This window comes from Mesorhizobium sp. M1428, from assembly GCF_040317515.1.
In the GTDB taxonomy this organism is placed as follows: Bacteria; Pseudomonadota; Alphaproteobacteria; order Rhizobiales; family Rhizobiaceae; genus Mesorhizobium.
In genome coordinates this window covers 1-55,074 of sequence record NZ_JAMYKT010000006.1, presented here as the reverse complement: position 1 = coordinate 55,074, position 55,074 = coordinate 1, and the positions used below count along the sequence as shown (strand labels likewise).

Sequence of the window (55,074 nt, the reverse complement as noted above, 5' to 3'; positions counted from 1 at the left end):
TGGGGTTGCAGGTGATGCCGTTCTTGGCGGTCGAGGCGCCGCCCATCCATTCGTGGCCGTCAGCCAGCCCGACGGTCAGGTCGGTGCCGGGGCCGGTGAAATGCAGCGCGTGGAAATTGTGGCCGTTCAGCCATTCGGTGCGGCTCTTCAGCGCCGCATTGTGCGCCGTCCAGTTGCCGATCGGGTCTTCGACGTCCACCCGCGAGGCGGCAAAGATGGCGTCGGCAAGCTTGGCCACGGCGACGTCTTCGGCGTCGTCCGGGAAAACCTGTTTGGCCCAGGCCTGATCGGGATAAGCGACGATGTTCCAGTTGATGTCGAAGCCGGTGATCTTCTCCAGCGCCGGCTGGTAGGCCATCGAATTCGCCTTGTTGGCACGCGCCACCTTTGCCGGGTCCTGAGCCGAAAGCAGCGACGGATCCTCGCCGCGCACGGCAAGCCTCGCCGCATTGTTGGCGAAGGCTTTGGCCATGCCTTCATAGAGCCAGCCGGCGGCGCGGTCGAAACCGGCGTCGGCGCCGTAGCGGAAGCGCGCCAGCGTGATCTCGTCATCGTTGAAGATCGGCGTCACTAGGCCGGCGCCCGCCTTGTAGGCGTGCTCGACGATCCGCCGCGTCAAGGGCAGCGCTGCGATAGACGAGGTCAGCACCAGATCCTGACCCGGTTGCAATTGCAGCCCGACCTTGACGGCGACTTCCGCCAGCCTGTCGAGCTTCACCGGGTCGATGGTTGCGGAAACGCCGCGCGAATGTGTGGTCATGATCCTGCCTGCCGTGATTGGGGACTGTTTCTTACATAGACCGGCGCTACCGACCTTTCCACCGTGATGTGCTGCAGACTCAGCTGGCGCTCTCGAGCGACCTGAACTGCGGCATCGTCGCTTCGATCTCCTCGCGCACCCAGATCTTGAAATCCCTGACCTTGCGGCTTTCGCTCTTGCTGGCCGAGGTCACCAGCCAGTAGCCGAGCCCGCTCTGCGCCCTCACGCCGAACGGTGCGACGAGCCGGCCGTCGGCCAGCGCGTCGGCGGCCAGCAACTGCCAGCCGAGCATCACGCCGTGACCAGCAATCGCCGATTCCAGGCACAGCATCGGATCGGTGAAGCGCGCGCCCTTCATGAAGGTGACCGGCTTCACCCCGGCCGCTTCGAACCAGCTCTCCCAACTGATCATCGATCTTTCGTCGGTGATCGCACAGGTCAAAGCAAGGTCCTCTATCGATTTCAGCTTGCTGGCGATCACCGGTGCACAGACCGGAAATACCTCCTGCGCCAGCAGCAATTCGGCCCGCCCGCCCGGCCATTTGCCGTCGCCGAGCCGGATGGCGACGTCGATGTCCGAACGGTCGAGATCGGCAAGCCGCACCGATGCGTCGATGCGCAGGAGCACATTCGGATGCCGGGCGAAATGCCGCGACAGCCGCGGCAGCAGCCATTTCGAGGCGAAAGCCGGCGCCACCGAAACCACCAGCGTGCACTCCGAGCTTTCGTCGGCAAGCGCTATCGCCTGTGCGAGTTCGCGAAACCCGGCGCTGAGCCGCGCGGTAAAGACGGTGCCGAATTCGGTCGCCACCAGGCCAGCTGGCGTTCGTTCGAACAGGGCCCGGCCGAGCTGCTTTTCGGTCCGGTTGATCTGCTGGCTGACGGCGCTGACCGAGACGTTGAGTTCGCCGGCCGCCGCCGCGAGCGAGCCCAGGCGCGCGACGGCTTCGACGGCGCGCAAGCCGTTGAGATGGACGCGGTTCAGCATAGCCATACAGTTTTTGTAAACTCGAACGGCTGAAATCTCAATTGCCAGACACTGCGGGATGCCGGATTCTAAGTGGGCTACTCAGAGTGAGGAGGCAATCTGATGAAGATTTTGTCATGGCTCGGCGCCTTTTCCCCGATCGGAACGCAGCCGTACCCGCATGACAGCGAGGCCACCAGCTGGGTGACCGATCCGCTGTCGCATCCGGTGCTCGACACCATGTCGGAGCGCGAACTCGCCGACATGCCGTTTAGGCTGACCGCGCGTCGTACCCGCTTCGAGACGGCCTCGACCTGCTGAGTTCCTGAACGAGGATCGTGCTTGGCACCTCAGGTGAGCCGGCCGCCGACGCGGCTGCGCAGCCCTTCTGGCACAATAAAAGGCGGATTGTCTCACCGGCAGGCGCACCTATGGTGCACCGCGATGAACATCGCTTCACCCTTGCGCCCGGCAATCGCCGGCATGATCGCCCTGGCCGTCGCCATGGGTATCGGCCGCTTCGTCTATACGCCGATCTTGCCCGGCATGATGGAAGAGCTCGGCCTGTCGCCGGCCGATGCCGGCTGGATCGCATCGGCCAATTATCTCGGCTACCTCGTCGGCGCGCTTGCCGCCACCGGCGGCTGGGCGCAAGGCCGCGAGCGCCACCTGATGCTGGCCGGCCTTGCCGCCACTGCGACCCTCGCCGGGCTGATGGGCCTGACCGGCACCATGCCCGCCTTTCTCCTCATCCGCTTTCTTGCCGGCCTCGCCAGCGCCTTCGTGCTGGTCTTCATGACCAGCATCGTTTTCGGTCATCTCGCCGCGGCCGGGCGAAGCGACCTGCAGGCGCTGTATTTCGGCGGCGTCGGCCTCGGCATCGCGGCGTCCTCGGCGCTGTTGGCAATCCTCGTCACCGAACATGCCGGCTGGGCGGCGGGCTGGCTGTGGTCGGCGGTGATTTCGGCCGGCGGCTTTGCCGCCGTCGCCCTGCTGGCCGGCGGCACCTCGGCCGCGAACAGCGCCACCGGGAGCGAGCCGGCACTGCCGAAAAACCGCTCGCTGGTGAAGATCATCGTGGCCTACGGCCTGTTCGGCTTCGGCTACATCGTCACGGCAACGTTCCTCGTCGCCATCGTCCGCCAGGGCGGTGGCGGCCGCGTCTTCGAGGCCGTCGTTTGGATGGTCACCGGCCTTGCCGGTTTCCCGTCGGTCTGGCTGTGGCAGAAGCTCGCGGCCAGGATCGGGCTCTATGCCACCTATGCCCTGGGGTGCCTGGTCGAGGTGGTCGGCGTCAGCGCCAGTGTCGTCATGGGCGGGCGCACCGGGCCGCTGCTCGGCGGCCTTCTTGTCGGCGGCACCTTCATCGCCATCACCGCGCTTGGCCTGCAGGCCGGCAGGCAGCTCGCTCCGCAAGCGCGACGCCGGATGCTGGCGGTGATGACGGCCGCCTTCGGCCTCGGCCAGATCATCGGCCCGATCGTCGCCGGGCTGCTTGCGCAGGCCTCGGGAGACTTTTTCCTTGCCTCGATCGTGGCCGCCGCCGTCCTGCTGGCCTCGGGTGCGATCGCCTGGTCGGCTGCGCCAAAATCGCCATGATTATGGTCTTGCTCGGCACCGGGCGTCGGGTAGCGGGCATTTTCTTTCCCACTAATGTGTGACTTTATGCGCGCTGAACCCGCTGATTTGCGCATCGACCGAGGATTTTCGCACAGTGTTTGTATCGTTTTTTCCGCAGCCGAAGCTCTTCTTCTCTTCGGTAGCCGTCTGGAGCCTTGCCGCTATCCTGTTCTGGTTTTTCGGTGGCGAGCAGCTGGGCGCTGTGTTCGGCTTGCCGCCGGCTGCGGCTGATGCACCGCCCGTTATCGGTATCACCGTACTCTGGTCGAACCCGTTTCTGTGGTTCTATCTCTATTTCGCTTTTTGCGTTGCCGTCTTCTATGCATTCTGGAGCTGGTATGCACCGCATCCGTGGCAAAACTGGTCGATATTGATCAGCGCGGTCATCCTGTTCCTCATCTACTTCAATGTGCAGGTCAGTGTAGCGGTCAACGCCTGGTACGGCCCTTTTTATGACTATATCCAGGGACTTATGTCGGGGACTGTCAAGTCGACCGCCGGAGAGTTTTATGCCGGACTAGGCAGCTTCGCTTGGCTTGCGCTGGTCGGGATGAACGTGCAGGTGGTCAACGCCTTCATTGTCAGTCACTGGATTTTCCGCTGGCGAACGGCGATGAACAATTACTTCATTGAGAACTGGAGCAGGCTTCGCCACATCGAAGGCGCCTCTCAGCGTATCCAGGAAGATACGATGCGGTTCTCGCAGATCATGGAGGATCTGGGCTCCAGCTTTGTCCAGTCGATCATGACCTTGATTGCATTCCTGCCGGTGATGATTCAACTGCAGAGCCACATTAGCGAATTGCCGATCGTCGGTGCCATCCCGCAGCCATTGGTCTTTGCCGCGCTTGCCTGGTGCCTGTTCGGAACGATTTCGGTCATGGTTGCAGGTCTGAAGCTGCCTGGGTTGCAGTTTCGCAACCAACGTGTCGAGGCTGCCTATCGCAAGGAACTTGTCTACGGCGAGGATCATGCGGACAGGGCCCAACCGGCAACCACTTCGGAGTTGTTCGCCAACGTTCGTCACAACTACTTCAGACTGTATTTTCACTATATCTATTTCAATGTGGTCCGTTACACCTATCTGCAAGCCGACGGTATCTTCTCAATGTTGATCCTGGGGCCGTCCTTTGTGGCTCATAAGATAAGTTTCGGGGCGTTTAGTCAGATTTCCAACGCGTTCGGCCGAGTAACAGGATCGCTCCAGTTCCTGCTCACATCCTGGTCGACCATCGTTGAATTGCAGTCGGTGCACAAACGCCTGCGCGCCTTCGAGGCGACACTGGAAGGGGAACCGCTGCCTGAAATCGACCAGCGCTATCTGGAACGTGAGCAAGCCGGCTTGCGCCCTGAGGACCAGCCGGTAAGCTGATGATGGCGGGCGGCGATCACTTGGGCTCAGCCGCCCACCGCCGCCTGCCGTTCGCCTTGCCGCGAAACATAATCGCGAAAGCTGATACACTCGACTTGTTTCATCACGCAGACCTCGCCGGCAAAGCGTTCGAGCGCGTTCCAGTAGGCGCCGTCGTTCATCAGCGTGAAGTGGAAGCCGAGCTCAAGCGGAATGCGCTTGCTCTGGTATTGCGCATCGAAGGCGGCGCGAAAGGCATCATAGGTCCGCTCAGTGAACTCTTCCGCCATGCTCGGCCGCTCGAAGCCGCCGGAATGCCTGACATAGAGATTGTAATCCATGGCGATCACCCGCCTTGAGTTCGGCCCTTCCGGAATCTGCGGCAGCGAAAAGCGTGTGAGGCCGTTGACGGTCGGCGGCTTGACCGGCCCACTCGAGACGCCGCTTGCGTCGAGCAGGAAACCGGCCGCGGGCAGCGCCTCGTAGAGCGCCTTGTTTGCCGACAGGTAAGGCGCGCGGAACCCGACCACCGACTTGCGCGCGAAATCGCCCCAGCCCTTCGGTTCAGGAGCAATGCCGTTGATCGAATAGGCGTTTTCGAGAATATGCTTGAACGAGCCGAACTCGCTCAGCCAGTCGGCCTTGCTCCAGTCCTTGCCGTCGAAATGGCCGCAGCCATGGCTGCCGATATCGTGGCCTTCCGAGGCAGCGAGGTTGATCTGCTCGAGCCGGTCGGCGACTTCCTGTTTGGAGGCGGCGAAGCCGATATTCGATTTGCCTTCTGTCTTGCCTGGCGCGGTGTATTCCTTGCGTGTCTGCGGCGACAGCAGGAACACGCAGGAGACGAAATAGGTGAAATGCGCACCGGTGCGCTGGGCCAGCGCCCGGCTGCGCTGCCACTGCGAAATGTCCCGGGCACTGTCGAACGAGATGATGACGACCTGTTTCGGCTTTGCCGGCGCCGCCGGCGGGTCGGCAAAAGCCGCGCCGGTAGCAAGCGCGGCAATCGAAAACGCAATAACGCGGGACAAACGGGGCAAAGGCATCTGACCGGATCAAGGAATGTAGAAGCACCGCCTACCGGTGAAATATGGCACGGATACGATCGACCTGTGCGCCCGCCTTTGGCGGCGACTGCCTCGTGAATAGGCGATTTTCCTGCCGAACCCCTTCCATGCCGGCAAAATTTCGCTAAAACGCGGGCTCATCAACCGCCCCGGCCGGGGCATGAATGGTTTTGATCCATGTCGGACGACAGTTTTATCCGCGAAGTCAACGAAGAGATTCGTCGCGACCAGGCGCATGCGCTGTGGGACCGCTTCGGTCCCGCCTTGCTCGTGCTGGCCGTGCTGGTGGTGCTCGGCACTGCTGCCGTCGTCGGCTACCGCTATTGGGACGAGACCCGCGCCAACCGCTCGGGCGATGCTTTTTCGCAGGCGCTCAAGCTCGCCAATGACGGCAAGAACGACGAGGCGCTTGCCGCTCTGGAGGCGTTGGAGAAGGACGGCTACGGCGCCTATCCGCTGCTCGCCCGTATGCGCGCGGCAACCGTCAAGGCGGACAAGGGCGACGTCGACGCCGCCGTCAAGGATTTCGACGAGGTCGCCGCCGACACCAAGATCCCCTCCGGCATTCGCGACATGGCGCGCCTCAGGGCCGCGCTGCTGCTGGTCGATCACGGCTCTTTCGCCGATGTCTCCAGCCGCGTCGAGGCGCTCACCGCCGACACCAACACGCTGCGCCATACGGCGCGCGAAGCGCTTGGCCTTGCCGCCTGGAAGGAAGGCAAGGCGGCGGATGCATTGAAGCTGTTCGACCAGATCGCCGCGGATGACGGCGCCCCGCGCAACACGCGCGAGCGGGCGACTTTGATGTCCGAGCTGATCCGCGGCTCGGGCGGCGTGTCGTGATATTCCATGACCTTCAAAGTCGCCATCATCGGCCGGCCTAACGTCGGCAAATCGACCCTTTTCAATCGGCTGGTGGGAAGGAAGCTGGCGCTTGTCGACGATACGCCGGGCGTCACCCGCGATCGCCGCGTCCATGCCGCAAAACTCTACGATCTGCATTTCGACGTCATCGACACCGCCGGCTTCGAGGATGCGGCCGCCTCGACGCTGCCCGGCCGCATGCGCGCCCAGACCGAGATCGCGATCCGCGAGGCCGACCTGATCTTTTTCACAATCGATGCCAAGTCCGGGCTGATGCCCGACGACAAGACCTTCGCCGAGATCGTGCGCAAGTCCGGCAAGCCAGTTGTCGTCGTCGCCAACAAGGCCGAGGCGCGGGGCGCCCAGGGCGGCATGCTGGAGGCCTGGGAGCTCGGCCTTGGCGAGCCGATCCCGGTCTCGGCCGAACACGGCCAGGGCCTGCCTGATTTGCGCGACGCGGTGATCGCGGCACTGGGCGAGGCGCGCGCCTTCGGCGAGGACGAAGAGGCCGGCGAGGAGGAGGTCGCCGCCAGCGAGGTGCTGATCGGCGAAGACATCACCGACCCGGACGCAGAGCCGAGCTATGACGACACCAAGCCGATGCGCATCGCCGTCGTCGGCCGCCCCAACGCCGGCAAGTCGACGCTGATCAACGCGCTGATCGGCGAGGAGCGGCTGTTGACCGGCCCCGAGGCCGGCATCACCCGCGATTCCATCTCGGTCGACTGGGACTGGCATGGACGCCGGTTAAAGCTGTTCGACACCGCCGGCATGCGCCGCAAGGCCAGGATCCACGAAAAGCTCGAAGTCATGTCGGTGCAGGACGGCTTGCGCGCCATCCGCTTTGCCGAAATCGTCATCATTGTGCTCGACGCCACCATTCCCTTCGAGAAGCAGGATCTGCAGATTGCCGACCTGATCATCCGCGAGGGCCGTGCCCCGGTGATCGCCTTCAACAAATGGGACCTTATCGACCATCCCCAGGAGTTGCTGGCCGAGCTGCGCGAAAAAACCGAGCGGCTGTTGCCGCAGGCGCGCGGCATGCAGGCGGTGCCGGTCTCGGCCGAGACCGGGCGTGGCCTCGACAAGCTGATGGATGCTGTCATCAGGACGCATCGAGTTTGGAACAGCCGTGTCTCGACCGGCAAGCTCAACCGCTGGCTGGAAGGCATCCTGGCGCATCATCCGCCGCCCGCCGTCGCCGGACGCCGGCTGAAGATCAAATATGTCACGCAGGCCAAGACGCGCCCGCCCGGCTTCGTCGTCTCCTGCTCACGGCCGGATGCGATGCCGCAATCCTACGTCCGCTATCTCTCGAACAGCCTGCGCGAGGCTTTCGACATGCCAGGCGTGCCGATCCGTATCGCCTTGCGCACCTCGGACAACCCTTTCGCCGGCAGGGCAAAGAAGCGCCGCTGAGCGCCACTTCTCCTCTACGCCACGTTGCGCAGAACAGGCGCTGTTTGCGTCTCCGGCAACGCTTCCAGCGCCGCCTGCAGCAGGATGTCGCCAAGCCGCGCCGCTACCGGGTCGAGCTCGGCCTCCTTGCGATGCAGGAACAGCGCCATCTTGGGCAAGGCGGGCAGCCCGGCGATCTCCGGCGTCATCGCCCTGACGCTGGCCGGCAGGCCGATATCGGTGCGGATCGTCAGTCCGAGCCCGGCGGCAACGGCTGCCCAGATACCGCCAAGGCTCGGACTGGAGAAGGCCATCCGCCATGCCAGGCCGGCGCGGTCGAGCGTTTCGGTCGCCACGCTACGCAGCAGGCACGGCGCTTCGAGCGCCACCAGCGGCAACGGCTCGCCATCGCCCAGGCTGGTCTCGATCTGTTTTGCCGGGCCGATCCAGCGCATCTGGACGTCGGCGACATGCCGGCTGTAGGGCAGCGTCGCGCCATTGTCCCAGGCAAGCGCGATATCGAGGCTGCCCGACATGATCCTTTCGGCAAGCTCATGGCTGCGTGCGATCCTGGCCTCGATCTTGACCTTGGGATGGGCGCGGGCGAAGCGCCCGAGCACCTCCGGTAGCACCGCCTCGCCGAAATCCTCCTGTAGCCCAAGCCGCACCCAACCCTCCAGCTCGACATCGTGGATGGCGGAGGCGGCCTCGTCATTGAGCTCGATCAGCCGCCGCGCGTAGGCAAGCATGGTCTCGCCCGCGTCCGTCAGCGCCAGGCCGCGCCCCGATTTGCGGAAGATCGGCGTCGTCGCCTGCTCCTCCAGCTTCTTCAATTGCGCACTGATTGCCGAGGTCGAGCGGCCGAGCCGGTCGGCGGCCTTGGCGAAGCTGCCCAGCTCCATGCCGGTGACGAAGCTGCGCAGGACGTCGAGATCGAATGTCACGCGTCGCATGGAAATAATCCTGATATTTGGGACATTACATCCAAAACTTCCTGATATTCAGTACGAAGCTATGGCGGTAGAGACAGCGCGTCAAGACCGAATGCAGCCGACCCATGCAGGAGCTGAACCATGTCCGCTATCGCCACACGAGCAGATTGCAAACCGTTTCGCCCGGCCGCCGTTGCCGCCCCGTCAGAAGCGGCGGCACGTCGAGCCACCCATCGCTGGAAGGTGCTGGGCATCGGCGTCGCCGCCAATGCGTGCTTTTCCGCGACCTTCTCCGGCATTCCGGCGACGGCGGTGTTCCTGCGCTCGGGCTATCAGCTCTCCAATGGCGAACTCGGCCTGGCGCTTGGCCTTCTCGGCCTGGGCGTGGCGCTGAGCGAATTGCCGTGGGGACTGCTGACCGATCGCTGGGGCGACCGCCGCGTGCTGCTGACAGGGCTCGGCGCAACCGCGGTTTGGCTGCTTGTCATGGCCGCGCTGGTCGTGCCGTCACCGGCCCACATTCCCGGCATCGCGCTTCTCGCCGCTGCCCTGCTGGTCACCGGATTGCTCGGCGGCAGCGTCAACGGCTCCAGCGGCCGCGCCATCATGGCCTGGTTCGGCGAAGGCGAGCGCGGCTTTGCCATGAGCATCAGGCAGACGGCGGTGCCGCTTGGCGGCGGGCTTGGCGCGCTCGTGCTGCCATCGCTCGCTTCAGCCCATGGCTTCACGGCGGTCTTCGGACTTCTGGCGGCTGCATCCGCCGTCTCGACCTCGCTCGCCTGGCGCTGGCTGCATCAGCCGCCGGCGCATGACGATGCCAATTCGGCCGGCACGGCATCGCCGGCCGGCCCGGCGCCGCTGCGCAACCCGGCCGTCTGGCGCATCGCAACAGCCATCGGCCTGCTGTGCTTTCCGCAGGTGGCGGTGCTCACCTTTGCTTCCGTCTTCCTGCATGATTTCGCCGGCATGGGAACAGCCGTGATCAGCGCCAGCCTCGCTGCCGTGCAGGTCGGCGCCATGGTCATGCGCGTCTGGAGCGGCCGCTACACCGACCGTCATGGCAACCGCCGGCCGTTCCTGCGTCTGTGCAGCATGCTGAGCGTGGCCGCCTTCACCGTGCTTGCGGCGCTCGTCTTGTTTTCGGCCCAATTCTTGTCAGGCCAAGCGCCGATGCTTTCGCCGGCGATCGTTGCGGTGCTGGTCGTGGCCGGCATCTGCGTCTCCTCCTGGCACGGCGTTGCCTACACCGAGCTTGCGACGCTGGCCGGCGCGAGCCAGGCCGGAACGGCGCTCGGCCTTGCCAACAGTCTGGTTTTCATTGCCTTCTTCCTGGTGCCGATCGCCATTCCGGGGCTTCTCGTGCTCTGCTCATGGGCAGGCGTCTGGCTGGGTGCGGCTATTTGCGCGCTGGTCGCCTGGCCGATCTTTCTTCCGTCAAGCGATGGCCGCAAAAGCGCCTGACTTCGACACGAGATGGGAAAACAACGTTCTAAGCTGTTAACGCCCCATCAAGGTTAATGCATCATTGTAGCTCTCCAGTGGGGTCCGTCGCGTTTCTGGAGAGTTCCGTGCATCGACGTGTTTTGACGCGGCTTGTCGCCGCCGCCGGTGAGAAAAAGCGTTCCTTTCTGTCTCCGCTCGTTATTGGCCTTGGTATCTGGATCGGCTTCCCGAGTGTCGTTGCCTATCAGGACATGACCAGCCTGGTCTCCGGCCTGGAGGCGCCGAGCGTCCGCTGGAACGCCTATGTCGAGAAATCCGTCGCCGGCTCGGTTCACGCCGCCGAAATGCCCTTCCTCGATTCAAGCAGCACCGGCTCGCTCTCCGGCTCCGGTGTCCAACTGCCCGGCATCGGCGCCGTTTCGTTTCGCGGCAAGGGCAGCATCGCCGGCACGACGCCGGACGAGGACCGCATCATGCGCGCCGACAAGAAGGGCCGCATCATTCAGGTCTCGCCTGTCTCGCCGCCGAAGAACTTCAACGCCGGCTCGATCTTCGAGCGCACCTCTTCGCTGCTCCGCCCAAGCATGGACAGCGGCCTGAGGATGGCCTTCGCCAAGCCCGAGATCAAAGGCAAGGAAATCCAGATCGCCGCCGCCTTCCACGCGCGCGTCGACAAGAAGCCGGATCCCGGCGTGCCGGCGATGCTTGCCGCGCTGGTCAACAACGATCATCCCGACGTGCTGGCGACCGCCTATGCATCGTCCGCTCCCGATTACGCGCAGGCATCGCCGTTTGAGGCCTTGCTGCAGGACGAGGACCCGAACGATGGCCGGTTCATTCCGCCGCTGAGCAAGGGCGATCATTCTTGGATGCAGACGCCGCTGCCGGCGAGCGTCTTTTCCAAGCCGGAGCAGGCCTGCCTCGCCAAGGGCATCTATTTCGAGGCGCGCGGCGAATCCGTGCGTGGCCAGGCCGCCGTCGCCCAGGTCATCCTCAACCGGGTCCGCAACCCGGCCTATCCGAACTCGATCTGCGGCGTCGTCTACCAGAACGACAACTGGTTCAATCGCTGCCAGTTTTCCTTTGCCTGCGACGGCAGGAAGAAGCGCATCGACAACCCCGCCGCCTACCAGACCGCACAGGATGTCGCCATGGCCGTCACAGCCGGCAAGATCTTCATTCCGGAAGTCGGCTCGTCGACCCATTATTACGCCAACTACGTCCATCCGGGCTGGGCGAGGACGATGCAGAAAATGACCAGGATCGGCCTGCACATCTTCTACCGTACCTATGGCGGCGGCTGGAGCTGAGTGCTCGGGCAGCCGTTGCGTCTTTCGCGGGAGAGCGGCCGATCGAAGACCCATCGCCGCGGGGATTCGGCCGCGGCCCGCCAGAGACTGTGTCGGGCACGATGTCGCACCCGGGCAAGTAGCTGATTTATAACGGAAAAATACTTGAGCTTGAACGTCGGCCCGTGGCTTGACGGGCGCGGACCCTCTAACTATGTTGCCGGCGACTTTAAGAAGCGGACGGACGGTGACGGTCTGACCGGGCAGGGGGGTTGCGTGGCCGACAAGAATGGGCCAGACGGAACCGGCAAAACCGGTCGCGGCAAGCAGCATGAAGCCGACATCCGCGACGACGATCTTGAGCGCCGCCGGCGCGACCTTGAAGCATCGCTTGCGACAAGGCGGCCGGATCGGCTCGAGGGGAAAGACGACGCGAAAGCGGGCAGTGTGGCCGGGTACGGCCAGGCGCTCAAGCTGTCCAGCGAGTTCATCGCCGGGATAGTGGTCGGGGCTGGCATCGGCTGGGTCATTGACCGTGTGGCGGGGACAACGCCATGGGGTCTGATCGTTTTTTTGCTGCTGGGTTTTGGCGCCGGCGTGCTCAATGTCATGCGCTCAGCAGGGCTTATGGCAGAGTTCGGACGAAGCGAGAAATCGCGCGATCCGAAGGAATGAATTAAGGCGCACTCACTGGGCGCGATGAACGGATAGTAGAGTCGCGTGCGGCTTCGATGGGGATTTAAAAGTGGCTGCTGACAAGGTCGATCCAATCCACCAGTTCCAGATCCATCCGCTTATTCCGATTCACATCGGCGGTTACGACCTGTCCTTCACCAATTCGGCGCTGTTCATGCTGGCGACGGTTGCTGTGGCGGCGGCGTTTCTCTACCTCAGCACATCGAGCCGCAGCCTCGTTCCCGGCCGCCTACAGTCGGTCTCGGAAATGGCCTATGAATTCGTCGGCAATATGCTGAGGGACGCTGCGGGCACCCAGGGCATGAAGTTCTTCCCCTTCGTGTTCTCGCTGTTCATGTTCGTGCTTGTCGCCAACCTGCTTGGCCTGTTCCCGTATTTCTTCACCGTCACCAGCCATATTATCGTGACCTTCGGCCTCGCCGCGCTGGTGATCGGAACGGTTGTCGTCTACGGCTTCACCAAGCACGGCCTTGGCTTCCTGAAGCTGTTCGTCCCGCATGGCGTGCCGGTCTACCTGCTGCCGCTGGTGGTGCTTATCGAGGTGATTTCCTTCGTCTCGCGCCCGGTCAGCCTCTCGGTTCGTCTGTTCGCCAACATGCTCGCCGGTCACATCACGCTGAAAGTGTTCTCGGGCTTTGTCGTCAGCCTGAGCGCGCTCGGCGCGGTCGGCGTAGCGGGCTCGGTTCTGCCGCTGGCGATGGCCGTGGCGCTGACTGCGCTGGAGCTGCTGGTCGCGTTCTTGCAGGCCTACGTCTTTGCCGTGCTGACCTGCATGTATCTCAACGACGCCCTGCATCCCGGGCACTGACAAGGTTTCCGGCATTGCCGCCGGATGGAATCGCAACGGAATTTTAGATCCAAAGGAGTTGAATAAATGGACGCAGAAGCAGCAAAGTACATTGGCGCCGGCATCGCATGCCTCGGCATGGGCGGCGCGGGCATTGGCCTCGGCAACATCTTCGGCAGCTATCTGGCGGGCGCGCTGCGCAACCCGTCGGCCGCCGACGGCCAGTTCGGCCGCCTGATTTTCGGCTTCGCCGTGACCGAAGCGCTTGGTATTTTCTCGCTTCTCATCGCGCTTCTCGCCCTGTTCGGCTGAATACTTGTTCGGCTGAACATTGGGAAGAATTGAACAGGCCGGCCGCGATCCTGCGGCGGGTCTGAATTTCGGGGATAGTCCATGTTTGTGACATCTGCCTTTGCGCAAGAGTCCGCGCCCGCCGCAACGGAAGGCGAAACGCACGCCGCCACCGGCGTGCCTGCCGAGGCGCATGGCACGTTCCCGCCATTCAATCCGGCGACGTACCCGTCACAGCTGCTGTGGCTGGCAATCACTTTCGGGCTGTTCTACCTCTTCTTGAAACGGGTAGTGATGCCGCGCGTCGGCGGCATCATCGACGTTCGCAACGACCGCATCACGCAGGATCTCGATCATGCTGCCCGGCTGAAAAGCGAGGCCGATGCCGCCGTTGCCGCCTATGAGCAGGAATTGGCGGAAGCCAAGGGCAAGGCCAATGCGATCGGCCAGCAGGCCAACGATGCGGCTAAGGCGGAAGCCGAAGCTGCCCGCAAGACGATCGAGGCAGCGCTTGACCAGAAGCTTGGCGAGGCCGAGGCGCGCATATCTTCCATCAAGGCCAATGCCATGAAGGAAGTCGGCACCATCGCCGAGGACACCGCTTCGGCCATCGTCGAGGCGCTTGTCGGCGGCAAGGCCAGCAAGGCCGAAATCGCGGCCGCGGTCAAATCCGTGGCCGGGTGAGGAGCGCATCATGGACGCCACATCTCTCGCGACGCTTTGGGCAACCGTTGCCCTCGTAATCTTCCTCGGCATTGCCATCTACATCAAGGTGCCGGGCATGATCGCCAAGGCGCTCGATGCGCGGGCCGACAAGATCAGCTCCGAGCTCGAGGAAGCGCGCCGGTTGCGCGAAGAGGCCCAGCAGCTGCTCGGCCAATACCAGCGCAAGCGCAAGGAAGCCGAGCAGGAGGCCGCGGCCATCGTCGCCGCCGCCAAGCGCGAAGCCGACATGCTTGCCGCCGAGGCGCACAAGAAGACCGAGGACTATGTCGCCCGGCGTACCGCCTTGGCCGAGCAGAAGATCGGCCAGGCCGAGCGCGAAGCAATTGGCGAAGTGCGCGCCAGCGCCGTCGACATCGCGGTCGAAGCCGCGCGCGCGCTGCTGGCCGGCAAGATCGACGCCAAGGCCGGCGCCGATCTGTTCAACGCCTCGCTGCAGGATTTGAAGTCGAAGCTGAACTGAACGGAGCGTAATCTCCCCCTCGAGGGGGGAGATACGCGCCTAGCCGCTTTCGCCAATCTCAATCCAGGTCCGAAAAACCCTCTTCCTCCAGCACCTCGGTGCCGCCGAACCGGAACGGCGCGAAGGAGGCGCGGTGTAGCCGTGCCACTGGCCCGTGCAGATCGATCGCCGTCCGATGGCGGACGGTGGCGTAGCCCATATGCAGTTCGAAGCCGTAACGCGCATGATGGCTGCCGCAGCCGCACATCATGCGGTCGCGCAACACCTTGGCGACGATCGAGGCTGCGGCTATCGACTGCGAGCGCTGGTCGCCCTTGATCAGGGCTTTGCCCTCGCAGGGCAGGCCGGGCGGCACGTCGCGGCCGTCGGCCAGCGCCAGCTTCGGCCGGATCGACAGGCCGGCCACGGCACGGCGCATCGCCTCCAGGCTGGCCTTGAGGATGTTGGAGGCATCAATGCCTTCGGCGCTGACCGAGGCCATCGATACGGCGAGTGCGGAGCCGAGGATTTTCAGGAACAGCGCCTCGCGCTGCAAATGCGTCAGCCGCTTGGAATCATCGAGGCCGTCGGGGATGTTGGCGGGATCGAGAACGACCGCTGCCGCCACGACCGGCCCGGCGAGCGGGCCGCGGCCGGCCTCGTCCGTTCCCGCCACCGGCCACAGGCCTTCGGCCATCGCCTTCGTCTCGAAGGAGAAGTCGGGTCTCTCGACGATTTCGAAGAGAAGCGGAGAATCGGAACGCGGGCGAGCCATGGTGCGGCGAGGTTCGCATCGGCTCCGATTCTCCGCAAGTCCCTCCAGGTCGGGCGGGGCACCGGACCTGGAGGGGCTACCGTCGGAAGCCCGGGGACAGGACAGGCCGGACGGGATTTTTTCGCCTGCTGCCGGCCGCTTCAAGCGGCTGGCGCGAGACGCTTTGTCACAGCAGCATCAGCTGCTCGGTTGCCTTGGCAGCGGGGACGAACTGGTCGGTCCTGAGCGAGCGCCGCTCGGCATTGAGGCCGAGCCGTTTGGCGGCGATCTCGAAGCGCCGGCCGATCTGCCAGGCATAGGGGCCGGAGCCTTTCATGCGCTTGCCCCATTCCGAATCGTAGTCCTTGCCGTCGCGCATCGAACGGATCAGCGACATGACGTGGCGATAGCGGTCGGGATAATGGCGCAGAAGCCAGTCCTTGAAGATCGGCGCGACCTCCAGCGGCAGGCGCAGCAGCACATAACCGGCCTCGCGCGCACCCGCAGCCTGCGCCGAATCGAGGATGCGCTCCATCTCCGGGTCGGTCAGTCCGGGGATGATCGGCGCGACCATCACCGAGGCCGGAATGCCGGCGTCCGAAAGCTGCCTGATCGCCTCCAGCCGCTTGGTCGGCGTCGACGCGCGTGGCTCCATGGTGCGCGCCAGCATGCGGTCGAGCGTTGTCACCGACAATGCCACCTTGGCCAGCCCGCGTTCGGCCATGCGTGACAGAATGTCGATATCCCGTGTCACCAGCGCCGATTTGGTGACGATGCCGACCGGATGTCCGCGCGCCTCCAGCACTTCGAGGATCTCGCGCATGATCCGGTATTGTTTCTCGATCGGCTGATAGGGATCGGTGTTGGTGCCGATGGCGATGGTGCGCGGCTGGTAATTATCCCTGGATAATTCCTTGTCGAGCAGCCGCGCTGCATCCGGCTTGGCAAACAGCTTCGATTCGAAATCCAGCCCCGGCGACAGACCCATGAAGCTGTGCGTCGGCCGCGCGAAACAATAGACGCAGCCATGTTCGCAGCCGCGATAGGGATTGATCGAGCGGTCGAAGGAGATGTCGGGCGATTCGTTGCGCGTGATGATAGTGCGCGGCTTCTCGACCTGGACCTCGGTCTTGAACGGCGGCAGCTCCTCCAGCGAATTCCAGCCATCGTCGAACACATGCCGGCTGACCGGCTCGAAACGGCCGGACGGATTGATGCCCGCCGACCTGCCGCGATTGCGGTCCGGACGCACGCGCATGCCGCTCTGCTCGATCATCGCATTCGCCATCTCGGCCCTGCCAGCGCCGAAGGCGGCAATGTCGGCACGCACGATCTGTTCCATCTTGGCCCTTTCCCAGGGACTGTCCGCCCGCTGTCGAATCGCTCTGCTCATGAATGTATTCCTATCGTATCGATGAGAACAAAGCAAGAACTTTCTCGCGCAGCGCGGCAAAAACTGGCGCTGCCCATTGCTTTCCGCTATTCGGCTAAACATGCTCAGCGTCCTGATCGAAACCCTGAATGACGAGGAGGGCCTTGCCCGCACGCTCGCCTCGCTGATCGGCGGCGCCGTCGAAGGCGTGGTGCGCGACGTTCTCGTCTGCGACACCGGCTCGACCGATCAGACGCACCGCGTCGCCGAACATGCCGGCTGCCACTATGTCAGCGGCGGCATCGCCGCCGGCATCAGGCAGGCCAAGGGCGACTGGCTGCTTTTGCTGGAACCGGGCGCGCGGCTGGGGGAGGGCTGGATCGATGAGGTCGTCGCCCATACGGCGAGGCAAACCATGGCGGCGCGGTTCTCGCGGGCACGCGGCAGCCGCGCGCCGTTCCTGTCGCGCGTCTTTGCCGGAAATCGCGCTCTTGCAGAAGGCCTGGTGATCAGCAAGCGTCAGGCCGCGGCACTGTCGAAGAACGCCCGCAGCGCCGAAGCGATCGCCCGCGGCCTGGCGACCAGGAGGCTGCAGGCCGAGATCTGGGTCGCTCCGCGGAAGTGACGGCTTACCGTGACGGTTCAGGGTACCCGCCCAAGCAAATTTTCTGGCGGGTCGTCGTTTATTGTGCATTGCACAAAATCTGCCCGGGGGTTACCATTCCCAGCGATACGGGCGAATGGGTTTGGGGTGTGCCGGAGCGGTGACGACGACTGTCGTCGATGCTGTTCCCTCGATATTTTGAGGACGCCGATGACCCTTTCAAGCCCTGACAAGTCCGGCGCTGCAAGCCTCGAGGCGATCGCACGAAACGGCGGCACGCTGCGCCGCATCGCCGCCCGCATCCCGACCTATCTGTCCGACCTTCGCGAGAATCCGGCATGGCTGCCGATGTTCATGCTGGCCCGCACCATGCCGGCGCGGCGCCTGCACTGGCGCGGTGCGAAGCCGGTTCCGCCGGCGCGTAATGTCGCTGAAACGATGTTCGCCGGCGTCGATCGCGATGCCGTCGTCGGCGCGCTGCGGACGGAGGGGCTCTATTCGGGCCTGATGCTGCCAGCCGCCATCCATGAGGAGATTGCCCGCTTCGCCGAGCGCACGCCATGCTTCGGCAATTTCGACCGCCGGCTGGAATTCCTGCCGGAAAAACACGCAGATGCCGAAAAGCATTTCGGCCGCCCGCTGCTCAGCGGCCACTATTTCGAGCGGGTCCTCGACTGCAACGCTGCGGTCGCCGTGCAGCGCGATCCGCTGCTTCTCGATGTCGCAGCGCACTATCTCGGCAGCCAGGCCAAGCTGATCACCACCCGCATCTGGTGGAGCTTTCCGACCGGTGGCGTCTCCGACGCCGACAAGAACATGGCCTCGCTCGGCAAATACCATTTCGACCTCGACGACTGGCGCATGCTGAAGTTCTTTTTCTACCTGGTGCCGGTCGACGCCGACACCGGGCCGCATGTCTATGTCCGCGGCTCCCACAACCGCCGCATCCTGAAGCACCAGCTGACGCTTCTGGTCGGCCATTCGGCGGAAGAGGTGCTGGGCGTCTATGGCGAGCAGAGCCCGGTCACGCTGACCGGGCAGGCCGGTCTCGGCTTTGTCGAGGACCCGTTCGGCTTCCATATGGGCACCGTGCCGACGCGCACGCCGCGGCTGATGATGGAAGTCGGCTTCGGCGTGTCACCGCCGTCGCGCCGCCGGTTTCACGGCGAGCCGGTCATTCGCTGAGGCGGGATCGCCCGGCTGACGCCTCGCTCCGTCTCAGCCGCGGCGCAAATGCTCGTCCAGGCGCGGCATGATCTCGACGAAGTTGCAGGGCATGTGCCGATAGTCGAGCTGCGGCTTCAAGATGCCGTCCCAGGCGTCCTTGCAGGCGCCGGGCGAGCCCGGCAGCACGAAGACGAAGGTGGCATTGACGACGCCGCCAGTTGCCCGGCTCTGGATCGTCGAAGTGCCGATCTTGTCGTAGGAGATGCGGTGGAACACTTCGGAAAAGCCGTCCATGCGCTTTTCGAAGATCGGCTCCAGCGCTTCCGGCGTCACGTCGCGGCCGGTGAAGCCGGTGCCGCCGGTGGTGATGACGACATCGATCGCTTCGTCCCTCGACCAACCCAGGACCTTGTCGCGGATCTTGTCGCGATCGTCGGTGACGATGTCGCGGGCGGCCAGGACATGGCCGGCCTCGGCAATGCGGTCGGCCAGCGTCTGCCCGGATTTGTCATCGGCGAGGCTGCGCGTATCGGAAACGGTCAGTACCGCGATGCGCACGGGAACGAAGGGGCGGCTCTCGTCAATCCTGGCCATGGGCATCAGCCTCCGATGTCACGCTTCGCGTCGCTGCGACAAACCAGTCAGGATGGCGGCCGCGGATATCGACGGCTGCGCGCTTGGCCACATTGCCGGTCTCGAACAGGCCGAAGCAGGTGGCGCCGGAACCCGACATCCGGGCAAAACCGGCTCCGGCCTTGTTCAGCACGGAAAGCGCCTTGCCGATGGCGGGCTGGATTGCGCGCGCCGCAGGCTCGAGATCGTTGCGGGTGATCTCCAGCCAGTTGCGGATGCTGTGGAAGTCTAGGTTGCGCGGCAGCGGCGGCAGCCCCGCATTGTCGCCGCGGCCAAGCGCCTCGAACACGTCGGCCGTCCAGACGGCAGTGCCGGGATTGACGAGCACCAGACCCAGCGCCGGGAAACCCGGCACGAGCGTCAGCTCGTCGCCGATACCGCGGGCTATCAGCGGCTTGGCTGCCAAGCACATCGGCACGTCGGCGCCGAGCGACAGGCCGATCCGCGCCAGTTGGGCATCGCCGACATCAAGTCCCCAGGTCTGGACCAGGGCGCGCAGCACCGCCGCCGCGTCGCTCGATCCGCCGCCGACGCCGGACGCGACCGGCAGGTTCTTTTCGAGCCTGATGGCGACAGCCGGCGCCTGCTGGAGACCGGCCTCGCGCCGTACCGCGTCGCGCGCTTTCACGACCAGATTGCCGTCGTCGGCTGGTACTGCGGAGGCGTATTTGCCGGACACCGAAAACCCATCGCTGTCGGCAAGTTCCGTCTCGATGCGGTCGCCAAAGCGCGTGAACACGGCCAGGCTTTCGATCGTGTGATAACCGTCGGCGCGCCGGCCGGTGACGTGCAGCGCGAGATTTATCTTGGCATGCGCATGCGACACCCGGATGCTGGCCCCGGAATTCATTGGCTCGGCTGCGAGGGGGACGACGGTCAATCCTTGGCCAGACGGTATTCGCCGGTCTTCGGATCCTTGACCAGTGTTCCCATTGTGCCGTTGGCCGTCTGCTTTTCGGCCCGACGTACCTTGGCGGTCACCCGCTCGGCTTCCCTGACGAAGGAGCGGTAGCCGAAATAGGCGGCAATGCCGACGACGGCGAAGAAAATGATCTGCGGCATGTCAAACTCCTCCCTCGCAAGGCCGGCGGAGCGGCCGGTCGGGTCGGTTGATGATTTATGCTAGACGTTTTCACCGGCTTTTCAAAGCCCGAAGCGCGCCCACAGCGCGCGCTCTTCCGCCGCATCGATGACGCCGCTTGCCGCGGCGGCGGCGATATCGGGCGCCGAAAAGCTCGAGCCGAACAGGCCGAAGCGGCCGAACAGGCCGCGCGGCGCGGTGATCAGCTTGAGCTGGGTCTTCGGCCCGAAACGGCTCTTCAGCACGCTGCGCATGTCGCCGAGCGCATCGACCAGCCCGAGCTCGAGCCCCTTCTTGGCCGTCCAGAACAGGCCGGTGAACAGGTCGGGATCGTCCTTCAGCTTGCTGCCGCGCCTGTCCTTGACGAGATCGATGAAGGTCTCGTGGACCTCGAGCTGCAGCGCCTTCAGGCGCTCGACGTCTTCCTTCTTTTCCGGCTTGAACGGGTCGAGCACCGCCTTGTTCTGGCCGGCGGTGTGGACGCGGCGCTCGACGCCGATCTTCTTCAACAGCTCCGGAAAGCCGAACGAGGCCGACACCACGCCGATCGAACCGACGATGGAGGACGGGTCGGCAAATATCTCGTCGCCGGCGACCGCGATCATGTAGCCGCCCGATGCCGCCACGTCCTCGACGAAAACCAGGACCTTCTTGTTCTTCTCGCTGGCCAGGTCGCGGATGCGCCTGAAGATCAGCCGCGACTGCACCGGCGAGCCACCTGGCGAATTGATCGAGATGGCGACCGCCGGCGCGTCGAATGAAAACAGCTTTTCGAGAAGACCGGCGGTGGAAGCGAGCGACAGGCTGGGCCGGAACTGGCCGCCGCCGGGCATGATGGTGCCGTGCAGCCGGATGACCGGAATGGTGACGACGGTGGAGCGCCAGGATTTCGGCAGCAGGCGGTTGAAAAGGCGTTTCACGAGGGGGCGGTCTCCGGTCGATTTGCTTGAGGCATGTAGGAATTCGCCGGCCAACGGCAATGCCGTCACCCTGGCAATCAAAATGGATCAATCTCCGAACAGCGACGCCAGCCCGTTATTGATCAACTCTGCCCTCTCCGAAGGGCCATTGCCTGAGTAGGCATGCAGCATCAGCGGCGGCTGGATCGACAGTTTGCCGCGTGCGCCGAGTGCTGCCCGGACGACGATGCGGATCGCCGCCGCTTCGGGGCGAGGATGGACGGCCAGCATCTCGGCGTCGCCGAAGCGGCCGGCAATGGCATCGAGGATGGCGCCGAGCTGTTCCGGCCGGGCGATGACGGCCAGCCCGCCGCCCGGCCTGACCACCGCGGCCGCGCTGCGGATCCAGCTGTCGAACAATCCGTCCTCCGAGACATGCGCGGCCTTTCTCAGCGGATCGGGCGTCGCTCGATCCACGGCGGCATTGAACGGCGGGTTCATGATAACGAAATCGAAGCTGTTGTCCTCGAGGCCGGCGGCCGTTCGCGCCCGGCCCGAAAGCGCGACATCGGCGACGAGCACCGAAGCGCGGTCGCTGAGATGCGCATTGCCGGGATGGGCAAGCGTGGTTGTGGCGAAGGCCGCCATTTCCGGAGAACGCTCGACGAGCACGGCCGCGGCACCGGGGCAGCGCGACAGTACCGCCAGGCCGGCGGCACCCGCGCCCGCGCCAAAGTCGGCAAGCCGCCCGGCGAACGAGGACGGCACCGCAGCCGCCAGCATCATCGCATCCATGCCGGCGCGGTGGCCTGCCTTTCTCGGCTGCACCAGCCAGAAGCGACCGCGATGGAAGGCATCGACCGTATGAGCCGGCATGTCCGGGACAAGGGCAGCGGGCGACGCGGACATTATTTTTGGCGGATCTCGTTGGCGATGCCGGCATCCGTCAGGATGCGCCGTGCCGCATCGGCCTTGTCGGCGTCCACCATGACACGGCGGGGCAGGATGCCGATCGAGCCGTCGAGCACGCTCATGTCCTGGTCGGCGACGAAACAGCCGATACCGGCATCGCGCATCAGCGATTCGACAAACGAAATGATGACGGCGTCGTTGGTGCGGATGAGCTCTATCATCGGATGAAACTCGCAGTTTGCGGCGTTGATGTAAACGTAGGCGTGATCATGTACCAGAGCCGGCGCGCCAATTCGCCTCTTGCCGCACCGGTGGGTGACACCCTAGAGTCTGTCCAGGGACCATGTTGCCGTCGTGCATATCGAGGTTGGGAGTTTTGCCGTGGGTGTCGTTCTCAACATTGAAAACGGGAAGCGCGAAGCCGCCTCGATAAAGGACCTCATCGACCTGACCGCCGCCGATATGGGGCGCGTCAACAAATTGATCCTGTCGAAGGCCGGCTCCGATGTCGAGATGATTCCGGAGATTGCCAACCATTTGATCTCGTCCGGCGGCAAACGGCTGCGGCCGATGCTGACGCTCGCCGCCGCCCAGATGTTCGGCTATTCCGGTGACGGCCATGTCAAGCTCGCCACATCGGTCGAATTCATGCATACAGCGACACTTCTCCACGACGACGTTGTCGACGAAAGCGGCATGCGGCGCGGCAAGAAGACGGCGCGCATGATCTGGGGCAACCAGGCCAGTGTTCTGGTCGGCGATTTCCTGCTCGGCCAGGCCTTCCGCATGATGGTCGATGTCGGCTCGCTGGAAGCGCTCGACATCCTGTCGAGTGCGGCCTCGGTGATCGCCGAAGGCGAGGTGATGCAGCTTGCCGCCGCCAAAAACCTCGAAACCACCGAGGACGAGCATTTCGCGGTGATCAAGGCCAAGACCGCGGCGCTGTTCTCAGCCGCCGCCGAGGTCGGCCCGGTCATCGCCCAGGCGACGCGCAACGATCGCGCAGCACTCCGCTCCTACGGCATGAATCTCGGCCTTGCCTTCCAGCTGATCGATGACGCGCTGGATTATGGCGGCACCAGCAAGGATCTCGGCAAGAATGTCGGCGACGATTTCCGCGAGGGCAAGGTGACGCTGCCGGTGATCCTCGCCTATCGGCGCGGCACCAAGGCCGAGCGCAGCTTCTGGAAACGCGCCATCGAGGACAATGCCGCCGACGATGCCGGGCTGGAGAAGGCCATCGGCCTGATGCTCCGCCACGGCGCGATTGCCGACACCATCGGGCGCGCCCGCCATTTCGGCGAAATCGCCCGCGACGCGCTGGCACCGCTCGAGGCGACGCCGCAGAAATCGGCGCTGATCGACGTCATCGATTTCTGCATCAGCCGGGTGAACTGAGAGGCGTCAGCGCCCCGCGCCTGTTCTCATCGAGCCTTCGCCGGAAGAACGATTGCCGCGAGCAGGCTGACGACGATGCCCGCCGCCGCGAGCCAGAAGGCGACCTGGATGCCGTCTGCGACGGCGGTTTTCAAGGCATCGCCGGACAATTCGCCGATTTGGCTGTTCGCAATCGCAATCAGCACGGCCATGCCGATGGCGTTGCCGACATTGAGCGTCGTCGAAGCCATGCCCGAGGCGACGCCTTGCTGGTCAAGGGCAACGCCGGAAGCGGCGGCAATCCACATTGCGGTCCAGACGATGCCTTGTCCGACGCCGGAGACGATCAGGCCGGGTACGAGGGACAGATAGCTGCTCTCCGCGGTCGCGCCTGATACCATCAATGCTGTGCCTACCGCGCCGACGATCATGCCGCCGACCAGCGTGCTGCGTGTCGAAAAGCGCGTCGCCAGACGCTCGCCGGCTTGCGTGCCGGTGGCGATGGCGACCGACGGCACGAGAAAGGCGAGGCCCGTCTGCAAGGCGGTGAAGCCGTGCACGTTCTGCAGCAGCACGGTGAGGAAGTAGGGCAGCGCTCCGAAAGTGGCCATGTAGAGGAAGGTGATCGTCATGCCGGCGACGAGGCTGCGGTTGTGGAACAAGCGCAGCGGCATGAGCGGGTCGGCGCTCGTCGCCTCGATCACGGTGAAGGCGATCAGGAAGAATGCGGCCAGTGCCGCGCTGGCGATGATTGCGGTCGATCCCCAGCCATATTCGGGCCCCTGAACCAGGGTGAAGACAAGCAGCGTCGCGCCGGCGGTGACGGTCAGTGCGCCCGGAATATCGAAGCTGCGCTGCTCGTGCCGCTTGCGATCGCGCGGGATGATGGCGAAAGCCGCGATGATGGCGATCCCGGCCAACAGCACGTTGACGTAGAAGACCGACGGCCAGCCGAAGGCGCTGGTCAGAAACCCGCCGGCAAGCGAACCGAGCGTCAGGCCGCTGGCGCCCGCGCCGCCCCAGACGGCGAGCGCCCGGTTGCGTTCCGCTCCCTCGGCGAACAGACGGTTGATCAGCGACAGCGTCGCAGGAAACAGGAACGCGGCGCCGATGCCTTGTACGGCGCGTGCCGCGATGATGATTTCCGGCGACCAGGCGAGGCCGCCGACCAGAGATGAGAGCGCGTAGAGCCAGAGCGCGAAGATGAAGACGCGGCGCTGGCCGATCAGGTCGGCGGCCCGGCCGCCGAACAGCAGGAAGCCGCCGGTGAAGACGGTATAGGCGCTGACCACCCACTGCAGGGTCTGGCCTGAAAATCCGAGGCCGGCGCCGATCTCCGGCAGCGCCACGAAGACGATGTTGAGGTCGAGCGAGATGATGAGCTGCGCGAAGGCGAGGAGCGCCAGCGTTGCGCCATGTTTCGCCCTGCTTGCTCCTTGCGCTGCCATTGCCCCGAGCGGCGCGCCTTGATCGAGTGAACTCATGTGGGACTCCTTGTCGACAATTATTTAATGATCGACAAAGAATTGAGATTTGCAATCCGAAGTCAAGCGGATTATTTGTTGATCGACAAAAATTGGAGACCGCCATGGCAGGCAGGCCAAGGGAGTTCGATCGCGACCATGCCTTGGAGAAAGCCCGCGACGCTTTCTGGAGGCGCGGCTACGAGGGCACTTCGATGGCCGATCTCGTATCGGCGCTTGGTCTCGCATCGGCGCGCATTTATGCCGCCTTCGGCTCGAAGGAGGACCTGTTTCGCGAAGCGGTGGCACTTTACGAGGCCAATGAGGGCGGATTCGCCACGCGGGCGCTGGAGGAAGAACCAAACGTCCGGCGCGTCATCGAGCGCGTGCTTCGCGACGCCGTCGAAATCTATACCAGGCCGGGGCGGCCGCAGGGCTGCATGGTGGTGACGGCCGCCACCAATTGCGCCGTCGAAAATGACGCCGTGCTGCAATGGCTGGCGGAGCACCGGTTGGCGCGTACCGCATCGATCGTCGAGCGGTTGAAGCAAGCGGTGCGCGATGGCGAATTGAAGCCGGACACCGATGCCGAGGCGCTGGGTGACTATTACGCCACGCTGATGCACGGCCTTTCGGTGCAGGCACGCGACGGCGTGCCGAAAAAGCGGCTGCACGATCTTGTCACCGTCGCCATGCAGGCGCTCGACGCAAGGCTTTCGCAAACGTCCTGAGTTCGGGGCCGTGACGCCGGTCTCCCATTGCCGGATTGTCGCAATGCGGTCGTGCGACCTCTTTCGGTATGGTTTATTAATTGCTTGACCCGATTGTGAATTCGGGCCGGGTTGAAGCACGACCCCAAAAAGGCCATGCTTTACCTGGAAAGATCGAGTCTACGGCGATCCCGCTGACGCGGAGATGGCGTTTGGCTGAAAGGGATATGATGCGGCAAGGATATGCGCGCTGGCTGACGGGGCTGGCAATCGCGACGGGCATGGCGATCTCGGCTTTGCCGGCGCATGCCAAACAGACCGCCGAGCCGGTCAGGATCACATCCTTCTCGGGAGCCTATCTCGCCGCGCGGATTGCCGATGGCGACAACGACCTCGACAGCGCCATTTCCTATTACAAGCAGGCGCTTGCGTTCGATCCGAACGATACGGGACTGCAGCAGAGCCTGATGCTGTCGCTGATCGCGCAGGGGCGCTTCGACGAGTCCCTGGTCTATGCCGACAAGCTCAAGGCGGTTCCCGACGTCGAGCGCTTCTCGCGCCTGGCGCTGGCCATCGATTCCTTCCACAAGAAGGATTTCTCTAAGGCCGAATACTGGCTCAAGCTGTCGCTCGAATCCGATCTCGACCGGCTGATCTCCGGCGTCATGACCGGCTGGGCCAAGCAAGGTGCGGGTGACGCCGGCGAGGCCATGGCTTCCATCGACAAGCTGCAAGGCCCCGACTGGTTCAGCCTGTTCAAGTCCTTCCACCGTGCCTTGATCGCCGACGCCTCCGGCCTGCCCGACAGGGCGGATGCGCTCTACACCGCCACCCTGCAGGACACGGCGGCAGGCGGTGCGGCCCCCGAAACATGGATGCGCAACGCGCAGGCCTACGCCTCTTTCCTCGCACGCAAAGGCGACAAGGCTAAGGCGCTGTCGGTGCTCGACAAGGCCGAGGCGTTTGCGCCCGGGAAGGTCGAGATTGCGGCCCTTCGCGACAAGATCAACAAGGGCGAAAAAATCGAGCCCTTCGTTGCCGGTCCGTCCGACGGCGCCTCGGAAATCCTGCTCGATCTCGCCACCGCGCTCAACCGCGGCGGCGGCGAGCCGTTCGTGCGGCTCTATCTGCAATATGCGCTGGCGCTGCGGCCCGACAATGACGCGGCGCTCGTTCAGCTTGCCGCCGTTGCCGAGCAGCTGAAGGACGGCGAGGGCGCCATCGCGCTCTATCGCCGCATCCCCGCCGGTTCGCCGCTTAAGGAGCTTTCGGACCTGCAGCTTGGCCTCAACCTTGCCGATCTCGACCGCAACGACGAGGCGATCACCCACCTCAAGGCTATCGTCGATGCGCATCCCGACGACATGCGCGCCTATCTGGCGCTCGGCGGCGTCTATTCCTCGAAGGAGGATTTCCGCTCCGCCGCCAATCTTTACGACAAGGCGGTCGAGGTGCTGAAGACGCCGACCGCCGCCAACTGGAACATCTTCTACCAGCGCGGCATCGCCTATGAGCGGCTGAAGGAATGGCCGAAGGCCGAGCCGAATTTCCGCAAGGCGCTGGAGCTCTACCCCGACCAGCCGCAGGTCCTGAACTATCTCGGCTATTCCTGGGTCGACAAGAACATGAACCTCAAGGAAGGCCTCGCGATGATCCAGAAGGCCGTCGACCTGAGGCCGAGCGACGGCTACATCGTCGATTCGCTGGGCTGGGCCTATTACCGCCTTGGCCAGTTCGACGACGCGGTGCGCGAAATGGAACGCGCCGTTTCGTTGAAGCCAGAGGATCCCGTGCTCAACGATCACCTCGGCGACGCCTACTGGCGCGTTGGCCGCAAGCTGGAAGCCACCTTCCAGTGGAACCAGGCCCGCGACCTGAAGCCGGACCCGGACGTGCTTGCCACCTTGCAGCAAAAGCTGATGAAGGGCCTGCCGCCGATCGAATCCAACACGGCGCAGGAAACCCCGAACGTAAAGCCCGTGCCGGCGCCCGCGCCGAAGGGGTGATCCCATCGCCTTGACGGTCGCGGAGCGGCACTCTACGAGGTGCCGCATCCCGCCGGAGGCCGCCGTGACCGTTGATATCCCTGCCCACATGCATCCCAGCTGCTCGTTCCAGGGGCTGATCCTGACCTTGCATAATTACTGGGCGGACTATGGCTGCGTGGTCCTCCAGCCTTACGACATGGAAGTCGGCGCCGGCACATTCCATCCGGCAACGACGTTGCGCGCGCTCGGCCCAAAACGCTGGAACGCCGCCTATGTCCAGCCCTCGCGCCGCCCCAAGGACGGCCGCTATGGTGAGAACCCGAACCGGCTGCAGCACTATTACCAATACCAGGTGATCCTGAAGCCCAATCCGCCCAATCTGCAGGAGCTTTACCTCGGCTCGCTGGCCGCGATCGGCATTGATCCGCTGCTGCATGACATCCGTTTCGTCGAGGACGACTGGGAAAGCCCGACGCTGGGCGCCTGGGGGCTGGGCTGGGAGTGCTGGTGCGACGGCATGGAGGTCTCGCAGTTCACCTATTTCCAGCAGGTCTGCGGCATCGAATGCGCACCGGTGGCGGGTGAGCTCACTTACGGGCTGGAACGGCTGGCCATGTATGTGCAGGGCGTCGACAACGTCTACGACCTCAACTTCAACGGCCGCGAAGGCGCCGACAAGGTGACCTATGGCGACGTCTTCCTGCAGGCCGAGCAGGAATATTCGCGCCACAATTTTGAATTCGCCAACACCGCGATGTTGCTGCGCCATTTCGAAGACGCCGAAGCCGAGTGCAAGGCGCTGCTCGAAGCCGGCGCGCCGGCGTCGAACGACAATCTAGCGATGCACCGCATGGTCTTCCCTGCCTACGACCAATGCATCAAGGCCAGCCACGTCTTCAACCTGCTCGACGCCCGCGGCGTGATTTCGGTCACTGAGCGCCAGAGTTATATTTTGCGGGTGCGCAATCTGGCCAAGGCCTGCGGCGAGGCATTTCTGCTGACGCAGGCGGGTGGAATGGCGGCTTAGCTCCAGGCGATTTCGGCAGGAGCGCTGATTTGTAACGCACCTTGGCCGCTTGCACCGGCTATTGTCCGCAGCGCTTGCCTGACGCCGGGCATCGAGAACGTGCCATGCACCTGCGCTGTAAAACAGGCGCTGAGCGCGAGGATCTGCAGGAATGTCGATGCCGTTTTCATGGTCGTTCAGCCAATAGCTCTCTGCCTGAGCGTTGGTCGCTTCAGCGCTGCGTTCGGTTCATGGAAATCTTTGATCCAAGGACGGGCGGACCGGCGCGTGTCCGACAGGCGGCTGAATTTTTTCGGAAATCGCCGTTGGACGCCCTGATCGTGCTGGCCCGATCTTGCTGGGAAGGGTGACAGCAGCCGACCGAGTTGCTATGCCCCGCTTACCTCCGCCTCGATGGGGGAGGACGCCGCCAAGCGGCGGCTGTTTTTTGTCGCGTGAGCTCTTTCAATGCCTGACCTGCTTCTAGAACTTCGTTCCGAGGAAATCCCCGCGCGCATGCAGCGCAAGGCGGCCGGCGATCTCAGGAAGCTGCTGACCGACGGTCTGGTCGAAGCCGGGCTGACCTATGAGGCTGCGCGCGAATATTGGACGCCGCGCCGGCTGACGCTCGACATTCGCGGCCTGACCGCCCGCTCGAAGGACATCAGTGAGGAGATCAAGGGCCCCTCGACCAAGGCGCCCGAGCCGGCGGTGCAAGGTTTTCTGCGCAAGGCCGGCCTTGCCTCGATTGCCGAGGCGCATGTTCATTCCGATCCGAAGAAGGGCGACTTCTATGTCGCCCATATTTCCAGGCTGGGCAGGCCGGCGGAGCAGATCATCGCCGAGCTGGTGCCGGGCATCATCCGCAACTTCCCCTGGCCGAAAGCGATGCGCTGGGGGCCGGCTTCGGCCAAGCCCGGCTCGCTGCGCTGGGTGCGGCCGCTGCAATCGATCCTGTGCACCTTCGGCCCCGAAACCGAGGAGCCGGTGGTGGTCGATTTCGAGATCGACGGCATCCGCTCCGGCAATGTCACCTACGGCCATCGTTTTCATGCGCCGGGCGCCATCACGGTGCGCCGCTTCGACGATTATGTCGCCAAGCTTGAGGCGGCCAAGGTCGTGCTCGATGCCGACAGGCGCAAGGAGATCATTCTTGCCGATGCCAGGAATCTCGGCTTCGCCAGCGGGCTCGACCTCGTCGAGGACGAGGGCCTGCTGGAGGAAGTGTCGGGCCTGGTCGAATGGCCGGTCGTACTGATGGGCGAATTCGAGCAGGATTTTCTGGCCATACCGGCCGAGGTGATCCGGCTCACCATCCGCGCTAACCAGAAGTGCTTCGTGACACGACCGCACGGCGCGGGCGACGAACTCTCCAATCGTTTCATCCTGACCGCCAATATCGAGGCCAAGGATGGCGGCAAGGAGATCGCCCACGGCAACGGCAAGGTGGTGCGCGCCCGCCTGTCCGACGCGCTCTATTTTTGGAAGACCGACCAGGGTGACCTGCCGGATCTCGACCAGCTGCAGGCATCGGCGGAAAAGTTCGGACTTGATCTCAAAAAGCCGCTCGACCAGCGCATGGCCCGCCTCGACCATCTCAATGTGACGTTTCATGCCAAGCTCGGTACGCAAGGCGAGCGGGTGGAGCGGATTGCCAGGTTGGCGGAAGAACTGGCACCAATCGTGGCGCAGTCGATCTCCCCCCTCGAGGGGGAGATGGCCGGCAGGCCAGGGGGGGTCGCTTCGGCTGACGCGACGCGATCTGGCCTTTCGAAGCAAAAGGAAGTCGGCGCTCCACGCGGGACGACCCCCTCTGTCGCCTTCGGCGACATCTCCCCCTCGAGGGGGGAGATTACCGCGCTCGCCCGCCGCGCTGCCGTTCTGGCTAAGGCCGATCTCACCACGGAGGTGGTCGGCGAGTTCCCGGAACTGCAAGGCGCCATGGGCCGCAAATACGCGCTGCTGCAGGGCGAGCATCCTTCCGTCGCCGCGGCGATCGAGGAACACTACAAGCCGCAGGGACCGTCAGATCGTGTTCCCACCGATCCGGTTTCGATCGCAGTAGCGCTTGCCGACAAGCTGGATACACTGGTCGGGTTCTGGGCGATTGATGAAAAGCCGACGGGATCGAAGGACCCCTATGCGCTGAGGAGGGCGGCGCTGGGGGTAACGAGGATACTGATCGAGAACGGGATTAGGTTGTCCCTGAAATCTGTGGCCAATATCGCGTCCGAAGATATTGCAGATCACATACGCGATCCCAAACTCGACCGACAGTTCGAAATTGCTGCGGAGCTAGAGCAGCAACTCGGAGGAGATTCGCTTACCGATCTCGTCATCGAACGCGATTCCGCGATCTCAAACAATACCTTTGAGCGTTCCGAAGAAAGGCAGCAGCAAGAGATCAACAACCTCCTGTCCTTCTTTCACGATCGCCTGAAGGTCTATCTCCGCGACCAGGGTGCGCGGCATGACCTGATTGACGCGGTGCTGGCGGCAGGTTCGCGCCCAATCTCCCCCCTCGTGGGGGAGATGTCGGCGCAGCCGACAGAGGGGGGCGCTGTCCCGCCGGCCTCTCGGCGCGAGGCGCCCCCCTCTGCCCTGCCGGGCATCTCCCCCACAAGGGGGGAGATTGGCCAATTACAAAACGACGACCTGCTGCAAATCGTCCGCCGCGTCGAAGCGCTCGGCTCTTTCCTCGATACCGAGGATGGCAAGAACCTGCTTGCCGGCACCAAGCGTGCGGCCAACATTCTCGCCGCCGAGGAGAAGAAGAACACGCTGATCGCCGACCGTGTCGAGCCGGCGCTTTTCCGCGAAGATGCGGAAAAGAAGCTGTTCGCGGCGGTGAATCAGGCCGAGAGGCAAGCCGGCGAAGCAATTCAAAACGAAGACTTTTCCGCCGCCATGCTGGCGCTTAGCGTGTTGCGCGAGCCGGTTGATTCATTCTTTGAGAAAGTCCTCGTAAACGATGAGGACCAGGCGGTGCGCGCCAATCGCCTGGCGTTGCTCGCCCGCATCCGCGCGGCGACCGATCGGGTCGCCGATTTCTCGAAGATAGCCGGCTGACGTCCGCGAAGAAATCTTCGCTTCAGGCCCTATTTTGGCTGGTCGGGAGCTGCTAGCGGCGCCGGCTGCGGTGCCGCCGGTTCAGGAGTTTTGCTGGCGACCTTTGGATCGGCCTTGCTGTCCGCGGCCGGCGCGGCAGCGGTGGCCGGCACGGCCTTGGGTGCGGGCGTTGCAAAGGCATCGCCGACGATACCGCCGCGAATGATCATCGGGCTTGCGGTGAAGCCATGACTCGGCTGGCTCGGGATGGCCGCGACCTTTTCATCGGTGACGGTTTCATTGACGTTGGGCAACTTCTCGCCGAGCACGACGATCGACGGTGTTTTCCCCCGCTCGAGCGCGCTGGCACTTACCACAGAAGGCGTCGCGGTCGTTTGCCCGAGAAAAACCAGCGACGAGGCCTGTGCCGTGCCGGCCATAAACGCCAGACCAAGCGCTCCAACGATACGCATCGAACGCATAACAATCCCCCTTGCCCAACAACACAGCACCTTTAGCCGAGGGCAATTGATACCGGCTTGCGGGGAAACATAGCATTTTAACGATTTGCGATTCGCCAACGCCGGGCTTGCTCGCCCGGCGTCGCCGTATTAGGCAGCCGCATCCGTGAGGTAACGACAGTGGCTGAAATTCGTGCCGTCGGCGAGGCGATGGAAAGGGCGTTGGCGCTGCTCGAGAGCGGCGATGTCGTCGCCATCCCGACCGAGACCGTCTATGGGCTGGCCGGCGACGCGACCAATGGCGTTGCCGTGGCTCGTATCTTCGAAGCCAAGGGCCGCCCTCGCTTCAACCCGCTGATCGCCCATATAGCCGATCCGGCTATGGCCGAGCGCATCGCGCGGTTCGATCCGCTGTCGGAAAGATTGGCGCAGGCATTCTGGCCGGGACCGCTGACGCTGGTGTTGCCGCAACGGCCCGGCAACGGCATTCATCCGCTGGTCACCGCAGGGCTGGACACGATCGCGCTGCGCATGCCGAAAGGCTTTGGCGGCGAGCTGATCGCCAGGTTCGGCCGCGCTCTTGCGGCGCCCAGTGCCAATTCCTCGGGCAGGATCAGCGCCACGACGGCCGAAGCCGTGGCCGCCGACCTCGGTCCCAGGATCAAGCTTGTGGTCGATGGCGGCGCGACGCCGGTCGGGCTGGAATCGACCATCGTCAAGGTCGAAGCTGGAAAGCTGCGGCTGCTGCGGCCGGGCGGCATTGCCGCCGAAGAGATCGAAGCGGTCGCCGGGACAAAGTTGCTGCGCGGCGCTTCGGTCGTCGAGGCGCCCGGCATGCTTGCCTCGCACTATGCACCAGGTGCGGCGGTGCGGCTCAATGCTGCGGAGGTCGCCCCAGGCGAAGCCTTGCTGGCCTTCGGTGGCCGCCGTGCCGAAGGCTGGCGCGATGCAGCCGCACTGCGCAATTTGTCGGAGACCGGCGACCTGCGCGAGGCGGCAAGCAATCTCTTCGCTCATCTGCAGGATCTCGATCGCAGCGGCGCCAAAACCATCGCCGTCGAGCCGATCCCGTTCGACGGGTTGGGCGAGGCGATCAACGACAGGCTTTCGCGCGCCGCCGCCCCGCGTGACAAGATCGCCCCGCGTGACAAGATGGATTGAGCACCATAGTTTCCACCCATGAACGACATTTCCCCCGACCTCGACCCCGCCGTCGTCGCGCGCTTTGCGACAATCGTCGGCGATAAATATGCACTGCGCGACCAGCAGGACATCGCGCCTTACCTCGCCGAGCGGCGCGGACTTTGGCACGGCAGGACGGCCCTGGTGCTGAGGCCGGGCAGCGTCGAGGAGGTCGGCCGCATCATGCGGCTGGCGAGCGAAACCGGCACGCCAATCGTGCCGCAAAGCGGCAACACCGGGCTGGTCGGCGCCCAGGTGCCGGACGCATCCGGCCGCGAGATCGTGCTGTCGCTGTCGCGGCTGAACCGCATCCGCGAGATCGATACACTGTCCAACACGGTGACGGTCGAAAGCGGCGTCATCCTGCAGACGCTGCAGGAAGCGGCCGATGCCGCCGACCGGCTGTTTCCGCTGTCGCTTGCCGCGCAGGGCTCCTGCCAGATCGGCGGCAATCTATCCTCCAACGCCGGCGGCACCGGCGTGCTTGCCTACGGCAATGCGCGCGAGCTCTGCCTCGGCGTCGAAGTGGTGCTGCCGACCGGCGAAGTGTTCGACGATTTGCGCAAGCTGAAAAAGGACAATACCGGCTACGATTTGAAGAACCTGTTCGTCGGCGCGGAAGGCACGCTCGGCATCATCACCGCTGCCGTGCTCAAGCTTTTCCCCAAGCCCAAGGGGCGCGAGGTGGCGTTTGCCGGCCTGTCATCGCCGGAGGCGGCACTGTCGCTGTTCAGCCTGGCGATGGACCGTGCCGGGGCAGCGCTCACCGCCTTCGAACTGATCGGCCAGAGGCCCTACGACTTCACGCTTGCCCACGCACAAGGCGTGGCGCGGCCGCTGGCCGGCGATTGGCCGTGGTATGTGCTGATGCAGATCTCGTCGGGCCGCTCGGCCGAGGATGCACGGGCGCTGATCGAGGAGGTGCTGGAGGCAGGCCTCGAGCAAGGGATCGTCGGCGATGCCGTGATCGCGGCAAGCATGGCTCAGGGCGATGCGTTCTGGAATTTCCGCGAGGTGCTGCCCGAGGCGCAGAAACCGGAAGGTGCCTCGATCAAGCACGACATCTCGGTGCCGGTGGCGTCGATCCCGCCCTTCATCGAAAAGGCCGCCGGCGCCGTGCAATCGGTCAGTCCCGGCGCGCGCGTCGTCTGCTTCGGTCACATGGGCGACGGCAACCTGCACTACAACATCTCCCGGCCGGTCGACGGTGACGACGAGGTGTTTCTCGGCCTTTATCACGTCATGAACAAGGCCGTGCACGACGTCGTGCGCTCGTTTCACGGCTCGATCTCGGCCGAGCACGGCATCGGCCAGTTGAAGCGGGACGAATTGATCGCGACGGCACCGCCGATGGCGATCGAGCTGATGCGCAGGGTGAAGGCCGCGTTCGACCCGGCCGGCATCATGAATCCGGGTAAGGTTATCTGATCCTTTCGCCGGTCAGTGCCGGTTGGCATTCCGATAACCATCCGCCCCGGATCAGCAAAATTTAACCGACTTTCTTAAGCGCGAGGATAAGAAGCTCGCGCTAATGTTTCTCCACAACGAGGCTGGGAAAACCGGCCCGGAGAACCGGAAACACCGGCTCTCAGGAGAAACAGGAAAGGCACGATATGAACACTGGACTGAAGCCAGTCTGGGCCGGCCGCAATATGCGTCTCGACCCATTCCGCCTGCCGCAGGTGGTGAGCTACGCCACGCGCGACGACTATGGCGACGTCACCTTCACCATCGACCAGCGCGGCGCGGTTATCCGCCGCACGCTGGAGATGAGCGGCGTGCCGGCGATCATCGCTCTGCCCGCCAACGCGTTTCGCGGCGTCGCCGCCCGCGCCATGGAGGATCCGGATGGCAATGTCACAGTGACGCTTGAGCTTCTGCACAACGACCCGATGCTGTCGGTGCCGCTGCTGGTCGCCGACGATCTCGACGACGTCGCCGCCGACTGGCGCGCCTGGGCCGACGCCTACCGCCTGCCGATGCTGCTGATCGAGGCCGACGGCATTGCCCGCACGCTGGAAGAATCGCTCGGCGCCGCCATCCAGGCGCTGCCGGCGCAGGACCGCCGCAAGGGCCGCGTCTCGACCATGCGCCGCCCGCGCTTCCTCGCCCGCCGCCGCGCCGGCGACCTCGGCCTCAGGCTGGTCATCGGCGGCGAGGAGCTTATTTCGCGGGAGTAGGCCTGAGCGCCTCTTCCTTCTCCCCCTGTGGGAGAAGGTGGCCGAGCGGAGCTCGGTCGGATGAGGGGTGTTCCAGGGAAGGCCAACGCCTCATTTCTTCTAACACCCCTCAACCGTCTTGACGCTACGCGCCAATCCACCTTCTCCCACAGGGGGAGAAGGGAAAAGGCGCCTAAACCAGCCGCTTCAGCGCCACCCAAGCCGCGCCGCCGATCAGGCCGAGGAAGATCAGCCAGCCGACCTGGTTGTTCGATCTGAACAGTCTTAGGCACTGGTCCGGATCGTCGATGTCGAGCACGGCGGTCTGCCGTGCCATATGCGCGCCGGCGGCGATCAGCCCGGCCAGCGCCGGCACGGGTGCCTGCGCCGAGGCAAAGGCAATGGCGAAGCAGACCAGCGCTCCGCCATAAAGCCCGGCCAGCCAGGCCTTGGTATTGTCGCCGAACAGGCGCGCCGTCGAGCGCACGCCGACGATGGCGTCGTCTTCCTTGTCCTGATGCGCATAGATCGTGTCGTAGCCGATCACCCACAGGATCGAGCCGATGTAGAGCATGATTGCCGGCCCATCGAGATCGCCGAACTCGACCGCCCATCCCATCAGCGCTCCCCAGGAAAAGGCAAGGCCGAGAATGAGTTGCGGCCAATTGGTGTACCGCTTCATGAATGGGTAGACGGCGACGATGACCAGCGAGCCGATGCCGAGCGAGATGGCGAAGCTGTTGAACTGCAAAAGCACGGCAAGGCCGACCAGTGCCTGCACGACAACAAACATCCAGGCCTGCCGGCGCGTGACCTTGCCGGCCGGCAGCGGCCGCGAGCGCGTGCGTTCCACCTGGTTGTCGATGTCCTCGTCGACCAAATCATTGTAGGTGCAGCCGGCGCCACGCATGGCGAACGCGCCAAGAAAAAACAATAGGAGATACCAGGGCGACGGCAACAGCGAGAGCAGCGGATCCGACGGACGTGGATAGGCGCTCGCGGCAAGGGCAGCCGACCACCAGCATGGCCACAGCAGCAATTGCCAGCCGATCGGCCGGTCCCACCGGGCAAGCTGCGCATAGGGCCACAACCCCCTCGGCAGCGCGCGATAGACCCAGTGGCCGCTCGGCGCATCGGCGACGCGGCCCTGGGCCGCTTTCGACTGGACGGTTTCCATTTTGCTGGAGTGGCAGCAGAGGCGAATGCCGTCAAGCGTCAAGCAGGCCCCGCACGCTCGCCACGCGCAATCGGCGCTTCGCCAGCCAAATGTCTTGACCCGTCGCGCGCGGCGCAATAGCGCAGTCCTGGTCTTGGAATGACGAGGAATCTGGACATGCGTGTTTTGTTGATCGGCTCCGGCGGACGAGAACATGCGCTTGGCTGGAAGATCGCGGCGTCGCCGCTGCTGACCAAACTCTACGCGGCGCCCGGCAATCCGGGCATCGGCCGCGAAGCCGAGCTGGTGAAGCTCGATATTGCGGATCACGCAGCGGTGGTCCGGTTTTGCCGCGGGAATGAAATAGACCTCGTCGTGGTCGGACCGGAAGGGCCGCTGGTCGCCGGCATAGCCGACGACCTGCGCGCCGAGGGCATCCGCGTCTTCGGCCCGTCAAAGGCAGCGGCGCGGCTGGAAGGCTCGAAGGGCTTTACCAAAGACCTCTGCGCCAAATACGGCATCCCGACCGCCGCCTATGGCCGGTTCGGCGATCTGGCTTCGGCTAAGGCCTATGTCGAGAAGACGGGCGCGCCGATCGTCATCAAGGCCGACGGCCTCGCTGCCGGCAAGGGCGTCACCGTCGCCATGACGCTTGACGAGGCGCGGGCCGCGCTCGACGCCTGTTTCGACGGCTCCTTCGGCCAGGCCGGCGCGGAAGTGGTGGTCGAGGAGTTTCTCGTCGGCGAAGAAGCAAGTTTCTTCTGCCTATGCGACGGCACCACCGCGCTGCCCTTCGGTACCGCGCAGGACCATAAGCGCCTCAGTGACGGCGACACCGGCCCGAACACCGGCGGCATGGGCGCCTATTCGCCGGCCCCGGTGATGACGCCGGAGATGATCGACCGCACCATGCGCGAGATCGTCGAGCCGACCATGCGCGGCATGGCTGAAACAGGCGCGCCGTTTTCCGGCGTGCTGTTCGCCGGGCTGATGATCACTGACAAGGGGCCGAAGCTGATCGAATACAACACCCGTTTCGGCGACCCGGAATGCCAGGTGCTGATGATGCGGCTGAAGGACGATCTGCTCGTCCTGCTCAACGCCGCCGCCGACGGCCAGCTGGCGCACACCTCGGTGCGCTGGCGCGACGAGGCGGCGCTCACCGTGGTGATGGCAGCCAGGGGTTATCCCGGCACGCCGGAAAAGGGCTCGGTCATTCGCGGCGTCGAGGCGGCGGCAGGTGAGAGCGTCGAGATATTTCATGCCGGCACCGCCATAAACGGCGGCGCACTCGTCGCCAATGGCGGTCGCGTGCTCAACATCACGGCGACCGGCCGTACCGTCGGAGAGGCGCAGAAGAAGGCCTACGCCGCGCTCGACCGGATCGACTGGCCGCAAGGCTTTTGCCGCCGCGACATTGGCTGGCTGGCAGTGGCGCGCGAGCAGTCGAACTGACGCTTAAGGCGGGCCTCGAGCTCAACGCAGGCCCCGATCGAATCCGGTCGAGACGCTGCTGACCGCATCGGCGGCGGGGGCAATTGCAGACACCGATGCCAGGCGCTCTTCGTTTCGCGTCCAGGCAACATATTCGGCAATCCCGCGCGGAAGGCTCGGCGCGGTCTTGGCCGTAGGCGTTTGAAAGCCGCTGCTGAATTTGGCCAGGCGCCTTCTGAATACCGCGACCAGTTGCTCGAGGCTCGGGGGTGCTGCCACAGTGGCGTAGGTCATGGCAGTGCCGGCGAGCCCGGCCTCGCGTGAGAGCGGCACCGGTATCGAGGCGAGGTAATCCGGCTGCACGTCGATCAGGCCGCCGAACGGCCACTGCGCGCGCAATTCCGTCGCGTTCATCGGCGCGACGCTGACGTCGATATCGTTGGGTGTGCCCGCGACCCGGTAAGGACAGCGGAACCGGCCGCAATTGGCTCGCGCCGAAAACTGCCAGAGCGCATAGCCCTGCCAGTTGCCCATCGGAAAATGCACATCGATGTCTGGCTTGTAGCGCGCATACCACAGCGGCAGCCGGGACAGGAGCGGGTATTTATACTTGTTGCCGGCGATATGCCTGGCCGTCGTGCCGTTGGTGTAGAGCACCGGAAAGCGGCCAACCCGACGATGCACATGGCGCACGAATTCCTCGGCATCCTCGAGCGACATCCACTGCGTCGGATCATCGTCCTCGATATCGAGGGCAAGCAGGTCATCCGGCCCGGGTTTCACGAAATTGATGAAATTATTGGCCTGTCCCACGGGGTTGCCGGGCCGGGCGAGATGATAGGCACCCCATTTCAGGCCCAGCGCCTTGGCCACCACCTTGCGCGTCTGGAACAGTTCCTGTGCCATCGCATGGCGCTTCCAAAGCGTCTTGCACAGCCGCATCTCGGTCTCGTCGCCGAAACAGAAATAGGGTGGCGGCATTCCGTCGGATGCCTTGTTGATGAAGCCGACAAGACGCTTGTCGGCGGCTAGCCGGGTCCAGTCGATGGAGTTGTATTCGTAGGCGTCGACGACCAGCGCCCGGTCCGCATCCTTCCACGGTTCGGAGAAATCCGAGGCCTTTGCCGGCGTCAGCGCCAGGGTCATCGCGGCGACAAGGAGAAGCGCTGAGCGGATAAGAGGGTGCGCCGGCGTTTTCAAACAGCAGGTCCTTGCTGGCCAAAGCCCAATCCTGAGCCGCCATGGTTAAGGAAATGCTTCGGGTGCCGAGGGGGCGAGTTGGAGCGCAGGCGAAGGGACCCTTGGTGCTCCTCTAGAGGAAAGCGATGGTTGCGATTGTCAGCCAAATAGTTTCAACGCTGTTGCTATGGGCAGGAACAGTGATAGCGGGCGGCTCTGAAATGAGGTGAAGCCATGTTTGCGATAAAACGCGACCGCCTGGTCATCCTTTGCATCGACAATCAACGCGAAGGCTGCCGGGGCAGCGCCAACGCTGCGTCGTAGCGCATCCACGATCAGCGCCGACCCGATCCGCCGCCCCTGGTATCGGGCATCGACGGCCAGCCTGCCGACCAATATCGCAGGCAGGACCGGGTAGCGTGGCAGATGTCTTGTCTGTTCGTCAGGCAAGGACGCGATTGGTATGCTCGACGCCGCCAAAGTGTAGTATCCGGCGATCGCGCCGCCATCGCGATCCACGGCAACGAAGCAATTGCCGACTCGGCGTTTGACATCTTGGCTGGCTTGCTCCCGGATATAACGGTCGAGCGCCGACACCCCACAACTGAAAGCCTTGCGATCATGCGATCCGCCGAGCGGTTCGATGATGACGGCGAAATTCACCGGGATTCGATGACAAGGCGCTTGTGGGCGTCGGCAGCTTTGCGAAGTGCTTCATTGGGCTCGGGCGGATTGAGAATTGCCTCCATCATGGCGCGCTGATCCTCGACGGAAATACGCATGATGGTGGTGCTCTCGATGGTACGCTGAGCCGCCTCTTGAGCGGCAGCGACCACGAAGTCGCTGACGCTGCGGCCCTGGATTTCGGCGGCGCGTTTCACCACGTCCAGAATATCCGGCGAAATACGAGCTTCGAGACGAGCGGTACGCGTTTGTTGGTTTGGCACTATCTTCACCCCTGATGGACGACTTGTACGGGAATTAGCCGTACAGATCAAGTGCATGGTCCGACTTGTAATTTTGAGGCGAGGCAGCAACTGCAAAATCCGCGTGACAAAAGTTGACGTTTACGTAAAAAGAAGATGGGCTGACAATTCCAAAAGCAGATGGTTTTGCGTCGGCGCGGGTCTTAAGTTGACCCGCTGGGCTGAGGAGGAGCGAAGGCCATGTATCGGGCACCGGTCGAGGAAATCGCCTTCACCCTGAAACATGTCGCCGGCCTGAAGCCGGCGCTCGATGCCGCCATCTTTGGCGAACTCGGCGAGGACCTCGTCGACGCCATTCTGGCAGAGGCCGGCCGCTTCGCTAGCGAGGAGGTGGCGCCGCTCTATGCGGTCGGCGACCGGCACGGCGCGGTGCTCAACGGCGCTGCCGTCACTACCCCGCTCGGCTGGAAAGAACTTTATCGCCGCTGGATCGGCGGCGGCTGGAATGCGCTGTCCGCGCCGGAAGCGTATGGCGGCCAGGCGCTGCCGACCATGCTCGGCGTCGCCGCGCTCGAAATGTGGAACTCCGCCTCGATGGCGTTCGGCATCGCCCCGACGCTGACCATGGCCGCGGTCGAAGCACTCGACAAGCATGGCTCGCAGGCACTCAAGGCCAGATATCTGGAAAAACTGGTCTCCGGCGAATGGATGGGCACCATGAACCTGACCGAGCCGCAGGCAGGCTCGGATCTGAATGCCTTGCGAACCCGCGCCGAACCGGCCGGCGACGGCACCTACCGCATCTTCGGGCAAAAGATATTCATCACCTATGGCGAGCACGATTTCACCGACAACATCATCCATCTGGTGCTGGCGCGGCTGCCGGACGCGCCGCCCGGCACGCGCGGCCTGTCGCTGTTCCTGGTGCCGAAATTCCTGGTTGGCGACGATGGCGCGCCGGGCGCACGCAACGACGTCTTCTGCTCCGGGCTGGAGCACAAATTGGGCATCCACGCTTCGCCGACCTGCACCATGATCTATGGCGATGGCTTCGAAGGCAGCAGGCCCGGCGCGATCGGCTGGCTGGTCGGCGAGGAGAACAAGGGCCTCGCCTGCATGTTCACCATGATGAACAATGCGCGCCTTGCCGTCGGCATGCAGGGCGTGGCGGTCGCCGAGGCGGCGACGCAGAAGGCGCTCGCCTATGCAAACGACCGCCGACAAGGCAAGGCGGCGAGCTATCGCGGTGCCGGCATGGCGCCGATCGTGCATCATCCCGACATCCAGCGCAGTCTTCTGACCATGAAGGCGCTGACCCAGATTGCCCGCGCCATCTGCTATTCCTGCGCCCACGCCATCGATCTCGCGTCGCAGAGCGAGGATGCAAAGCACTGGCAGGAGCGCGCCAATCTTTTGACGCCGCTGGCCAAGGCATTTTCCACCGATGTCGGTGTCGAGGTCGCCTCGCTCGGGCTGCAGGTGCATGGCGGCATGGGGTTCATCGAGGAGACGGGGGCCGCAGCACTTTATCGCGACGCGCGCATCGCGCCCATTTACGAAGGCACCAATGGCATCCAGGCGATCGATCTGGTGACGCGCAAGCTGCCGCTCGCCGGCGGCCGGCATGTGCATGGCTACATCGCCGAACTTAAGACCGTCGCCGATGCGGTGCGAGCGTCGAACCTCGAAGGCTTCGGCCGCACCGCCGATCGCCTCGACCAGGCGCTCGACGACCTGTCACAGGCGAGCCGTTTCCTGCAAGACCTGCAAGCCGAAGGCCGTTCGGACGAGGCGCTGGCCGGCGCCACACCCTATCTCAGGCTGATCTCGCTTACCGCTGGTGGCGCCTATCTGGCGCGCGGCGCGCTTGCCGACCAAAACCGCATCGGGCTGTGCCGCTTCTTCGCCGAAAACCTGCTTGGCGAGGTGGGCGCGCTCAAGGAGCGCGTCATCGGCGGCGCCGACAGCCTTGCCGCTGCCGGCAAGGCGCTGATTTCAGCCTGAGGTTCGCAACGCCCGAAATTCACAAAGGCCCGAAATTCACAAAGGACCAATCCGTGACAGACCACATCCTCGTCGAACGCCAGGGCGCCATCCAGATCATCCGCATCAACCGTCCGGACAAGAAGAACGCCCTGACCCGCGCCATGTACGCGACGATGTCGGCGGCTCTTGCCGGCGGCGACGCCGATCCGGCGATCCGCGTCCATGTCTTTCTCGGCGCGCCCGGCGCCTTCTCGTCCGGCAACGACCTTGCCGATTTCATGGTCGTCGCCTCGGGCGGCGAAGGCGGTACCGAGGTCTGGGATTTCCTGATGGCGCTGGCCAAGGTGGAAAAGCCGATGGTTTCCGGCGTCGACGGCATTGCGGTCGGTATCGGCACCACGCTCAACCTGCATTGCGACCTGACCTTCGCCACGCCGCGCACAATATTCCGGACGCCCTTCGTCGACCTCGGCCTTGTGCCGGAGGCCGGTTCGAGCCTGCTCGCACCGCAGATCCTCGGCCGGCAAGGCGCCTTCGCGCTGCTTGGCCTCGGCGAGGGCTTTTCGGCCGAGCGGGCGAAGGCCGCCGGGCTGATCTACGAGGTGGTCGAGGAGGAAGAACTCGAGGCATCGGTATTGGCGGCGGCGGGCCAGATCGCTGCCAAACCGCCGCAAGCGCTGAGGATCGCGCGCGACCTGATGCGCGGCTCGCGCGAAGACGTTGTCGAGCGCATCGGCCAGGAAAGCCAGCATTTCCGCGAGCGGCTCAAATCCGACGAGGCCCGCGCGGCCTTGACGGCCTTCATGACCAGGAAAAAGGCCTAGACCATCTGGCCTTGTCTGGCATCGTGAACCCGCCGGCAGCAACCGGCGGGTTTCTTGCCATGATCTCTTTATCACATCGCCATTTTTTTACATTCGGCCTGGGCCTTTGCCGAAGACGTGTCGATCATGAATGTCTTGCCTTTGGCGTCGGTCATCAACATCATGCAATGCTTGATCGGTTTCGCCATTTTCATCATTTCGGCGCTCATCTTCGCGTCGGGCATCATGGTGCCCATATGTCCATCGGGCATGATCGCCATGACCTCCCCACCCTTCATCACTGTCATTGTCCCCATCGCGTCCTCCGCAAAGCCTTGCGAAGCGAAAAGGCAGGCAAGACCGGCCATCGTGACCAACCTGAGTGAATGCATTGCTTCCTCCTGAATTTGCGCCAGCGGCGCGTTGAGCCCTTCCCTGGTTCGTTCCGGCAAGCTGGAACGTTTCACGCACACGAGATCGTGATAGTGGGAATTGGAAGCACAAGGTCTCTGTAGCCCGGGGAGTTCTGGGTTGTTCGGCGCAGGCGCCATGGCCTGACCTGGGTGCCAAGCGACTCACAAGGCCTGGGGCACCGCTGGGCGGCGTGCACATTCCCTTGGTTCACTATGCATGGTTCGTCAGGAACCATTCAACCGTCACCGGTGCTCGGTCGCGATCCGGATGCCGAGCCCGATCAGCACCATTCCGGTCACGCCCTCGATGACGCGGCGGATCGACGGCCGGCGCAGGAAATCGCCTGCCTTGGCGACGACCGTTGCGTAAAGCGTCAGCCAGGCAAAGGTCATGACGGCGAAGACTGCCCCCAGGCCGAGCAGCGCAGTGAAGGTCGCTCCACCGGGGGGCACGAATTGAGGCAGAAGGCTGGCGAAGAACACGGCCATCTTCGGATTGCCGAGATCGCTGATCAGGCCTTGGCGAAAGGCGTTTGCTGCCGTCAGCCGCCGTGCTGGTGTGGTGAAAGCCGCCTCGTGCTGTTGGGGCGGCCGTAACGCATCCTGCAGTGCCTTGACGCCAAGATAGACGAGATAGGCAGCACCGGCATATTTGACGGCAAGAAACAGTGGCTCCGAAGCGACAAGCAGGGCGACGATGCCGGCGCTGGTGGCCAGTGCCCAGATCGTCTGGCCGCTGGAGATGCCGATCGCCGTGAACACGCCGCCTGCGCGTCCGCCAAGCAGCGTGTTTCGAATGGTGATGGCGGTATCCGGCCCGGGTGTTGCGAGCACGACAAACGAGACGCCAAGGAACGCCAGAAACAAGCTCATGGATCACTCCTGAGATCGAAGCAGCACATTGTGCCGCATCGTTTTCTACGGATAAAGCCTCACCTTGTCCCAGCCACCCTCGGCGTTGCGTGAAAAGACGACACGGTCGTGCAGCCGGAACGGACGGTCGTGCCAGAACTCGATGGTTTGCGGCACGATGCGGAAGCCCGACCAGTGTTTTGGCCGCGGGATGTCGCCGATCGCGTGGCGCGCCGTATATTCGGCAACCGCCTTTTCCAGCGCGAAGCGGCTTTCCAGCGGCCGCGACTGTTTGGAGGCCCAGGCGCCGATGCGGCTGCCGCGCGGGCGGGTCGCGTAATAGGCATCGGCTTCGGCATCGGTGACGATCTCCACCGGGCCGCGCGCCCGCACCTGCCGGCGCAACGATTTCCAGTGGAAGCAAATCGCCGCTTTCATGCTTCCAAGAATCTCGCGGCCCTTGGCGCTCTCGAGATTCGTGTAGAAGACAAAGCCGCCCTCGTCGAAGCCCTTGAGCAGCACCATGCGCACGTTCGGCATGCCCTCGGCGTCGACCGTCGCCAGCGCCATTCCGTTGGGGTCGTTGATCTCGCTCTTCGTAGCGTCGTCGAGCCACGACGCAAAAAGCCGGAACGGCTCCGCCGCCTCGGTAAAGTCACCGCTTGTTAACCCGGTTTCGCTCATAGTTTTCCCAAATTTGTCGCCGGCTGGGGAGATTGCCGATTGTCGCGTATCGCGCAAGCTTTTGACAGTGGGCAATGGGGCGTTATCGCTTCGGCCAGCGTCAAAGCCATGATCGTGACAATCATTCTTCCGCTTGCCGCCTGTGGCGGGGGCGGCTTCAGCCTGGAGCAGGCGGAGGTGGACCGCTCGATACTGACCTCGAGCACGCCGGCCTCAGTCACGCCGCTCGATCAGGATCGTGCTTCCGACCAGGCTACGATCCGCAATGCCGTGTCCTCCGCCGACGTCGAACAACTGGCCGGGCAGGCCGTTCCCTGGGCGAATGCCGACACCGGCTCGCGCGGCTCCATCACCGAGCTCGCGGAATTCAGGGTTAACGGCGAGACATGCCGCCGCTTCACTGCGTCACGCGAAAGCTTCGACGGCGTCGCGCTGTTCAAAGGCGAAGTATGCCTGGCTGGCGGCAGCGCATGGCGAATGCAGGATTTCAAGGCGCTCTGATTTTCCGCCGGTGATATAGTGGTAAGCCACTGGAATTTCTTCCTATGCGAGCGCATATAGGAGGCGATCATGGAACCACTCCTTCTCCAGGGCAGTAAGCATGCGCGACCCCTATGAGGTGCTGGGCGTTGCCAAGAACGCATCGGCCAAGGACATAAAATCGGCGTACCGGAAGCTCGCCAAGAAGTATCACCCGGACCAGAATCCGGATCCCAAGGCAAAGGAGCGTTTTGCCGCCGCCAACCAGGCTTACGAGATCGTCGGCGACGAGAAGAACCGGGCGGCTTTCGATCGCGGCGAGATCGACGCCGAAGGCAAACCGCGGTTCCAGGGGTTTGAGAGTGCGGCCGGCGGCGCCGATCCTTTCGCCGGTTTCCGCCGGCAGCAAGGGCCGGGCGGCGCGCATTTTGAATTCCGCACCGGCCGTCCCGGCGGTGATCCGTTCGACGGCAACAGCGACATCTTCAGCCAGATCTTCGGCGATGCTTTCAGCCAGCAGCGCGGTGCCGGCACGGGCGCCGGCCGCCGGATGCCGACCGCAGCCGACCTCAACGTGACGCTGGACGTCACCATCGAGGAGGCCGCAACCGCGGAGAAGGTGACGGCGATGTTCCCCGACGGCCGCAAGATGGCGGTCAAGTTGCCGGCCTATGTCGAGGACGGTCAGACCATCCGGTTGAAAGGCCAGGGTGAGCAAGGGCCGGGGCAGCCGGGCGATGCACTGGTCAAGATCCGCTTTCGCCGGCACCCTCGCTACCGCGTCGAGGGCCGCGACCTGCATGTCGACCTGCCGGTGGGGTTGGCCGATGCGGTGCTTGGCGCCAAAGTAGCGGTCGAAACCCCGACGGGCAGGATTGCGGTCAACGTCCCTCCTTGGTCGAGCTCGGACAAGGTTCTGCGGCTGAAGGGCAGGGGCCTGCCGGAAAAGGCCGGCGGTCACGCTGATCTCTACGCGCATGTGCGGCTGATGCTGCCGGAAGGCGGCGATGCCGAGCTCGAGGCGCTGATGCGCCGGCGAAAGGGATGACGGTCGAAAGGCCAGCGCTTGATACCATGTGTGAAAAGCGTGCCCTCCGCGGTGGGCATGCCCGCGACCATACGATCACAATGGAAAGGGAACCTCGTGGATGGCCTGGGAAACTGATGGCCTCAAACCTAGGCGCACAGGAACGTCATAGAGCCTGCCGCCGCCCAACCGGGGCTTGGTAGGACGAAGTCCAGGTACAAACACTCGTGCAACAGGCGATTCAGCGTTGTGCGTCAGGTTAACCGCAAAGATCTCAAGTTCGTGCTCGCGGCAGATGTCGAGGCAATAGTTCCAATCCAGTCGCAGCTCGACTGACGAGGCCTGAACTGCTGAATTGCCGGACAGGTGAGGACGGCGGTGAATGTTCTCATCCATGTGCCACCGGTAGAGGTGCAGCGCGCCGGGGGTAAAGGCCGCCGTGCCGGACACGTCGGCGTTCCGTTTGAGCAGGGCAAGGTTCGCCTCACATTCTGCAAGTTCCCCCACCGCGCGCCGGGCCGCCTCCGACATGGATCGTCCGGCCGCGAATCCGAACGCCATCGCGCCACCCCCGACGTGATGAGAAATTGCAGCGACAATGGGGATGGGCAGGTCAAGCGTCAGGAGCAGAAGCCGCAATTCGCGGTTCTGCGTCAGCAGCCAATCAGCGTATTGGGACGCCAGTCCATCCGACAGCGAAGTCAGGTCTATCCGAGGCAGAACCAGCCGATTGTACCACCATATGGCTGTTGCATCGCGCTCCACGACTTCGCAGAAGCCGCGCACGACCGCGTCCTCTATGCTCGATCCCCTCGCAAGACCATTGGAGTCAGCCGGGGGCAGACCTGATGACTCATCGTTGGGATACCCAAGAAAGCACAATCCCGCAGGCACCCAGGCCTGGCTCGTGCTGAAGCGCGGATCACTCCGGATCCAGTCCAGCGGCTGCGACCTGTGCCAGCGGATCGGGACCGCGCGGCTATCATCGACGTTTTTGTTCCAATGCAGCCGCTCGCAATACTGCGCATCACTGAAAAGTGTGAGTGCAGGCGGCTCGATCACGCGCCCGCGCAATTCGCCGGCGCGGGCGCGTGAGAGTCGCTCATGAGGGATCATCTGGGCGAAATAGGTTTCATCGGCCTCATACCCGCAGGCGGTTGCCGCCTCCTGGGTGGTGTTGCCCCACCCTGACACAAAACGAGAAGGTCTGGCCCCTCGTACGGGACCGACCGCGACCGTGATCGGGCATCCGAGCGTGGGATCGGTGATCACGATGGGGCCGTAAACCAGGCTTGACCCGCCGGCCCCTGCCTCGGACGCCTGCCGCTCCGGCATTATGGACCCTTCACCCAAGCACGGCCCTCACTGTTCAATCCTCTACACCAAATGCTCATTCGCACGCTGACACGCACTGGAGTATGATGCAAACTCCTGCGAGGCGCTTCGATATCGTCAAGCCGACGTTGAACATAATATAACCCGCCGAGGGAGAGAATGAACGCGGGCGACAGCAATCTTCAGCGACGTCTGACGGCTATCCTGGCTGCTGACATGGTCGGTTACTCGTCGCTGATGGCCCGCGACGAAGAGCGCACCTTCGCGCTCGTCAAACATCTCATGCAGGACGAAATAGAGCCTAGGATCACGCAGCACCGGGGACGGGTTGTGAGAACGACCGGAGACGGGATGCTCGCCGAGTTTCCGAGCGCTTTCGGAGCCGTGCAGTCAGCAGTGGAAGTCCAGGAACTGCTTGTCGGCCAGTCTTCGGGGAAGGCCAGCCAGGAAATTTTCCTCCGGATTGGGATCAACTTCGGTGATATCATTGTCGATACCGATGGCGATGTGTTTGGAGATACCGTCAACATAGCCGCGCGCCTGGAACAGTTCGCCAGCCCGGGCGGTATCTGCCTTTCCGGAAAGGTGCACGACGAAGTTCGCGACAAAATTCATCTTCCGTTTGAATATTGCGGCGAACAGCATCTCAAGAACATTCCACGCCCGATTTCCGTATACTCGTTGTTCCAAAAGCCCAAAGGGCTGCCGCCTGCATCGACTGCGCAGGTGGCTGGTCCGAGCAAGCCCTCCATCCTCGTTCGCCCGTTCAAGAGCGCGGGCGACGTCCAACCCTATTTCAGTGGCGGCTTCACCGAAGACATCGTCACGGAACTGACGCGCTTTACTCAGCTTACGGTTGCGTCCCATTATACGTCGACGCGGCTCAAGGATGTGGACCTGGTCGCGGATAACGGCGTGGATTTCGTCATCGAAGGCGGGATCCGCCGCATGGGCCGGCGAATGCGCATTACATGCGAGCTGGTCGACGCAACCTCGGGTGAGTGCTTGTGGGCCGAGCGCTACGACGGGGACGAGCAGGACATCTTCGATGTCCAGGACGAACTGATCGGGAAGATCGTCGGGACCGTTATCGGCCGTCTTACGGCCGCAGGCGCCGAGAAGGCGCGGCGTAAACCACCTGCCAATCTCGCGGCCTATGAGTGCGTGCTCCGGGGCAATGCCCTGCCCCTGGGCGACATCGCGGCCGAAATGGAGGCTCGACAGTGGTATCAGCGAGCGATCGAGCTCGATCCATCCTACGGGCGCGCGTACGCCAAGCTCGCCCACTATAAACAGCTTGAATGGTTTCGCGACATGGGGCCGTCGGATGCGGTGCTTGCCGAGGCTTATGACATCGCCAAAAAAGCGGTGGCGCTTTCCCCCAATGATCCAGTCTGCCTGAACATACTGGGCTGGGTGCTCCTCCACCGTCGTGATTTCGACGTCGCATCTCAGCTATACACACGCGCGCTCGAACTCAATCCGCACGATCCCGAGCAGGTCTCCTATCAAGGGACTTATCAAACATTTGCCGGCGAGCCCCAAAGTGCCTTGGACTGGTTCGAACGGGCGCGAGTGCTCGATCCCCTGTACGAGCCTTCATGGTATTGGCCATTCCGCGGTCTTGCCCATTTCATTGCCCACCGTCCGGACAAGGCAGTTGTCGATCTGGGCCGCTCGTCCACCATGCCGACCTGGGTCAAGGTCTATCTGGCTGCAGCGAACGCCCTGCTTGGCCGAAGCCAAGAGGCGAAGAGCTACACGTTGCTGGTTCTGCGTGGTGCACCGGAGTTCTCCGGGCGGCGGTTCGCCACCAAGGAACCTTACAAGCTGGACGGAGACCGCAACACGCTGCTCAACGGCATGCGGGAAGCGGGATTGCCCGAGTAGGGGCTGGCGACTATCTGCAGCCGAAGAGCACGGCCGTGGCTAGCTCGTCATGGTAGTGCCTGCCCTGGGCATATTTGTGATAGTCGTGGAGATAATCGATCAGATCGCCGCGGGTCAGGACCCCCCTCGGCACCTGGGGCACCACCACATTGATCAAGTTCGGTTCGTCTACGTGAACTTCGACAGACACTCCCGTTTCCACGATGTCTTCCAGCACGATCTTGAGATCACGCTTCAGGTCCGCATAGGCGACAGCATCCGGGATCGCGTCGCCCCCGTCGAGAGGGTCATCCTCGTATTTTATGGGCTGCCCATTTAGATCTTCTATCGTCAGTGTCTGCGAATGTGGCGCTGTTCCGGCGGCGGCGGTCCGGACCCTGATGTTGCCGATGGCACGGCCTGCTTCCGGCCGAAGCCTGATAGTATCACCGACGGCGAAAATCTGCCGATCAATGGTAATTGTTAGGGGATCTGTTGAATCCATGGACAAGATACGTGATGAGGCCGGCAAAAGCTTGAGCCAGGCCCCTACGATCGCTGCGCCGATCTCTTGGACTTGCCGACCTGGCTTCAATTCTGCCCTGGGCATCGCCGAGGCTCCCCTCCGAGGTCAATGCAAATAGCCTAAACGCATTTTGCATCTGTCGCAAGCAATGCGCAGGCGGCATGCTCGCATCGACTCGATGTTTTCATGGACAGAAAGCCGTATTGGGAGCATTCTGATCCTCGCGGTATCAGTAACGACAGCCGGAGGGTGTACGAATGATACTTGCTCAACTTCGTGTGCTGTTGCTCGGCTGTCTCCTCGCCGTTGTCGGAACAGTGAGACCGGAAGCGTCAAGCGAGGAGGGCCTCACCGACAGCGGTGACATCGAAAAGACTTTCATCGTCGACATCGCCAGGGCGGCGGAGTTACGCAAGGATATCGGCGCGCTGAACAAGTTCATCGCAGGCAAGGGCAAGCTGGAAGCGGTGGATATGCCGGATATCGGTATCAGCATCGTGACGGGGACCTTTTCCGAGAGCGAGATCGAAGAGCTGCGCTCCAGGGGATATGAGGAGCCGGATCCTTTCGTGGTGAACCTGTTCGATGGTGCCAGCTGCGAGGGGCCGGAACTCCTGGGCACCTCGCCGACTGCGGACGTTGTCCCTCCCAGCGTCTGCAGGGTCGTCGGGTCACCACAGCCGGTGGCTTCAGGATCGCCCACCGTATGGATCATCGACAGCGGAGTGGATTGGAACGTTGTCACCGCCGGGCTCCTCAAGGTTCAGGAAGCCATCGATTGCACGAGCAGCCCATGCCAGACCGTGTCGAGCCTCGACGACACGGTAGGGCACGGGACGATGGTGGCAGCAGTTATCGGCGGAAAGCGCGTCAAGCAGGGCGACCAGTATATAGGTCTGGTTGGTGTCAGCCCCGACGCCCCGCTCAAGATCGTAAAGGCCTTCAGTAAGCTGAAGACCGAAATTTTCGGCCCGCCTCTTCTCGCGCTTCGCTATGTTCGGGACAACGCGGTTGCCGGGGATATTCTGAACGTGAGTTGGGGTGCATTATATCTGGAGAGCACCAGACGCGGAAGCACGTTGCAAGATCTTAAATTTCTCGACGCCCTTCTTTATCAGATCGCCGACCGTCAGGTGCGCGTTGTGATAGCTGCGGGCAACCCCCGGGAAGACGAAGAGGGTCCTTGGGTACAGTCTTATTTCCCGGCCAATGCAGCGACTTATTTTTCGCCTGTGACGACAGGAAACAAGGTGGGAGCGATATACAGCGCGTCGGCTTCCAACAGCGAATATATTCAGGTGGCAACTCCTGGGAAATGCCAAGGCATCAGCAACGCCTGGTGCGACACGCTATGGCGCAGGGGGGCATTCGGCGCGTCCTATGCTGAACCGGGCGTCAATGTCCTGTCACTGTGGAAGAGCCGAAAGAGCGGCAAGCTCCGGAGGAACATCTGTTCGGGCACATCTTTCGCAGCCCCGGCACTTGCCGGCCTTTTGGTTCGCAATGCGCAGCCGACGAACAAGGCTCTGACAACGGGAAGTCTTATTCCGAATACGGATCTGCTAGGGTATATGACCGCGGGTACGCCGGTGAACCCAAGTTCGGACGAGCCTAAATGCAACTGACCCGAAGGGCAGCGCTGCAAGGTTTGGCCTTGGCGTCCGCGTTCGGTAGCGTGCGTCTGGCTGGTGCCTCGCTTGTGGACGAAGATCCTCGCCTTCTGCTCGTCCACGTGCGTGGCGGACTCGATGCATTAGCTGCCGTGCCGCCCTACGGCGATCCGCATTTTGCCTCGGCGCGCGGGCCCCTCGTGCCTTTCCCGAACTCCGGCGTCGCCGAGATGCTCAAGCTCGACGGGCTCTTCGCGCTTCATCCGGCGCTCGGGCCCCTTCTGCCCTACTACTCGTGCGGCGAGTTGCTCATCGTGCCCGCGACCGCAATTCCGGATGCGGGCCGGTCCCACGCGGCCGCCCAGGCGGCGCTGTTCGACGGCGATATCGACGGCGGCAGCGCCGGATGGCTCGACCGCGCTTCGTCTGTACTGTCGCGCCGGCAGAAGGCGGTGTGGCGGGCCAGACCGGCCGATCGATCGATGGACATGCTGGCCGATCTTGCGCTGGCCAATCCTCGGCTCGACTTCGTCCGCCTCTGCGCCGAGGGCACTTGGCCGTCCGGCGCAAAGACCAGCGAAAGCCTTCTGGAACAACATGCCGCATGCGACGCGGCTCGCTTCGGCGACGCGGCCAGGAGCGCGGCGCTTGCCCTGTCAGCTACGGGCGGACCGCGGATCGCGATGCTCGAGGTGGCCGGCTTCGACACGCATGTGGCGCAGGGAGCGGACTTCGGAAGGCTGGCGCGGAGTTTGAATGGGCTGGCGCGGGGCCTCATTGCATTTGCCCAAGCGTCCGGGCCTGCCTGGAACAGGACGGCGGTGCTGGTGGTCACGGAGTTCGGCCGTTCCGTGGTGCCCAACACCGACGGCGGCACTGATCACGGCGTCGCGAGCGTCACATTGTTAATGGGTGGCGCCGTTGCCGGCGGGCGAGTAGGCAATCGCTGGCCCGGTCTTGCTCGAGACCTGCTTCATGGCGGAACAGACTTGGCTGCTACGACGGACGTACGATCGATCATAAAGGGCGTGCTGACGGAACACCTGCATCTTTCTGACCGAGCAGTGGCTAAAATTTTCCCAGGTGCTGCCGGGATACCGGCGGTGCGTGGACTGTTTATCAGGAACCGTTGTCCAGGCGGAGACTGCTTCGATGTGATCTCCAGCGCGGTTTAGCTTCTTATCCGCGTTTTCGTCGGCTACGGGGCGCATCGAACTGCAATACGCGACGCCTAATCTTAAGTGGCCGCTTCTGGGAAGCTTCCGGAATGACGGATATTGTGAAGGGTTTCGAATGCCGGCCTACAGCGCGGTCGCCTATAATGTCCGGTTTAAGGCAATGGCCGAGCTAGCTTGAATGCCCGAGACGGGGCGCAAAGCGGTCGTCCACGGCTCAAACCATGGACGTTGTCTTGGGTCATGGCGTGACTTCGGCTGGCTAACGAACTTCCCCCAAAGGGTCATCTTCCGCCGTGCCACACAGATACTAAGTGTCCGATCTTTCCACTGGCCCACGACTGCAAGGTCAACGTGCTACAGCATTCTTTGCGCGTCCAAAGGATGCGCGGCTCTGTAGACCAACGGCTTTGTCCCCCGAACTGTCCGCTTTGAACGCTTGAAGGGGCACTGTGGCTGTGCGATAGGCACTCCACAACGTAGAGAACCTTGCGGAGAGCGCTGACATGGCGGGTGGACGGGGCCTTATGGCCGGCAAGCGCGGCCTTATCCTTGGCATCGCCAACAATCGCTCGATCGCTTATGGCATCGCCAAGGCCTGTGTAGACCATGGCGCCGAGATCGCGCTGACCTATCAGGGCGAGGCGTTCAAGAAACGCGTCGAGCCGCTCGCGGCGGAACTGGGCGCGCATGTCGCCGGCCATTGTGATGTGACCGACCCGGCCAGCCTCGATGCGGTGTTCGCCGATATCGCCAGCCATTGGGGCAAGCTCGATTTCCTCGTCCACGCCATTGCCTTCTCCGACAAGGACGAGCTGACCGGCCGCTATGTCGAGACGACGCGCGACAACTTCCTACGCACAATGGATATTTCGGTCTATTCCTTCACCACCATCGCCAAACGCGCCGAGGCGCTGATGACCGACGGCGGCTCGCTGCTGACGCTGACCTATTACGGCGCGGAAAAGGTAATGCCGCACTACAACGTCATGGGTGTCGCCAAGGCGGCGCTCGAAGCCAGCGTGCGCTATCTGGCCGTCGACCTCGGCGCCAAGAAGATCCGCGTCAACGCCATCTCCGCCGGCCCGATCAAGACGCTTGCCGCATCCGGCATCGGCGATTTCCGCTACATCCTGAAGTGGAACGAATACAATTCGCCGTTGAAGCAGACGGTCACGCAGGAGGAGGTCGGCGATTCCGGCGTCTATTTCCTGTCCGACCTTTCGCGCGGCGTCACCGGCGAGATCCATCATGTCGATTCCGGCTATCATGTTGTCGGCATGAAGGCGGTCGACGCGCCGGATATTTCGACGGTCAAGGACTGACACCACCGCCTGATCTCTTCCGGAAGACCTGATGTACCCGCTCGTCTATATCGTGCGCCACGGCCAGACGGCGTGGAACGCCGAGGCCCGGCTGCAGGGGCAGGCCGATACCGACCTCAACGAGCTTGGCCGCGAGCAGGCTAGCCGCAACGGGCGTAGGCTGGCCGAACTCATCGACAAGCCCGAAGATTTCGACTTTGTCGCCAGCCCGATGCGGCGCACGCGCGAGACGATGGAGCGCCTGCGCGCGGCGATGAAGCTCGATCCGCACACCTATCGTACCGAGCCGCTGCTCGTAGAATTGAGCTTTGGCGACTGGCAGGGTTTCACCTTTGCCGAACTCGAGGCGAACAATCCCGGTTCGACCAGGCAACGCCGCCTCGATAAATGGAATTTCCAGCCGCCCGGCGAGGGCGCCGAAAGCTATCAGATGCTGCTCGAACGGGTGAAGCCGTGGTTCGACGCGCTTGATCGCCAGACGGTCTGCGTGACCCATGGTGGCGTCATGCGCGCGCTGTTCCGTTTCGTGCTGGGAATGCCCGAACAAGATGCGGTCAGCATGGAAGTGCCGCAGGACCGCCTGCTCAGGCTGGACGGCCGGCGCCTGGAGTGGCTTTGAGGGGTCAAACTCTTAACGATCAGCCCCTTCTCAGGCATTGAAGGCAAATGGGGACGATGCAAGGTGACCCGACCTCCAGGTGGCGAGCCCCGAATAGCCGCTTCGCGCCGCATTTCGGTCATAGGATCAGCTCGCCGCGTCCTGAAAGCAGATGAGGTGGATGGCTCCCGCTCCCGGCATCTGAGTGCCACAGTGGGTTTGCTGTCAGGCAACCCGAGCAAAGGAGCCA

56 protein-coding genes (1 of these 56 only partly in view) are annotated in these 55,074 nt (G+C 63.6%); 32 read left to right on the top strand and 24 right to left on the bottom strand.

Going from position 1 to position 55,074, the window contains the following annotated elements:
- Both NKG60_RS10640 and NKG60_RS10635 read right to left on the bottom strand, forming a co-directional pair.
- Window positions 1-760 carry the 5' portion of an aminopeptidase gene (locus NKG60_RS10640; protein WP_352660862.1) on the bottom strand. Its footprint begins 497 nt before the window's first position, so 760 of the gene's 1,257 nt are visible here — the first part of the coding sequence; the start codon lies at window positions 758-760; the stop codon falls past the left edge of the window.
- A 79-nt stretch (window positions 761-839) separates the two neighbouring features.
- Window positions 840-1,754, bottom strand: a complete 915-nt coding sequence (locus tag NKG60_RS10635) for a LysR substrate-binding domain-containing protein (RefSeq protein ID WP_502903344.1) — start codon at window positions 1,752-1,754, stop codon at window positions 840-842.
- A gap of 96 nt (window positions 1,755-1,850) precedes the next feature.
- On the opposite strand from NKG60_RS10635, the gene NKG60_RS10630 reads away from it, so the two are divergent.
- The 3 genes from NKG60_RS10630 to sbmA all read left to right on the top strand — a co-directional run bounded on the left by NKG60_RS10630 (window position 1,851) and on the right by sbmA (window position 4,719).
- Window positions 1,851-2,048, top strand: coding sequence for a hypothetical protein (locus NKG60_RS10630; RefSeq protein WP_352660865.1), 198 nt, complete (start codon window positions 1,851-1,853; stop codon window positions 2,046-2,048).
- A 123-nt stretch (window positions 2,049-2,171) separates the two neighbouring features.
- Entirely contained in the window at window positions 2,172-3,326 is a 1,155-nt protein-coding gene (locus NKG60_RS10625; RefSeq protein WP_352660868.1) for a YbfB/YjiJ family MFS transporter, read from the top strand.
- 115 nt (window positions 3,327-3,441) lie between these two features.
- Window positions 3,442-4,719 carry a peptide antibiotic transporter SbmA gene (gene sbmA / locus NKG60_RS10620; RefSeq protein ID WP_352660871.1) on the top strand — a complete coding sequence of 426 codons (1,278 nt, stop codon included), beginning with the start codon at window positions 3,442-3,444 and terminating at the stop codon, window positions 4,717-4,719.
- A gap of 26 nt (window positions 4,720-4,745) precedes the next feature.
- On the opposite strand, the gene NKG60_RS10615 is transcribed toward sbmA, so the two are convergent.
- Window positions 4,746-5,738, bottom strand: a complete 993-nt coding sequence (locus NKG60_RS10615; protein ID WP_352661315.1) for a polysaccharide deacetylase family protein — start codon at window positions 5,736-5,738, stop codon at window positions 4,746-4,748.
- Window positions 5,739-5,942: 204 nt separating this feature from the next.
- Here NKG60_RS10615 and NKG60_RS10610 point away from each other — a divergent pair, with 204 nt between their 5' ends.
- Window positions 5,943-6,608: a tetratricopeptide repeat protein gene (locus NKG60_RS10610; protein WP_023674063.1), complete on the top strand. Its 666-nt coding sequence runs from the start codon at window positions 5,943-5,945 to the stop codon at window positions 6,606-6,608.
- Window positions 6,609-6,614: 6 nt separating this feature from the next.
- Window positions 6,615-8,048, top strand: coding sequence for a ribosome biogenesis GTPase Der (der, locus tag NKG60_RS10605; RefSeq protein WP_352660874.1), 1,434 nt, complete (start codon window positions 6,615-6,617; stop codon window positions 8,046-8,048).
- 14 nt (window positions 8,049-8,062) lie between these two features.
- Here der and NKG60_RS10600 read toward each other — a convergent pair whose 3' ends face one another.
- Window positions 8,063-8,980, bottom strand: a complete 918-nt coding sequence (locus tag NKG60_RS10600) for a LysR substrate-binding domain-containing protein (RefSeq protein ID WP_352660877.1) — start codon at window positions 8,978-8,980, stop codon at window positions 8,063-8,065.
- A gap of 120 nt (window positions 8,981-9,100) precedes the next feature.
- On the opposite strand from NKG60_RS10600, the gene NKG60_RS10595 reads away from it, so the two are divergent.
- The 7 genes from NKG60_RS10595 (at window position 9,101) to NKG60_RS10565 (ending at window position 14,651) form a co-directional block, all read left to right on the top strand.
- Entirely contained in the window at window positions 9,101-10,420 is a 1,320-nt protein-coding gene (locus tag NKG60_RS10595; protein WP_352660880.1) for an MFS transporter, read from the top strand.
- A gap of 107 nt (window positions 10,421-10,527) precedes the next feature.
- Window positions 10,528-11,712 carry a cell wall hydrolase gene (locus NKG60_RS10590; protein ID WP_352660883.1) on the top strand — a complete coding sequence of 395 codons (1,185 nt, stop codon included), beginning with the start codon at window positions 10,528-10,530 and terminating at the stop codon, window positions 11,710-11,712.
- 255 nt (window positions 11,713-11,967) lie between these two features.
- A complete protein-coding gene (locus NKG60_RS10585) occupies window positions 11,968-12,366 on the top strand; it encodes an AtpZ/AtpI family protein (RefSeq protein ID WP_352661318.1) in 399 nt (132 codons plus the stop codon).
- A gap of 70 nt (window positions 12,367-12,436) precedes the next feature.
- Window positions 12,437-13,195, top strand: coding sequence for a F0F1 ATP synthase subunit A (locus NKG60_RS10580; RefSeq protein WP_352660885.1), 759 nt, complete (start codon window positions 12,437-12,439; stop codon window positions 13,193-13,195).
- Window positions 13,196-13,261: 66 nt separating this feature from the next.
- On the top strand, window positions 13,262-13,486 hold the full coding sequence (locus NKG60_RS10575) for a F0F1 ATP synthase subunit C (RefSeq protein WP_006206606.1): 225 nt from the start codon (window positions 13,262-13,264) through the stop codon (window positions 13,484-13,486).
- Between the two features lie 81 nt (window positions 13,487-13,567).
- Window positions 13,568-14,149: a F0F1 ATP synthase subunit B gene (locus NKG60_RS10570; RefSeq protein WP_352469058.1), complete on the top strand. Its 582-nt coding sequence runs from the start codon at window positions 13,568-13,570 to the stop codon at window positions 14,147-14,149.
- 10 nt (window positions 14,150-14,159) lie between these two features.
- Entirely contained in the window at window positions 14,160-14,651 is a 492-nt protein-coding gene (locus tag NKG60_RS10565; protein WP_023674071.1) for a F0F1 ATP synthase subunit B, read from the top strand.
- Window positions 14,652-14,709: 58 nt separating this feature from the next.
- Here NKG60_RS10565 and rnhB read toward each other — a convergent pair whose 3' ends face one another.
- Window positions 14,710-15,405 carry a ribonuclease HII gene (rnhB, locus tag NKG60_RS10560; protein ID WP_352660888.1) on the bottom strand — a complete coding sequence of 232 codons (696 nt, stop codon included), beginning with the start codon at window positions 15,403-15,405 and terminating at the stop codon, window positions 14,710-14,712.
- Between the two features lie 166 nt (window positions 15,406-15,571).
- Complete coding sequence (locus NKG60_RS10555) at window positions 15,572-16,726, bottom strand: PA0069 family radical SAM protein (protein WP_254818651.1); 1,155 nt, start codon at window positions 16,724-16,726, stop codon at window positions 15,572-15,574.
- A 151-nt stretch (window positions 16,727-16,877) separates the two neighbouring features.
- Between NKG60_RS10555 and NKG60_RS10550 the strand changes: the two genes are divergently transcribed.
- On the top strand, window positions 16,878-17,381 hold the full coding sequence (locus tag NKG60_RS10550; RefSeq protein ID WP_352661321.1) for a glycosyltransferase: 504 nt from the start codon (window positions 16,878-16,880) through the stop codon (window positions 17,379-17,381).
- A 189-nt stretch (window positions 17,382-17,570) separates the two neighbouring features.
- Window positions 17,571-18,545 (top strand): phytanoyl-CoA dioxygenase family protein, encoded by a 975-nt coding sequence (locus NKG60_RS10545; protein WP_352660891.1) that lies wholly within the window; start codon window positions 17,571-17,573, stop codon window positions 18,543-18,545.
- Between the two features lie 33 nt (window positions 18,546-18,578).
- Here NKG60_RS10545 and moaB read toward each other — a convergent pair whose 3' ends face one another.
- The 6 genes from moaB to NKG60_RS10515 form a co-directional block, all read right to left on the bottom strand.
- Window positions 18,579-19,121, bottom strand: coding sequence for a molybdenum cofactor biosynthesis protein B (moaB, locus tag NKG60_RS10540; protein WP_352489568.1), 543 nt, complete (start codon window positions 19,119-19,121; stop codon window positions 18,579-18,581).
- Window positions 19,108-20,010 (bottom strand): 4-(cytidine 5'-diphospho)-2-C-methyl-D-erythritol kinase, encoded by a 903-nt coding sequence (locus NKG60_RS10535; protein WP_352974907.1) that lies wholly within the window; start codon window positions 20,008-20,010, stop codon window positions 19,108-19,110. The genes moaB and NKG60_RS10535 overlap by 14 nt, the downstream gene beginning before the upstream one ends.
- 26 nt (window positions 20,011-20,036) lie before the next feature.
- Window positions 20,037-20,222, bottom strand: coding sequence for a hypothetical protein (locus NKG60_RS10530; protein WP_292665400.1), 186 nt, complete (start codon window positions 20,220-20,222; stop codon window positions 20,037-20,039).
- A gap of 81 nt (window positions 20,223-20,303) precedes the next feature.
- Window positions 20,304-21,161 carry a S49 family peptidase gene (locus tag NKG60_RS10525; protein WP_352456850.1) on the bottom strand — a complete coding sequence of 286 codons (858 nt, stop codon included), beginning with the start codon at window positions 21,159-21,161 and terminating at the stop codon, window positions 20,304-20,306.
- Window positions 21,162-21,248: 87 nt separating this feature from the next.
- Window positions 21,249-22,049, bottom strand: coding sequence for a tRNA1(Val) (adenine(37)-N6)-methyltransferase (locus tag NKG60_RS10520; RefSeq protein WP_352660897.1), 801 nt, complete (start codon window positions 22,047-22,049; stop codon window positions 21,249-21,251).
- Window positions 22,049-22,273 carry a putative signal transducing protein gene (locus tag NKG60_RS10515; protein WP_352974906.1) on the bottom strand — a complete coding sequence of 75 codons (225 nt, stop codon included), beginning with the start codon at window positions 22,271-22,273 and terminating at the stop codon, window positions 22,049-22,051. Before NKG60_RS10515 ends, NKG60_RS10520 begins: the two co-directional genes overlap by 1 nt.
- A 160-nt stretch (window positions 22,274-22,433) precedes the next feature.
- Here NKG60_RS10515 and NKG60_RS10510 point away from each other — a divergent pair, with 160 nt between their 5' ends.
- The gene (locus NKG60_RS10510) at window positions 22,434-23,450 is read left to right on the top strand and encodes a polyprenyl synthetase family protein (protein ID WP_292663011.1); all 1,017 of its coding nucleotides are present in this window, start codon (window positions 22,434-22,436) and stop codon (window positions 23,448-23,450) included.
- Between the two features lie 26 nt (window positions 23,451-23,476).
- Here NKG60_RS10510 and NKG60_RS10505 read toward each other — a convergent pair whose 3' ends face one another.
- On the bottom strand, window positions 23,477-24,913 hold the full coding sequence (locus NKG60_RS10505) for an MFS transporter (RefSeq protein WP_352863224.1): 1,437 nt from the start codon (window positions 24,911-24,913) through the stop codon (window positions 23,477-23,479).
- A gap of 104 nt (window positions 24,914-25,017) precedes the next feature.
- On the opposite strand from NKG60_RS10505, the gene NKG60_RS10500 reads away from it, so the two are divergent.
- From NKG60_RS10500 to NKG60_RS10490, 3 genes are all read left to right on the top strand, one after another.
- Window positions 25,018-25,623, top strand: a complete 606-nt coding sequence (locus NKG60_RS10500; RefSeq protein ID WP_352660902.1) for a TetR/AcrR family transcriptional regulator — start codon at window positions 25,018-25,020, stop codon at window positions 25,621-25,623.
- Window positions 25,624-25,832: 209 nt separating this feature from the next.
- Window positions 25,833-27,608, top strand: a complete 1,776-nt coding sequence (locus NKG60_RS10495) for a tetratricopeptide repeat protein (RefSeq protein WP_352661326.1) — start codon at window positions 25,833-25,835, stop codon at window positions 27,606-27,608.
- 88 nt (window positions 27,609-27,696) lie between these two features.
- Complete coding sequence (locus NKG60_RS10490; protein WP_352661329.1) at window positions 27,697-28,617, top strand: glycine--tRNA ligase subunit alpha; 921 nt, start codon at window positions 27,697-27,699, stop codon at window positions 28,615-28,617.
- Here the strand turns inward: NKG60_RS10490 and NKG60_RS10485 are convergent.
- Entirely contained in the window at window positions 28,614-28,787 is a 174-nt protein-coding gene (locus NKG60_RS10485) for a hypothetical protein (protein ID WP_352660904.1), read from the bottom strand. The two genes, NKG60_RS10490 and NKG60_RS10485, sit on opposite strands and share 4 nt — an antisense overlap.
- Before the next feature lie 277 nt (window positions 28,788-29,064).
- On the opposite strand from NKG60_RS10485, the gene glyS reads away from it, so the two are divergent.
- Entirely contained in the window at window positions 29,065-31,665 is a 2,601-nt protein-coding gene (gene glyS, locus NKG60_RS10480) for a glycine--tRNA ligase subunit beta (RefSeq protein WP_352863221.1), read from the top strand.
- Between the two features lie 29 nt (window positions 31,666-31,694).
- On the opposite strand, the gene NKG60_RS10475 is transcribed toward glyS, so the two are convergent.
- On the bottom strand, window positions 31,695-32,084 hold the full coding sequence (locus NKG60_RS10475; protein WP_352974904.1) for a hypothetical protein: 390 nt from the start codon (window positions 32,082-32,084) through the stop codon (window positions 31,695-31,697).
- Between the two features lie 201 nt (window positions 32,085-32,285).
- On the opposite strand from NKG60_RS10475, the gene NKG60_RS10470 reads away from it, so the two are divergent.
- The 3 genes from NKG60_RS10470 to NKG60_RS10460 all read left to right on the top strand — a co-directional run bounded on the left by NKG60_RS10470 (window position 32,286) and on the right by NKG60_RS10460 (window position 35,467).
- Window positions 32,286-33,266 (top strand): L-threonylcarbamoyladenylate synthase, encoded by a 981-nt coding sequence (locus tag NKG60_RS10470; RefSeq protein ID WP_352660911.1) that lies wholly within the window; start codon window positions 32,286-32,288, stop codon window positions 33,264-33,266.
- An 18-nt stretch (window positions 33,267-33,284) separates the two neighbouring features.
- Window positions 33,285-34,715: an FAD-binding oxidoreductase gene (locus NKG60_RS10465; RefSeq protein ID WP_352863218.1), complete on the top strand. Its 1,431-nt coding sequence runs from the start codon at window positions 33,285-33,287 to the stop codon at window positions 34,713-34,715.
- 185 nt (window positions 34,716-34,900) lie between these two features.
- A complete protein-coding gene (locus tag NKG60_RS10460) occupies window positions 34,901-35,467 on the top strand; it encodes a DUF6101 family protein (protein ID WP_352660917.1) in 567 nt (188 codons plus the stop codon).
- Window positions 35,468-35,639: 172 nt separating this feature from the next.
- On the opposite strand, the gene ubiA is transcribed toward NKG60_RS10460, so the two are convergent.
- A complete protein-coding gene (gene ubiA / locus NKG60_RS10455; protein ID WP_352660920.1) occupies window positions 35,640-36,623 on the bottom strand; it encodes a 4-hydroxybenzoate octaprenyltransferase in 984 nt (327 codons plus the stop codon).
- Window positions 36,624-36,779: 156 nt separating this feature from the next.
- Here ubiA and purD point away from each other — a divergent pair, with 156 nt between their 5' ends.
- The gene (gene purD / locus NKG60_RS10450; protein ID WP_352660923.1) at window positions 36,780-38,057 is read left to right on the top strand and encodes a phosphoribosylamine--glycine ligase; all 1,278 of its coding nucleotides are present in this window, start codon (window positions 36,780-36,782) and stop codon (window positions 38,055-38,057) included.
- A 21-nt stretch (window positions 38,058-38,078) separates the two neighbouring features.
- Here purD and NKG60_RS10445 read toward each other — a convergent pair whose 3' ends face one another.
- From NKG60_RS10445 to NKG60_RS10435, 3 genes are all read right to left on the bottom strand, one after another.
- Complete coding sequence (locus tag NKG60_RS10445) at window positions 38,079-39,182, bottom strand: glycoside hydrolase family 25 protein (RefSeq protein ID WP_352661332.1); 1,104 nt, start codon at window positions 39,180-39,182, stop codon at window positions 38,079-38,081.
- Between the two features lie 192 nt (window positions 39,183-39,374).
- A complete protein-coding gene (locus NKG60_RS10440; RefSeq protein WP_352660926.1) occupies window positions 39,375-39,878 on the bottom strand; it encodes a GNAT family N-acetyltransferase in 504 nt (167 codons plus the stop codon).
- Entirely contained in the window at window positions 39,875-40,162 is a 288-nt protein-coding gene (locus NKG60_RS10435; protein WP_352863215.1) for a type II toxin-antitoxin system TacA family antitoxin, read from the bottom strand. The genes NKG60_RS10440 and NKG60_RS10435 overlap by 4 nt, the downstream gene beginning before the upstream one ends.
- Before the next feature lie 219 nt (window positions 40,163-40,381).
- Between NKG60_RS10435 and NKG60_RS10430 the strand changes: the two genes are divergently transcribed.
- Window positions 40,382-42,145 (top strand): acyl-CoA dehydrogenase family protein, encoded by a 1,764-nt coding sequence (locus NKG60_RS10430; RefSeq protein WP_352660931.1) that lies wholly within the window; start codon window positions 40,382-40,384, stop codon window positions 42,143-42,145.
- Between the two features lie 53 nt (window positions 42,146-42,198).
- On the top strand, window positions 42,199-42,951 hold the full coding sequence (locus NKG60_RS10425; RefSeq protein WP_352974902.1) for a crotonase/enoyl-CoA hydratase family protein: 753 nt from the start codon (window positions 42,199-42,201) through the stop codon (window positions 42,949-42,951).
- 71 nt (window positions 42,952-43,022) lie between these two features.
- Here NKG60_RS10425 and NKG60_RS10420 read toward each other — a convergent pair whose 3' ends face one another.
- From NKG60_RS10420 to pdxH, 3 genes are all read right to left on the bottom strand, one after another.
- The gene (locus NKG60_RS10420; RefSeq protein WP_352660935.1) at window positions 43,023-43,481 is read right to left on the bottom strand and encodes a hypothetical protein; all 459 of its coding nucleotides are present in this window, start codon (window positions 43,479-43,481) and stop codon (window positions 43,023-43,025) included.
- Between the two features lie 105 nt (window positions 43,482-43,586).
- Window positions 43,587-44,216, bottom strand: a complete 630-nt coding sequence (locus NKG60_RS10415; RefSeq protein ID WP_352660937.1) for a LysE family translocator — start codon at window positions 44,214-44,216, stop codon at window positions 43,587-43,589.
- Between the two features lie 45 nt (window positions 44,217-44,261).
- Window positions 44,262-44,879, bottom strand: coding sequence for a pyridoxamine 5'-phosphate oxidase (gene pdxH, locus NKG60_RS10410; RefSeq protein WP_352660940.1), 618 nt, complete (start codon window positions 44,877-44,879; stop codon window positions 44,262-44,264).
- A gap of 39 nt (window positions 44,880-44,918) precedes the next feature.
- On the opposite strand from pdxH, the gene NKG60_RS10405 reads away from it, so the two are divergent.
- Together NKG60_RS10405 and NKG60_RS10400 are read left to right on the top strand one after the other, a co-directional pair.
- Complete coding sequence (locus NKG60_RS10405) at window positions 44,919-45,380, top strand: RT0821/Lpp0805 family surface protein (RefSeq protein ID WP_352660943.1); 462 nt, start codon at window positions 44,919-44,921, stop codon at window positions 45,378-45,380.
- Window positions 45,381-45,480: 100 nt separating this feature from the next.
- Window positions 45,481-46,407, top strand: a complete 927-nt coding sequence (locus NKG60_RS10400; protein WP_352660946.1) for a DnaJ C-terminal domain-containing protein — start codon at window positions 45,481-45,483, stop codon at window positions 46,405-46,407.
- 75 nt (window positions 46,408-46,482) lie between these two features.
- On the opposite strand, the gene NKG60_RS10395 is transcribed toward NKG60_RS10400, so the two are convergent.
- Complete coding sequence (locus NKG60_RS10395) at window positions 46,483-47,721, bottom strand: YcaO-like family protein (RefSeq protein ID WP_352660949.1); 1,239 nt, start codon at window positions 47,719-47,721, stop codon at window positions 46,483-46,485.
- A gap of 159 nt (window positions 47,722-47,880) precedes the next feature.
- On the opposite strand from NKG60_RS10395, the gene NKG60_RS10390 reads away from it, so the two are divergent.
- Entirely contained in the window at window positions 47,881-49,611 is a 1,731-nt protein-coding gene (locus NKG60_RS10390; protein WP_352660952.1) for an adenylate/guanylate cyclase domain-containing protein, read from the top strand.
- Window positions 49,612-49,621: 10 nt separating this feature from the next.
- Here the strand turns inward: NKG60_RS10390 and NKG60_RS10385 are convergent, their stop codons facing one another.
- A complete protein-coding gene (locus tag NKG60_RS10385; RefSeq protein WP_292663892.1) occupies window positions 49,622-50,200 on the bottom strand; it encodes a hypothetical protein in 579 nt (192 codons plus the stop codon).
- 173 nt (window positions 50,201-50,373) lie between these two features.
- Between NKG60_RS10385 and NKG60_RS10380 the strand changes: the two genes are divergently transcribed.
- The 4 genes from NKG60_RS10380 (at window position 50,374) to NKG60_RS10365 (ending at window position 54,845) form a co-directional block, all read left to right on the top strand.
- Window positions 50,374-51,741, top strand: coding sequence for a S8 family serine peptidase (locus tag NKG60_RS10380; RefSeq protein WP_352660956.1), 1,368 nt, complete (start codon window positions 50,374-50,376; stop codon window positions 51,739-51,741).
- Window positions 51,732-52,901 carry a DUF1501 domain-containing protein gene (locus tag NKG60_RS10375; protein WP_352660959.1) on the top strand — a complete coding sequence of 390 codons (1,170 nt, stop codon included), beginning with the start codon at window positions 51,732-51,734 and terminating at the stop codon, window positions 52,899-52,901. The genes NKG60_RS10380 and NKG60_RS10375 overlap by 10 nt, the downstream gene beginning before the upstream one ends.
- 506 nt (window positions 52,902-53,407) lie before the next feature.
- On the top strand, window positions 53,408-54,226 hold the full coding sequence (gene fabI, locus NKG60_RS10370) for an enoyl-ACP reductase FabI (RefSeq protein WP_031211054.1): 819 nt from the start codon (window positions 53,408-53,410) through the stop codon (window positions 54,224-54,226).
- Between the two features lie 31 nt (window positions 54,227-54,257).
- Entirely contained in the window at window positions 54,258-54,845 is a 588-nt protein-coding gene (locus NKG60_RS10365) for a histidine phosphatase family protein (protein ID WP_352660962.1), read from the top strand.
- Window positions 54,846-55,074 lie beyond the last annotated feature (229 nt).

Excerpts from the sequence above, each read along its gene's own strand:
- NKG60_RS10635 (WP_502903344.1), bottom strand. The coding sequence starts at position 1,754 with ATGGCTATGCTGAACCGCGTCCATCTCAACGGCTTGCGCGCCGTCGAA.
- NKG60_RS10630 (WP_352660865.1), top strand. The coding sequence starts at position 1,851 with ATGAAGATTTTGTCATGGCTCGGCGCCTTTTCCCCGATCGGAACGCAG.
- NKG60_RS10625 (WP_352660868.1), top strand. The coding sequence starts at position 2,172 with ATGAACATCGCTTCACCCTTGCGCCCGGCAATCGCCGGCATGATCGCC.
- NKG60_RS10610 (WP_023674063.1), top strand. The coding sequence starts at position 5,943 with ATGTCGGACGACAGTTTTATCCGCGAAGTCAACGAAGAGATTCGTCGC.
- der (WP_352660874.1), top strand. The coding sequence starts at position 6,615 with ATGACCTTCAAAGTCGCCATCATCGGCCGGCCTAACGTCGGCAAATCG.
- NKG60_RS10600 (WP_352660877.1), bottom strand. The coding sequence starts at position 8,980 with ATGCGACGCGTGACATTCGATCTCGACGTCCTGCGCAGCTTCGTCACC.
- NKG60_RS10595 (WP_352660880.1), top strand. The coding sequence starts at position 9,101 with ATGTCCGCTATCGCCACACGAGCAGATTGCAAACCGTTTCGCCCGGCC.
- NKG60_RS10575 (WP_006206606.1), top strand. The coding sequence starts at position 13,262 with ATGGACGCAGAAGCAGCAAAGTACATTGGCGCCGGCATCGCATGCCTC.
- NKG60_RS10570 (WP_352469058.1), top strand. The coding sequence starts at position 13,568 with ATGTTTGTGACATCTGCCTTTGCGCAAGAGTCCGCGCCCGCCGCAACG.
- NKG60_RS10565 (WP_023674071.1), top strand. The coding sequence starts at position 14,160 with ATGGACGCCACATCTCTCGCGACGCTTTGGGCAACCGTTGCCCTCGTA.
- rnhB (WP_352660888.1), bottom strand. The coding sequence starts at position 15,405 with ATGGCTCGCCCGCGTTCCGATTCTCCGCTTCTCTTCGAAATCGTCGAG.
- NKG60_RS10555 (WP_254818651.1), bottom strand. The coding sequence starts at position 16,726 with ATGGAACAGATCGTGCGTGCCGACATTGCCGCCTTCGGCGCTGGCAGG.
- NKG60_RS10550 (WP_352661321.1), top strand. The coding sequence starts at position 16,878 with ATGCTCAGCGTCCTGATCGAAACCCTGAATGACGAGGAGGGCCTTGCC.
- NKG60_RS10545 (WP_352660891.1), top strand. The coding sequence starts at position 17,571 with ATGACCCTTTCAAGCCCTGACAAGTCCGGCGCTGCAAGCCTCGAGGCG.
- moaB (WP_352489568.1), bottom strand. The coding sequence starts at position 19,121 with ATGGCCAGGATTGACGAGAGCCGCCCCTTCGTTCCCGTGCGCATCGCG.
- NKG60_RS10535 (WP_352974907.1), bottom strand. The coding sequence starts at position 20,010 with ATGAATTCCGGGGCCAGCATCCGGGTGTCGCATGCGCATGCCAAGATA.
- NKG60_RS10530 (WP_292665400.1), bottom strand. The coding sequence starts at position 20,222 with ATGCCGCAGATCATTTTCTTCGCCGTCGTCGGCATTGCCGCCTATTTC.
- NKG60_RS10520 (WP_352660897.1), bottom strand. The coding sequence starts at position 22,049 with ATGTCCGCGTCGCCCGCTGCCCTTGTCCCGGACATGCCGGCTCATACG.
- NKG60_RS10515 (WP_352974906.1), bottom strand. The coding sequence starts at position 22,273 with ATGATAGAGCTCATCCGCACCAACGACGCCGTCATCATTTCGTTTGTC.
- NKG60_RS10505 (WP_352863224.1), bottom strand. The coding sequence starts at position 24,913 with ATGAGTTCACTCGATCAAGGCGCGCCGCTCGGGGCAATGGCAGCGCAA.
- NKG60_RS10500 (WP_352660902.1), top strand. The coding sequence starts at position 25,018 with ATGGCAGGCAGGCCAAGGGAGTTCGATCGCGACCATGCCTTGGAGAAA.
- NKG60_RS10495 (WP_352661326.1), top strand. The coding sequence starts at position 25,833 with ATGCGGCAAGGATATGCGCGCTGGCTGACGGGGCTGGCAATCGCGACG.
- NKG60_RS10490 (WP_352661329.1), top strand. The coding sequence starts at position 27,697 with ATGCATCCCAGCTGCTCGTTCCAGGGGCTGATCCTGACCTTGCATAAT.
- NKG60_RS10485 (WP_352660904.1), bottom strand. The coding sequence starts at position 28,787 with ATGAAAACGGCATCGACATTCCTGCAGATCCTCGCGCTCAGCGCCTGT.
- glyS (WP_352863221.1), top strand. The coding sequence starts at position 29,065 with ATGCCTGACCTGCTTCTAGAACTTCGTTCCGAGGAAATCCCCGCGCGC.
- NKG60_RS10475 (WP_352974904.1), bottom strand. The coding sequence starts at position 32,084 with ATGGCCGGCACGGCACAGGCCTCGTCGCTGGTTTTTCTCGGGCAAACG.
- NKG60_RS10465 (WP_352863218.1), top strand. The coding sequence starts at position 33,285 with ATGAACGACATTTCCCCCGACCTCGACCCCGCCGTCGTCGCGCGCTTT.
- NKG60_RS10460 (WP_352660917.1), top strand. The coding sequence starts at position 34,901 with ATGAACACTGGACTGAAGCCAGTCTGGGCCGGCCGCAATATGCGTCTC.
- ubiA (WP_352660920.1), bottom strand. The coding sequence starts at position 36,623 with ATGGAAACCGTCCAGTCGAAAGCGGCCCAGGGCCGCGTCGCCGATGCG.
- purD (WP_352660923.1), top strand. The coding sequence starts at position 36,780 with ATGCGTGTTTTGTTGATCGGCTCCGGCGGACGAGAACATGCGCTTGGC.
- NKG60_RS10445 (WP_352661332.1), bottom strand. The coding sequence starts at position 39,182 with ATGACCCTGGCGCTGACGCCGGCAAAGGCCTCGGATTTCTCCGAACCG.
- NKG60_RS10430 (WP_352660931.1), top strand. The coding sequence starts at position 40,382 with ATGTATCGGGCACCGGTCGAGGAAATCGCCTTCACCCTGAAACATGTC.
- NKG60_RS10420 (WP_352660935.1), bottom strand. The coding sequence starts at position 43,481 with ATGGCGCCTGCGCCGAACAACCCAGAACTCCCCGGGCTACAGAGACCT.
- NKG60_RS10415 (WP_352660937.1), bottom strand. The coding sequence starts at position 44,216 with ATGAGCTTGTTTCTGGCGTTCCTTGGCGTCTCGTTTGTCGTGCTCGCA.
- pdxH (WP_352660940.1), bottom strand. The coding sequence starts at position 44,879 with ATGAGCGAAACCGGGTTAACAAGCGGTGACTTTACCGAGGCGGCGGAG.
- NKG60_RS10400 (WP_352660946.1), top strand. The coding sequence starts at position 45,481 with ATGCGCGACCCCTATGAGGTGCTGGGCGTTGCCAAGAACGCATCGGCC.
- NKG60_RS10395 (WP_352660949.1), bottom strand. The coding sequence starts at position 47,721 with ATGCCGGAGCGGCAGGCGTCCGAGGCAGGGGCCGGCGGGTCAAGCCTG.
- NKG60_RS10390 (WP_352660952.1), top strand. The coding sequence starts at position 47,881 with ATGAACGCGGGCGACAGCAATCTTCAGCGACGTCTGACGGCTATCCTG.
- NKG60_RS10385 (WP_292663892.1), bottom strand. The coding sequence starts at position 50,200 with ATGCCCAGGGCAGAATTGAAGCCAGGTCGGCAAGTCCAAGAGATCGGC.
- NKG60_RS10380 (WP_352660956.1), top strand. The coding sequence starts at position 50,374 with ATGATACTTGCTCAACTTCGTGTGCTGTTGCTCGGCTGTCTCCTCGCC.
- NKG60_RS10375 (WP_352660959.1), top strand. The coding sequence starts at position 51,732 with ATGCAACTGACCCGAAGGGCAGCGCTGCAAGGTTTGGCCTTGGCGTCC.
- fabI (WP_031211054.1), top strand. The coding sequence starts at position 53,408 with ATGGCGGGTGGACGGGGCCTTATGGCCGGCAAGCGCGGCCTTATCCTT.
- NKG60_RS10365 (WP_352660962.1), top strand. The coding sequence starts at position 54,258 with ATGTACCCGCTCGTCTATATCGTGCGCCACGGCCAGACGGCGTGGAAC.